Annotated in this window: 44 protein-coding genes (2 of these 44 cut by a window edge); 24 read left to right on the top strand and 20 right to left on the bottom strand. The window is 73.5% G+C overall.

What is annotated here, in order from left to right:
• The 4 genes from O7599_RS34300 to O7599_RS34315 all read left to right on the top strand — a co-directional run.
• Window positions 1-344: the 3' portion of a thiamine pyrophosphate-binding protein gene (locus O7599_RS34300; protein ID WP_281619494.1), read on the top strand. It extends 1,366 nt beyond the left edge of the window; the window shows 344 of its 1,710 coding nt (coding positions 1,367-1,710); its start codon lies beyond the left edge, outside the window; its stop codon occupies window positions 342-344.
• 9 nt (window positions 345-353) lie between these two features.
• Entirely contained in the window at window positions 354-1,583 is a 1,230-nt protein-coding gene (frc, locus tag O7599_RS34305; protein ID WP_281619495.1) for a formyl-CoA transferase, read from the top strand.
• A gap of 3 nt (window positions 1,584-1,586) precedes the next feature.
• On the top strand, window positions 1,587-3,725 hold the full coding sequence (locus O7599_RS34310) for an acetate--CoA ligase family protein (RefSeq protein ID WP_281619496.1): 2,139 nt from the start codon (window positions 1,587-1,589) through the stop codon (window positions 3,723-3,725).
• Window positions 3,726-3,794: 69 nt separating this feature from the next.
• A complete protein-coding gene (locus O7599_RS34315; protein ID WP_281619497.1) occupies window positions 3,795-5,180 on the top strand; it encodes an OFA family MFS transporter in 1,386 nt (461 codons plus the stop codon).
• Between the two features lie 118 nt (window positions 5,181-5,298).
• Here the strand turns inward: O7599_RS34315 and O7599_RS34320 are convergent, their stop codons facing one another.
• Both O7599_RS34320 and O7599_RS34325 read right to left on the bottom strand, forming a co-directional pair.
• Entirely contained in the window at window positions 5,299-5,988 is a 690-nt protein-coding gene (locus tag O7599_RS34320) for a GntR family transcriptional regulator (protein WP_281619498.1), read from the bottom strand.
• A 127-nt stretch (window positions 5,989-6,115) separates the two neighbouring features.
• Complete coding sequence (locus O7599_RS34325; RefSeq protein ID WP_281619499.1) at window positions 6,116-7,327, bottom strand: molybdopterin molybdotransferase MoeA; 1,212 nt, start codon at window positions 7,325-7,327, stop codon at window positions 6,116-6,118.
• A gap of 151 nt (window positions 7,328-7,478) precedes the next feature.
• Between O7599_RS34325 and O7599_RS34330 the strand changes: the two genes are divergently transcribed.
• The 16 genes from O7599_RS34330 (at window position 7,479) to O7599_RS34405 (ending at window position 29,137) form a co-directional block, all read left to right on the top strand.
• Window positions 7,479-8,552, top strand: coding sequence for a 2-dehydropantoate 2-reductase (locus O7599_RS34330; RefSeq protein ID WP_281619500.1), 1,074 nt, complete (start codon window positions 7,479-7,481; stop codon window positions 8,550-8,552).
• Window positions 8,549-10,501: a molybdopterin-dependent oxidoreductase gene (locus O7599_RS34335; RefSeq protein ID WP_281619501.1), complete on the top strand. Its 1,953-nt coding sequence runs from the start codon at window positions 8,549-8,551 to the stop codon at window positions 10,499-10,501. The genes O7599_RS34330 and O7599_RS34335 overlap by 4 nt, the downstream gene beginning before the upstream one ends.
• Window positions 10,492-12,546: an NAD(P)H-dependent oxidoreductase subunit E gene (locus O7599_RS34340; RefSeq protein WP_281619502.1), complete on the top strand. Its 2,055-nt coding sequence runs from the start codon at window positions 10,492-10,494 to the stop codon at window positions 12,544-12,546. Before O7599_RS34335 ends, O7599_RS34340 begins: the two co-directional genes overlap by 10 nt.
• The gene (locus O7599_RS34345; protein WP_281619503.1) at window positions 12,543-13,415 is read left to right on the top strand and encodes a 2Fe-2S iron-sulfur cluster-binding protein; all 873 of its coding nucleotides are present in this window, start codon (window positions 12,543-12,545) and stop codon (window positions 13,413-13,415) included. Before O7599_RS34340 ends, O7599_RS34345 begins: the two co-directional genes overlap by 4 nt.
• Before the next feature lie 6 nt (window positions 13,416-13,421).
• Window positions 13,422-14,276, top strand: a complete 855-nt coding sequence (fdhD, locus tag O7599_RS34350; RefSeq protein WP_281619504.1) for a formate dehydrogenase accessory sulfurtransferase FdhD — start codon at window positions 13,422-13,424, stop codon at window positions 14,274-14,276.
• Window positions 14,277-14,494: 218 nt separating this feature from the next.
• Complete coding sequence (locus tag O7599_RS34355; protein WP_281619505.1) at window positions 14,495-15,121, top strand: TetR family transcriptional regulator; 627 nt, start codon at window positions 14,495-14,497, stop codon at window positions 15,119-15,121.
• A gap of 165 nt (window positions 15,122-15,286) precedes the next feature.
• On the top strand, window positions 15,287-16,204 hold the full coding sequence (locus tag O7599_RS34360) for a ferritin-like domain-containing protein (RefSeq protein ID WP_281619506.1): 918 nt from the start codon (window positions 15,287-15,289) through the stop codon (window positions 16,202-16,204).
• Window positions 16,201-17,190 (top strand): TIGR00268 family protein, encoded by a 990-nt coding sequence (locus O7599_RS34365; protein WP_281619507.1) that lies wholly within the window; start codon window positions 16,201-16,203, stop codon window positions 17,188-17,190. Before O7599_RS34360 ends, O7599_RS34365 begins: the two co-directional genes overlap by 4 nt.
• Window positions 17,187-17,936 (top strand): nickel pincer cofactor biosynthesis protein LarB, encoded by a 750-nt coding sequence (larB, locus tag O7599_RS34370; RefSeq protein ID WP_281619508.1) that lies wholly within the window; start codon window positions 17,187-17,189, stop codon window positions 17,934-17,936. Before O7599_RS34365 ends, larB begins: the two co-directional genes overlap by 4 nt.
• Window positions 17,937-18,079: 143 nt before the next feature.
• Entirely contained in the window at window positions 18,080-19,336 is a 1,257-nt protein-coding gene (gene larC, locus O7599_RS34375) for a nickel pincer cofactor biosynthesis protein LarC (RefSeq protein WP_281619509.1), read from the top strand.
• Window positions 19,337-19,397: 61 nt separating this feature from the next.
• Entirely contained in the window at window positions 19,398-21,761 is a 2,364-nt protein-coding gene (locus O7599_RS34380; protein WP_281619510.1) for an HAD-IB family hydrolase, read from the top strand.
• Window positions 21,758-22,996 carry a zinc-binding dehydrogenase gene (locus O7599_RS34385; protein ID WP_281619511.1) on the top strand — a complete coding sequence of 413 codons (1,239 nt, stop codon included), beginning with the start codon at window positions 21,758-21,760 and terminating at the stop codon, window positions 22,994-22,996. Before O7599_RS34380 ends, O7599_RS34385 begins: the two co-directional genes overlap by 4 nt.
• A 131-nt stretch (window positions 22,997-23,127) precedes the next feature.
• Window positions 23,128-24,705 (top strand): lactate racemase domain-containing protein, encoded by a 1,578-nt coding sequence (locus tag O7599_RS34390; RefSeq protein WP_281619512.1) that lies wholly within the window; start codon window positions 23,128-23,130, stop codon window positions 24,703-24,705.
• Complete coding sequence (locus tag O7599_RS34395; RefSeq protein WP_281619513.1) at window positions 24,702-25,730, top strand: lysophospholipid acyltransferase family protein; 1,029 nt, start codon at window positions 24,702-24,704, stop codon at window positions 25,728-25,730. The genes O7599_RS34390 and O7599_RS34395 overlap by 4 nt, the downstream gene beginning before the upstream one ends.
• Before the next feature lie 718 nt (window positions 25,731-26,448).
• On the top strand, window positions 26,449-28,119 hold the full coding sequence (locus O7599_RS34400; RefSeq protein ID WP_281619514.1) for a bifunctional 3'-5' exonuclease/DNA polymerase: 1,671 nt from the start codon (window positions 26,449-26,451) through the stop codon (window positions 28,117-28,119).
• A 220-nt stretch (window positions 28,120-28,339) separates the two neighbouring features.
• The gene (locus tag O7599_RS34405; RefSeq protein ID WP_281623635.1) at window positions 28,340-29,137 is read left to right on the top strand and encodes a putative protein N(5)-glutamine methyltransferase; all 798 of its coding nucleotides are present in this window, start codon (window positions 28,340-28,342) and stop codon (window positions 29,135-29,137) included.
• On the opposite strand, the gene O7599_RS34410 is transcribed toward O7599_RS34405, so the two are convergent.
• Together O7599_RS34410 and O7599_RS34415 are read right to left on the bottom strand one after the other, a co-directional pair.
• The gene (locus O7599_RS34410; RefSeq protein ID WP_281619515.1) at window positions 29,106-30,260 is read right to left on the bottom strand and encodes a DUF4185 domain-containing protein; all 1,155 of its coding nucleotides are present in this window, start codon (window positions 30,258-30,260) and stop codon (window positions 29,106-29,108) included. The genes O7599_RS34405 and O7599_RS34410 overlap by 32 nt on opposite strands.
• Window positions 30,261-30,405: 145 nt before the next feature.
• Entirely contained in the window at window positions 30,406-31,407 is a 1,002-nt protein-coding gene (locus tag O7599_RS34415; protein ID WP_281619516.1) for a helix-turn-helix domain-containing protein, read from the bottom strand.
• 61 nt (window positions 31,408-31,468) lie between these two features.
• Here O7599_RS34415 and O7599_RS34420 point away from each other — a divergent pair, with 61 nt between their 5' ends.
• Entirely contained in the window at window positions 31,469-32,740 is a 1,272-nt protein-coding gene (locus O7599_RS34420) for an MFS transporter (protein ID WP_281619517.1), read from the top strand.
• On the opposite strand, the gene O7599_RS34425 is transcribed toward O7599_RS34420, so the two are convergent.
• From O7599_RS34425 to O7599_RS34445, 5 genes are all read right to left on the bottom strand, one after another.
• Window positions 32,712-34,223: a glycoside hydrolase family 30 beta sandwich domain-containing protein gene (locus tag O7599_RS34425; RefSeq protein WP_348652580.1), complete on the bottom strand. Its 1,512-nt coding sequence runs from the start codon at window positions 34,221-34,223 to the stop codon at window positions 32,712-32,714. The genes O7599_RS34420 and O7599_RS34425 overlap by 29 nt on opposite strands.
• A 129-nt stretch (window positions 34,224-34,352) precedes the next feature.
• A complete protein-coding gene (locus O7599_RS34430) occupies window positions 34,353-35,714 on the bottom strand; it encodes a GH1 family beta-glucosidase (RefSeq protein WP_281619518.1) in 1,362 nt (453 codons plus the stop codon).
• Between the two features lie 20 nt (window positions 35,715-35,734).
• A complete protein-coding gene (locus O7599_RS34435; protein WP_281619519.1) occupies window positions 35,735-36,589 on the bottom strand; it encodes a carbohydrate ABC transporter permease in 855 nt (284 codons plus the stop codon).
• Window positions 36,582-37,589, bottom strand: coding sequence for a sugar ABC transporter permease (locus tag O7599_RS34440; protein WP_281619520.1), 1,008 nt, complete (start codon window positions 37,587-37,589; stop codon window positions 36,582-36,584). The genes O7599_RS34435 and O7599_RS34440 overlap by 8 nt, the downstream gene beginning before the upstream one ends.
• Before the next feature lie 10 nt (window positions 37,590-37,599).
• Window positions 37,600-38,916, bottom strand: a complete 1,317-nt coding sequence (locus O7599_RS34445; protein ID WP_281623636.1) for a sugar ABC transporter substrate-binding protein — start codon at window positions 38,914-38,916, stop codon at window positions 37,600-37,602.
• 151 nt (window positions 38,917-39,067) lie between these two features.
• Between O7599_RS34445 and O7599_RS34450 the strand changes: the two genes are divergently transcribed.
• Complete coding sequence (locus O7599_RS34450) at window positions 39,068-40,309, top strand: ROK family transcriptional regulator (protein ID WP_281619521.1); 1,242 nt, start codon at window positions 39,068-39,070, stop codon at window positions 40,307-40,309.
• Window positions 40,310-40,590: 281 nt separating this feature from the next.
• Here the strand turns inward: O7599_RS34450 and O7599_RS34455 are convergent, their stop codons facing one another.
• Window positions 40,591-44,046, bottom strand: coding sequence for a ThuA domain-containing protein (locus O7599_RS34455; RefSeq protein WP_281619522.1), 3,456 nt, complete (start codon window positions 44,044-44,046; stop codon window positions 40,591-40,593).
• Between the two features lie 283 nt (window positions 44,047-44,329).
• Between O7599_RS34455 and O7599_RS34460 the strand changes: the two genes are divergently transcribed.
• Window positions 44,330-45,097 (top strand): class I SAM-dependent methyltransferase, encoded by a 768-nt coding sequence (locus O7599_RS34460; protein WP_281619523.1) that lies wholly within the window; start codon window positions 44,330-44,332, stop codon window positions 45,095-45,097.
• Window positions 45,098-45,125: 28 nt separating this feature from the next.
• Here O7599_RS34460 and O7599_RS34465 read toward each other — a convergent pair whose 3' ends face one another.
• The 7 genes from O7599_RS34465 to O7599_RS34495 form a co-directional block, all read right to left on the bottom strand.
• The gene (locus O7599_RS34465) at window positions 45,126-46,103 is read right to left on the bottom strand and encodes a GNAT family N-acetyltransferase (protein ID WP_281619524.1); all 978 of its coding nucleotides are present in this window, start codon (window positions 46,101-46,103) and stop codon (window positions 45,126-45,128) included.
• A 407-nt stretch (window positions 46,104-46,510) separates the two neighbouring features.
• Window positions 46,511-46,714, bottom strand: coding sequence for a DUF5999 family protein (locus O7599_RS34470; protein WP_281619525.1), 204 nt, complete (start codon window positions 46,712-46,714; stop codon window positions 46,511-46,513).
• Between the two features lie 237 nt (window positions 46,715-46,951).
• A complete protein-coding gene (locus tag O7599_RS34475; RefSeq protein WP_281619526.1) occupies window positions 46,952-48,430 on the bottom strand; it encodes an amino acid permease in 1,479 nt (492 codons plus the stop codon).
• A gap of 64 nt (window positions 48,431-48,494) precedes the next feature.
• Entirely contained in the window at window positions 48,495-50,867 is a 2,373-nt protein-coding gene (locus O7599_RS34480) for an alpha-L-fucosidase (RefSeq protein ID WP_281619527.1), read from the bottom strand.
• Window positions 50,868-51,104: 237 nt separating this feature from the next.
• Window positions 51,105-53,351, bottom strand: a complete 2,247-nt coding sequence (locus O7599_RS34485) for an MMPL family transporter (RefSeq protein ID WP_281619528.1) — start codon at window positions 53,349-53,351, stop codon at window positions 51,105-51,107.
• Window positions 53,352-53,459: 108 nt separating this feature from the next.
• The gene (locus O7599_RS34490) at window positions 53,460-54,059 is read right to left on the bottom strand and encodes a TetR/AcrR family transcriptional regulator (RefSeq protein WP_281619529.1); all 600 of its coding nucleotides are present in this window, start codon (window positions 54,057-54,059) and stop codon (window positions 53,460-53,462) included.
• Between the two features lie 100 nt (window positions 54,060-54,159).
• Window positions 54,160-55,134, bottom strand: a complete 975-nt coding sequence (locus tag O7599_RS34495) for a DUF3048 domain-containing protein (RefSeq protein ID WP_281619530.1) — start codon at window positions 55,132-55,134, stop codon at window positions 54,160-54,162.
• Window positions 55,135-55,415: 281 nt separating this feature from the next.
• Between O7599_RS34495 and O7599_RS34500 the strand changes: the two genes are divergently transcribed.
• Window positions 55,416-55,604, top strand: coding sequence for a hypothetical protein (locus tag O7599_RS34500; RefSeq protein ID WP_281619531.1), 189 nt, complete (start codon window positions 55,416-55,418; stop codon window positions 55,602-55,604).
• Window positions 55,605-55,641: 37 nt separating this feature from the next.
• Here O7599_RS34500 and O7599_RS34505 read toward each other — a convergent pair whose 3' ends face one another.
• The 3 genes in view from O7599_RS34505 to O7599_RS34515 are tightly spaced (each overlapping or abutting the next) and all read right to left on the bottom strand, a layout consistent with a single transcriptional unit that may run on beyond the window.
• Entirely contained in the window at window positions 55,642-57,054 is a 1,413-nt protein-coding gene (locus O7599_RS34505) for an NAD(P)(+) transhydrogenase (Re/Si-specific) subunit beta (protein ID WP_281619532.1), read from the bottom strand.
• Complete coding sequence (locus O7599_RS34510) at window positions 57,051-57,368, bottom strand: NAD(P) transhydrogenase subunit alpha (protein ID WP_281619533.1); 318 nt, start codon at window positions 57,366-57,368, stop codon at window positions 57,051-57,053. Before O7599_RS34510 ends, O7599_RS34505 begins: the two co-directional genes overlap by 4 nt.
• Window positions 57,365-57,671, bottom strand: the 3' portion of a protein-coding gene (locus tag O7599_RS34515; protein WP_281619534.1) for an NAD(P) transhydrogenase subunit alpha. It continues 851 nt past the right edge of the window; the window shows 307 of its 1,158 coding nt (coding positions 852-1,158); its start codon lies beyond the right edge, outside the window; the stop codon is at window positions 57,365-57,367. Before O7599_RS34515 ends, O7599_RS34510 begins: the two co-directional genes overlap by 4 nt.

A 57,671-nucleotide genomic window follows, 5' to 3' on the forward strand; every position in this document is an offset into this window, starting at 1 on the left:
ACGGCGCCTTCTCGCTCACCGGCTGGGACTTCGAGACCCTCGTCCGCTACGACCTGCCGTTCGTCGGCATCGTCGGCAACAACTCCTCGATGAACCAGATCCGCTACGGCCAGGCCGCCAAGTACGGCGTCGAGCGCGAGCGCGTCGGCAACACCCTCGGCGACGTCCCCTACGACGAGTTCGCGCGCATGCTCGGCGGCCACGGCGAAGAGGTCCGCGACCCCGCCGACATCGGCCCCGCGCTGCGCCGCGCCCGCGAGTCCGGCAAGCCGTCGCTGATCAACGTCTGGGTCGACCCGGACGCGTACGCCCCCGGAACCATGAACCAGACCATGTACAAGTGAGGTGACCCCATGACGAAGGCTCTGGAGGGCGTCCGCGTCCTCGACATGACCCACGTCCAGTCCGGGCCCTCCGCCACCCAGTTGCTCGCCTGGCTCGGTGCCGACGTGATCAAGCTGGAGGCGCCCTCCGGCGACATCACCCGCAAGCAACTGCGCGACCTCCCGGACGTCGACAGCCTCTACTTCACGATGCTGAACGGCAACAAGCGCAGCATCACCCTCAACACCAAGACCCCGCGCGGCAAGGAGCTGCTGACCGAGCTGCTGCGCCGCAGCGACGTGCTGGTGGAGAACTTCGGCCCCGGCGCCGTCGACCGCATGGGCTTCACCTGGGAGCGGATCCAGGAGATCAACCCGCGCCTCGTCTACGCCTCGATCAAGGGCTTCGGCGAGGGCCCGTACACCGCCTTCAAGGCGTACGAGGTCGTCGCCCAGGCCATGGGCGGCTCCATGGCCACCACCGGTTTCGAGGAGGGCCCGCCGCTGGCCACCGGCGCGCAGATCGGCGACTCCGGGACCGGCGTGCACACCGTCGCCGGCATCCTCGCCGCGCTCTACCAGCGCACCCGCACCGGCCGCGGCCAGCGCGTCAACGTCGCCATGCAGCACGCCGTGCTCAACCTCTGCCGCGTCAAGCTCCGCGACCAGCAGCGCCTGGCGCACGGCCCGCTCGCCGAGTACCCCAACGAGGACTTCGGCGACGAGGTCCCGCGCTCCGGAAACGCCTCCGGCGGCGGCCAGCCGGGCTGGGCGGTCCGCTGCGCGCCCGGCGGGCCGAACGACTACGTGTACGTCATCGTGCAGCCGGTCGGCTGGCGGCCGCTCACCGAGCTGATCGGCCGCCCGGAACTGGCCGAGGACCCCGAGTGGGCCACCCCCGAGGCGCGGCTGCCGAAGCTCGGCAAGATGTTCCAGCTCATCGAGGAGTGGTCGAGCACCCTGCCCAAGTGGGAGGTGCTGGAGAAGCTCAACGGGCACAACATCCCCTGCGGCCCCATCCTCTCCACCAAGGAGATCATCGAGGACGCCAGCCTGCGGGACAACGGGATCGTCGTCGAGGTCGAGCACCCCGAACGCGGCACGTACGTCACCGTCGGCAGCCCGCTCCGGCTCTCCGACTCACCCGCGGCCGTCGGCCGCTCCCCGCTCCTCGGCGAGCACAACCACGACATCTACGGCAGCGAACTGGGCCTGACCGCGGAGGACGTGGCCGGCCTCAAGACGGACGGAGTGATCTGAGAGATGGACGGCGCCAAGGACACCGCGGCGGTCCGCGAACTGCTCGCGGACGTACGCGCCGAGGGCCGCACCGCGCTCACCGCCCCCGAGGCGAAGCGGATCGCGGACGCGTACGGCATCGCCGTGCCCGGCGAGGGGCTGGCCGGGGACGTGGAGGAGGCGGTGGCGCTGGCCGACGGCTTCGACGGGCCGGTCGTGCTGAAGATCGTCTCGCCGGACATCGTGCACAAGACCGACGCCGGGGGAGTGGAGACCGGCCTCGCCGACGCCTCCGCCGTACGCGCGGCGTTCCGGCGGATCGTCGCCAACGCCCGCGCGTACGACCCGGACGCCCGGATCGACGGCGTGCAGGTCCAGCAGCAGTTGCCGCCGGGCCGGGAGGTCATCGTCGGGGCCGTCACCGACCCCACGTTCGGCAAGGTCGTCGCGTTCGGTCTCGGCGGGGTGCTGGTCGAGGTGCTGGGGGACGTCACCTTCCGGCTCGCGCCGGTGACCGCCGACGAGGCCGCCGGCATGCTCGACTCCATCCGCGCCGCGGAGGTGCTGCGCGGGGTGCGCGGCGAGCCGGGCGTCGACCGGGGGGCGGTGGCCGACCAGATCCGCCGGGTCTCCGAGCTCGCCGCGGACTTCCCCGAGATCGCCGAGGTCGACCTCAACCCCGTGATCGCCACCCCCGACGGCGCGCTCGCCGCCGACGTGCGGATCCTGCTGGGCGAGAAGGAGCCGGAGACGCGCCCGCAGTTCGGCCGCGAGGAGATCCTCGCGGCGATGAACCGGCTGATGAAGCCGCGTTCCGTGGCCGTCATCGGGGCCTCGAACGAGACCGGCAAGATCGGCAACTCGGTGATGCGCAACCTCGTCGACGGCGGCTTCTCCGGCGACATCCACCCCGTCAACCCGAAGGCCGACGACATCCTGGGGCGCAAGGCGTACAAGAGCATCGCCGACGTGCCCGGCGAGGTGGACGTCGCCGTCTTCGCCATCCCCGCGAAGTTCGTCCCCGCGGCCCTGGAGGAGACCGGCCGCAAGGGCGTCCCCAACGCCGTGCTCATCCCCTCGGGCTTCGCCGAGACCGGCGAGCACGAACTCCAGCGGCGGATCACGGACATCGCCGCCGAGCACGGCGTCCGCGTCCTCGGCCCCAACATCTACGGCTACTACTCCACCTGGCAGGACCTCTGCGCCACCTTCTGCACGCCGTACGACGTGAAGGGCGGCGTGGCGCTGACCTCCCAGTCCGGCGGCATCGGCATGGCCATCCTCGGCTTCGCCCGGACCACGAAGACCGGCGTCTCCGCGATCGTCGGCCTCGGCAACAAGTCCGACGTGGACGAGGACGACCTCCTCACCTACTTCGGCGAGGACGACAACACCACCTGCATCGCGATGCACCTGGAGGACCTGAAGGACGGCCGCGCCTTCGTCGAGGCCGCCCGCGCCACCGTGCCGAAGAAGCCCGTCGTCGTCCTCAAGGCCGGCCGCACCAGCGCCGGCGCCAAGGCCGCCGGCTCCCACACCGGGGCGCTGGCCGGCGACGACGCGGTCTACGACGACGTGCTCCGCCAGGCCGGCGTGATCCGCGCGCCGGGGCTGAACGACATGCTGGAGTACGCCCGCGCCCTGCCCGTGCTGCCCACGCCGAAGGGCGACGACATCGTCGTCATCACCGGCGCCGGCGGCTCCGGGGTGCTGCTCTCCGACGCCGTGGTCGACAACGGGCTGCGGCTGATGGAGATCCCGGCCGACCTGGACGAGGCGTTCATGCGGTTCATCCCGCCGTTCGGCGCGGCGGGCAACCCGATCGACATCACCGGCGGCGAGCCGCCGGCCACGTACGAGGCGACGATCCGGCTGGGCCTGACCGACCCGCGCATCCACGCGCTGGTCCTCGGCTACTGGCACACGATCGTCACCCCGCCCATGGTCTTCGCCGAACTCGCCGCCCGCGTGGTGGCCGAGGAGCGGGCCAGGGGCAACGTCAAGCCTGTCGTGGCGTCCCTCGCGGGCGACACGGAGGTCGAGGAGGCGAGCGCGTACCTCTTCGAGCGCGGTGTCGTCGCCTACCCGTACACGACCGAGAAGCCGGTCGCCGTACTGGGGGCGAAGTACCGCTGGGCGAGAGCGGCGGGGCTGCTCGCCTGACCCACCCGCACCACCGCAGAGATCAGGACAGGGGGCGCTGACCGAATCTCGATACAAGGGGTGCAACCCATGACGACAACCGAAGACCGGTCGGTCCTCCCCTACCGGGAGGTGACCGACAGAAACGGCAGGACCTATCGGATAGGCGAGTCCGACGTCGACATCATGGGCCGCAAGCGGAAATGGATGGTGATCCTTCCGTGGATCGGCATGATGGGGATCAGCTCGGCGGAGTACGCGTTCGCCTCCGCCGAGGACACGCTGCACACCGCGCACAACTGGGCGAGCGGCCACATCTTCTGGATGATGACCGTGTGGGTGTTCTTCCAGGCCGCGGTCGCGTTCCCGGCCGGGAAGCTGCGCGAGACGGGCAGACTGCCGGCCCGCTTCGCGATGATGCTGGGTGCGACCGGCACCCTGCTGGGCTACGTGTCGCTGGCGTACGCGCCGCACGTCGTCGTGGCGTACATCGGCTTCAGCATGTTCAGCGGCATGGGCGCCGGCATGGTCTACGCGACCTGCGTCAACATGGTCGGCAAGTGGTACCCGGAGCGTAAGGGCGGCAAGACCGGCTTCGTCAACGGCGGTTTCGCCTACGGCTCCGTGCCCTTCGTGTTCCTCTTCACCGGCTACATGGACCTGACCAACTTCCGCTGGGTGCTGGTCTCGGTCGGGCTCCTCCTGGCGCTGATGGTGGGTACGGCCGGGTTCTTCTTCAAGGACCCGCCGAAGAACTGGTGGCCGGAGGCGGTCGACCCGCTCAACCCGCCGGAGGACCCGCGGGCGGCCCGCTCGCTGAAGATGAACCCGCCCGCGGTCAAGCAGTACACCCCGCGGGAGGCGTTTGCGACGGGCCGCGTGACGCTGATGTGGTTCTGCCTGGCGTGTACGTCCGGCGTGAACATCTTCGGCATCGCCTTCCAGGTGGACATCGGCGAGGACGCCGGCTTCGCCGGCGGGATCGTGGCCACCGCCATGTCGCTCAAGGCCATCGTCAACGGCACCGGCCGCGGCGTCATCGGCTGGCTGTCCGACCTCTACGGGCGCAAGCGCTGCCTGATCGTGGTGTGCGCCGTGCTCGGCCTGTCCCAGTACGGCATCCTCTGGTCGGCCGAGATGAAGAACCTGCCGCTGTTCCTGATCTTCTCCTCGATCTCCGGCTTCGGCGGCGGTGCGATCTTCCCGATGTTCGCGGCGCTGACCGCGGACTACTTCGGCGAGAACAACAACGCCTCCAACTACGGCATGGTCTACAGCGCCAAGCTCGTCTCCGGTCTGGGCGCGGGCATGGGCTCCGTGGTCGTCGGCGCCTGGGGGCACTCCGGCGCCTTCATCCTGGCGGGCTCCATCTCGCTCTTCGCCGGCTGTATGGCGCTGTTCCTGACCCCGCCGGGCCGGTCGCGGCTGAAGGACATCGAGCCGAACCCGCGGCCGATCAGCAGAGAGACGGACTAGCCCCGGGTCCCGGTCCCCGACCCGTGGCTCCGCCCCGGGCGGGGCGGAACCCGCACGACCCGCACGACCCGCACGACCCGCACGAGAGGCCCCGGCCGACCGCTACCCGGCCGGGGCCTCAGCGGTGCTGGATGTCGCGCTGGCGCTGGTGGTACGAGCGGCGGGTGTGCTCGGTGTGCGCGCGCATGACCTCCTGGGCGCGGGCCTCGTCGCGGTCGTGCACGGCGGCGATCAGCTCGCGGTGCTCGATCCAGGACTGGGCGCCGCGCTGCCGGGCGACCGGGGTGTAGTACCAGCGGACCCGGCGTCCGACCTGGGCGGCGAGTTCGGCCAGCACGGCATTGCCGGCCAGCTCCATGACGTAGGCGTGGAAGGCGAGGTTCGCGGCGACGACGGCTTCGAGGTCGTCGGCCGCGACGGCCCGCTCGCCGGTCTCGCACAGCTCCTCCAGCCGGACGATGCCCTGGCCGGAGGCGTTGGCGGCGGCGAGGCGGGCGGCCTCGGTCTCCAGCAGCGCGCGCACCACGAGGAGCTGGTCGGCCTCGGCCTCGGTCGGCTCGTGCACGAACGCGCCCTGGGCGGGGCGCAGATCGACCCAGCCCTCGGTGTTGAGCCGCTGCAGCGCCTCGCGCACAGGCTGGCGGGAGACGCCGAGGTGGCCGGCCAGCTCGGTCTCGACCAGGTGCTGCCCCGGCGGGAGGGTGCGCGTGATGATCAGTTCCAGCAGGGCCTCGTACACCCGCTCACGCAGCGGGCCCGGCCGTTCCAGCCGGGGCATCGCCCCCTGGGGCAGTCCCTGGGACAGCATCGATCTCCCCCACCCTCCGTCGCCCCTGCGGCAGGCGAATTGGCTTTTGTCTACAGTCTACCGAGAGCCTCCGATGGTCATGAGTGCCCCCCGTGGTGAGGAAGTTCACACCTTTTGTGGCGCGGTGTCAGCGGGGCAGCCGAAGCAACTCCACGTCGTCGGCACCGCCCGGCGGCAGCACCGCCACGGCGTCCGCCGCCGCGGCGCCCCAGAGCAGCCCGGGGCGGTCGTGGCCGACCGGGACGGCGCGGGTGCCGTCGAGCGTCACCGGCACGAGCCGGGTGTCGCGCGGGTGCGGGGCAGGGGCGTAGCCGGTGGCGGCCGGGCCGAGCCGGGCGCGCCAGGGCGGCGGGGGAGTGCGGCCCGCCAGCCGTTCCAGGAGCGGTACGAGAAGCGTCAGACATGCCGCGAAGGCGGCGTACGGGTTCCCCGGCAGGCCGACGACCGGCGGCCCGCCGCCGGGCAGCCGGGCCAGCAGTTGCGGATGCCCCGGCCGGCAGGCGACCCCGTCGACGAGCATGTCGGCGCCCAGGTCGGCCAGCGCCGGGCGCAGATGGTCGGCCGGCCCGCGGGACGAGGCGCCGCACACCGCGACGGCGTCGGCCCCGCCCGCCGCCCGGGTCAGCGCGGCGGCCAGCGGGGGGCGGCCGTCGGGCAGATAGGTCACGGGCTGCGGCGCGCCGCCTGCCCAGGCCACGACGCCGGGCAGCAGCGGGCCGATCGCGTCGCGGACCCGGCCGGCCGGCGGGGTGCCGCGGCGCACCAGCTCGTCGCCGGTGACGAGGAGCGCGACGCGGGGGCGGCGGTGCACGGCGACCCGGTCGTACCCGAGGCTCGCCGCGAGCCCCAGCGCCGCCGGGGTCAGGACGGCGCCGGGCGGGAGCACCTCGGCGCCGGCCGGGCACTCCTCGCCGCGCCGCCGGACGTGCCGGCCGGGCCGCACGGCGCCGGCCACCGACGCGCCGGTGCGCAGGGCGTCTTCGTACGGCAGCACCGCCTCGGCGGCTTCGGGCACCCGGGCGCCGGTGGCGACCTCCAGCGCCCGCCCGGCCGCGAGCCGCGCCACGGGCGGCTCCTGCCCGGCCAGCACCCGCCCGGCGACGGCCCACGGCCCCGGCCCGGCGACGGCGTAGCCATCCATCGCGGCGGTGTCGAACGCCGGCAGCGGCGCGCGGGCCGTCAACGGCTCGGCGAGCGCCTGCCCGTGGGCGCGGCGCAGCGGGGTGTCGTGGACGTCGAGCGGGCCGGCCGCGGCTGCGGCGGCGGCGCGCGCCCCGGGCCAGCTCAGCGCGGCGGGGCGTGCGGTGGGGGCTGGGGGAGTGGTTCCGAGCGTCGTCATCAGCGGCCTCCCGCGGTTGCGGTGCGGCCCAACGGGCCGCCGTAGAAGGGGTGCACGACCCTTGACCTCCGTGAAAGGGATACTGTAGACAATATTCTGTCGACTAGGAAAGAGCCCCCCGCGATCGCATCGCACGCAAGGGAGCCCGCCAGTGAAAGTCGCAGTTGTCGGCGCCGGCGCGATCGGTGCCTACGTCGGAGCCGCGCTCCACCGCGCCGGAGCCGACGTCCATCTCATCGCCCGCGGACCCCATCTGGCCGCCATGCGCCGCGCAGGCGTCAGCGTCCTCAGCCCGCGCGGCGACTTCACCGCCCGCCCCGAGGCGACGGACGACCCGGCGGCCGTGGGCCCCGTCGACTACGTCTTCCTCGGGCTGAAGGCGAACTCGTACGCCACCAGCGGCCCGCTCGTCCACCCGCTGCTGCACGACGAGACGGCGGTCATCGCCGCCCAGAACGGCATCCCCTGGTGGTACTTCCACGGCCTGCCGGGCCCGTACACGGGACAGCGCATCGAGAGCGTCGACCCCGGCGGCGCCGTGACCCGCACCCTGCCGCCCGAGCGCGCCATCGGCTGCGTCGTCTACGCCGCCACGGAACTGGCCGCCCCCGGCGTCGTACGCCACCTGGAGGGCACCCGCTTCTCCATCGGTGAGCCGGGCGGCACGATCAGCCCGCGCTGCCTCGACTTCAGCGCGGCCATGCAGGCCGGCGGGCTCAAGTGCCCCGTCGAACCCGACCTGCGCAACGACATCTGGATCAAGCTGCTCGGCAACATCTCGTTCAACCCGATCAGCGCGCTCACCCGCGCCACCATGGGCGAGATCGCCGGGCACACGGGCACCCGCGAGCTGGTCACGGCCATGATGCGGGAGACCCTGGAGGTCGCCGCCCGGCTCGGCAGCCGGCCCGACATCTCCCTGGAACGGCGGCTCGACGGCGCCGCGCGCGTCGGCGACCACAAGACCTCCACCCTCCAGGACCTGGAGCGGGGCAAGCCGCTCGAACTCGACGTGCTGCTCGCCGCCGTGGTCGAACTGGCCGGCCTGACCGGCGTCCCGGTGCCGACGGTGCGCGCCATCGCCGCGGTCGCCGGCCTGCTCGCCGAGACGTCGGCACGTACCCCCGCCGCAGGAAACCCGAGCAACCCCACCAGCCAGGACAGCAGCCAGACCAGCAGCCAGGACAGCCAGGACAGCCAGGACACCGCCAGGAGCGCCTCATGAAGGACCGCAGCCGGACCCCGAAGCAGTACCCGCGGCTCACCCACCCGCTCGTCCGCGGCGCGGACGGCGAGCTGCACCGGGCGACCTGGGAGGAGGCGCTCGACGCCGCCGCGCGCGGCTTCACCGCGACCACGGACGCGTACGGCCCCGACGCCTTCGGCATGTTCTCCTGCGCCCGCTCGACGAACGAGATGAACTACGTCGCGCAGAAGTTCACCCGCGTCGTCATCGGCACCAACAACGTCGACTCCTGCAACCGCACCTGCCACGCACCCAGCGTCGCGGGCCTGTCCGCCGTCTTCGGCTCCGGCGGCGGCACCTCCTCGTACGCGGAGGTCGAGGAGACCGACCTGATCGTGATGTGGGGCTCCAACGCCCGCTTCGCGCACCCGATCTTCTTCCAGCACGTGCTGAAGGGCATCCGCAACGGGGCCAGGATGTTCGCCGTCGACCCGCGCCGCACCGGCACCGCCGAGTGGGCCGACCGCTGGCTCGGGCTCGACGTCGGCACCGACATCCCGCTCGCCCACGCCGTCGGCCGCGAGATCATCCACGCCGGGCTCGCCAACACCGCGTTCGTCGCACGCGCCACCAGCGGCTACGAGGAGTACGCCGCCGCCGTCGAGCCCTGGACCCTCGCCGCCGCCGAGCAGGTCACCGGCGTCCCCGCCGAGGCCATCCGCGAGCTGGCGCACGCGTACGCCACCGCGGAGCGCGCCCAGTTGTGCTGGACCCTCGGCATCACCGAGCACCACAACGCCACCGACAACGTCCGCGCGCTGATCAACCTCGCGCTCCTGACCGGCCATGTCGGCCGCCGCGGCAGCGGGCTGCAGCCGCTGCGCGGGCAGAACAACGTCCAGGGCGGCGGCGACATGGGCGCCATCCCCAACCGGCTGCCCGGGTTCCAGGACATCCTGGAGCCGGGCGTACGGGAGCGCTTCGAGACCGCCTGGGACGCGGTCATCCAGCCCCGCTACGGCCTCAACCTCACGGAGATGCTCGACGGCATCGAACGCGGCACGCTGAAGGCCGTCTACTGCATCGGCGAGAACCCCGCGCAGTCCGAGGCCGACAACGAGCACACGATCCAGCGGCTGCGCGCCCTCGACCACCTCGTCGTCCAGGACATCTTCCTGACGAAGACCGCCCTGCTCGCCGACGTCGTGCTGCCCGCCTCCGCCGCCTGGTGCGAGACCGAGGGCACCACGACCAACAGCGAGCGGCGCGTCCAGCGTGTCCGCAAGGCCGTACGCCCGCCCGGCGAGGCGCGCGACGACATCGACATCCTCTGCGACCTGGCCCGCCGGCTGGGCCACGACTGGAAGTACGGCGAGGCGCAGGAGGTCTGGGACGAGCTGCGCGCGGTCTCGCCGGACCACGCGGGGATGACGTACGCGCGCCTGGAGGAGCACCAGGGCATCCAGTGGCCCTGCCCCAGCGAGGACCGGCTGGAGCCGACGTACCTGCACGGCCGGCTCTGGGAGACCGACCCCGAACGCCGCGGCACGCGCGCGGCCTTCGGCCCGGTGCTGCACTCCCCGCCGGTGGACCTGCTGGACGACGACTACCCGCTGCGGCTCACCACCGGCCGGCGGCTCGACTCGTACAACACCGGCGTGCAGTCCAGCAGCTTCGCCTCGCCGCTGCGGCGCGGCGAGAACATCGAGCTGTCGCCGGAGGACGCGGCGGCCTACGGCGTCGCCCACGGCGAGGAGGTCCGCATCACCTCGCGCCGCGGCTCGGTCGTCGCCCCGGTGTGGATCGACGCCGGGCTGCGGCCCGGGCTGGCGTTCATGACGCTGCACTTCCCGGACGAGGTCGACACCAACCAGTTGACGATCGAGGCGACCTGCCCGATCGCGGGCACGGCGGAGTACAAGGCGGCGGCGGTACGGATCGACAAGCTCGCACTCGCCGACCGGCAGGCGGTGCCCTCGTGGACCTGAAGTACACCGACGCCAAGCCCTCCGACGCGGAACGCGACGCCGTCGACGCGCTGCTGGGCCCCGCCCCCTCGGGCTGGGAGGGCGGCGAACGCGACGCGGCGGACCTGCGCTGGGCCAAGGGCGGCCACGAGGCCCGCGACCGCCGCGACCTGCTGCTCCCCGCGCTGCACGCGGTCAACGACCGGGTGGGCTGGATCAGCGAGGGCGCCCTCGACTACATCTGCCGCCGCCTCACGGTCCCCCCGGCGGAGGCGTACGGCGTCGCCACCTTCTACGCGATGTTCTCGCTGCGGCCCCGCCCGGCGACGGTGCTGCACGTCTGCACGGACATCGCGTGCGCGGCGCGGGGGGTCGCGCCGCTGCGGGCGGCGCTGGAGGACCGGCTGGGCCCGGCGGGCACCGCGGCGGAGGGAGCGGTGTGGCAGGAGAGCCCGTGCCTGGGCCTGTGCGAACGGGCCCCGGCGGCGCTGGTGATACGGGCGGCGGAGGCGCCTGGCCCGCGCGGAAGCGCGGGGGTGCGGGTGAACGGCAAGCACGAGGGCCCGGGGTCGCGAGGAGACGGCGCTGACGAGGGCACGGGGTCGCCGGGGCGAAGCCCCCGCGGGGGTACGGGGGCGCAGCTCCCGGGATCCCCCGCGCCGGAGGCGGGGGCGGCGGGGGCCGGGGGCGCGGCCCCCGGTTTCGGGAAGGGGCGGGGTAGGGGAACACCCACCGCCGCCGTGATCGCCCCCGCCACCGCAGAAGCCCTCCTCGGCGCCGTCCAGGACCCCGGCCGGGCAGCCCAGGAGCCCCCGCCCGCCGCCGCCGTCCCGCAGGCCGGCGACCCCGGCCTCGTCCTCCTCCGCCGCATCGGCACCGCCGACCCCGCCGACCTCGACGACTACCGCGCCCACGGCGGCTACACCGCCCTGCGCAACGCCTTCGCCCTCGGCCCCGCCGGCGTCATCCACGAGGTCACCGAGTCCGGCCTCCTCGGCCGCGGCGGCGCCGCGTTCCCCACCGGGCGCAAGTGGCAGGGCACCGCCTCCCAGCCGGTCCGCACCCGCTACCTCGTCTGCAACGCCGACGAGTCCGAGCCCGGCACCTTCAAGGACCGCGTCCTCATGGAGGGCGATCCGTACGCCCTCATCGAGGCCATGACCATCGCCGGCTACGCCGTCGGCGCCCACCTCGGCTACCTCTACCTCCGCGGCGAGTACCCCCGCGCCCTCGACCGCCTCACCCACGCCGCGGAACGCGCCCGCGCCCGCGGCCTCCTCGGCGACGACGTCCTCGGCCAGGGCTACGCCTTCGACATCGAGATCCGCCGCGGCGCCGGCGCGTACATCTGCGGCGAGGAGACCGCGATCTTCAACTCCATCGAGGGCCACCGCGGCGAGCCGCGCACCAAGCCCCCGTTCCCCGTCGAGCAGGGCCTCTTCGGCAAACCCACCGCGGTCAACAACGTCGAGACCCTGGTCAACGTCCTGCCCATCCTCACCCACGGCGCCGCCGCCTTCGCCGCCACCGGCACCGAGTCCTCCACCGGCACCAAACTCTTCTGCGTCGCCGGCACCGTGGCGCGCCCCGGCGTCTTCGAGGTCCCCTTCGGCGCCACCCTCCGCGAGCTTCTCGACCTCGCCGGCGGCGCCCCGCCCGGCCTGCGCGCCGTGCTGCTCGGCGGCGCCGCGGGCGGCTTCGTCCGGCCCGACGAGCTGGACGTGCCGCTGACCTTCGAGGGCGCCCGCGCCGCCGGCGCGACCCTCGGCTCCGGAGTCGTCCTCGTCCTCGACGACACCGTCGACCTGCCCCGCATCCTCATCCGCGTCGCGGAGTTCTTCCGCGACGAGTCCTGCGGCCAGTGCGTCCCGTGCCGCGTCGGCACCGTCCGGCAGGAGGAGGCCCTGCACCGCATCGCCGACCTCCGCGGCGCCGCGGCCGCCGCCGACGTCGCGCTGCTGCGCGAGGTGGGCCAGGTCATGCGCGACGCCTCCATCTGCGGCCTCGGCCAGACCGCGTGGAACGCCGTGGAGTCCGCCATCGACCGCCTGGGAGCCTACGAATGACCAGTGTCCCGCTCGGCCTGCCGCGCCGCCGCGTCGCGTTCGAACTCGACGGCGAGACCGTCCACGCCCTGGAGGGCGACACGATCCTCGACGCCTGCACCGCCGCGGGCAAGGACATCCCGACCCTCTGCTACGGCGACACGCTCACGCCCAAGAACGCCTGCCGGGTCTGCGTCGTGGAGGTCGAGGGCTCCCGTACGCTCGCGCCCGCGTGCTCGCGCCGCGCGGAGCCGGACATGAAGGTCCGTACGGACAGCGAGCGCGCCCGGCACAGCCGCCGGCTGGTCCTCGAACTCCTCGCCTCCTCCACCGACCTGTCGACGACGCCCCACGTCGCCGGCTGGATCGAGGAGTACGGCGCGGAGCCCGACCGCTTCGGCCCGGACGCCGCGACCGTGGCCGGCCGCGGCGCGAAGGTCGACAACGACCTCTACGTGCGCGAGTACGGCAAGTGCATCATGTGCTACAAGTGCGTCGACGCCTGCGGCGACCAGTGGCAGAACACCTTCGCCATCGCCGTCGCCGGCCGGGGTTTCGAGACGACGATCGCGGTGGAGCACGACGGCCCGCTGCCCGACTCGGCCTGCGTCTACTGCGGCAACTGCATCGAGGTCTGCCCCACCGGGGCGCTCAGCTTCCGGACCGAGTACGAGATGCGCGCCGCCGGCACGTGGGACGAGGAGGCGCAGACGGAGACGACGACGGTGTGCGCGTACTGCGGGGTGGGCTGCAACCTCACGCTGCACGTGCAGGACAACCGGATCGTCAAGGTCGGCTCGCCGCACGACAACCCGATCACGCGGGGCAACCTGTGCATCAAGGGCAGGTTCGGCTATCAGCACGTCCAGAACGTCCAGGGTGCGGAGTGATCGGCGATGGGTCGGGTGACGGTGCGGCGTCCGGTGACGCGGGTGCGTGGCGGGCGGGTGGAGCGGCGGCCGGACACGCTGGTGGCGGAGGAGCCGCTGGAGATCCGGGTGGGTGGTCGGGCGTTGGCGGTGACGATGCGGACGCCGGGGGACGACTTCGCGCTGGCGGCGGGTTTTCTGGTCAGTGAGGGGGTGCTGGCCCGGGGCGGGGAGTTGGCGGGGATCACGTACTGCGCGGGTGCCGTGGACGGTGCGGAGGGCGGGAACACGTACAACGTGGTGGATGTGCGGCTGGCGGCGGGGGTGCCGGTGCCGGACGTCACGCTGGAGCGCAACGTGTACACGACGTCGTCGTGCGGGCTGTGCGGCAAGGCGAGCCTGGACGCCGTCCGCACCACCACCCGCTGGCCGATCGCCGACGACGGTGAGACGAAACTCACTCCGGACGTCCTGGCCGCGCTGCCGGACCGGTTGCGGGCGGGGCAGCGGGTCTTCGACCGCACCGGCGGGCTGCACGCCGCCGCCCTGTTCACCCCGGCCGGTGAGCTGGTCGATCTGCGGGAGGACGTGGGCCGGCACAACGCGGTGGACAAGCTGGTCGGGCGGGCGTTGCAGCAGGACCGGCTGCCGTTGGGCGAGACCGTGCTGATGGTCTCGGGCCGGGCGTCCTTCGAGCTGGCGCAGAAGGCGGCGATGGCCGGGATCCCGGTACTGGCCGCGGTCTCCGCGCCGTCGTCGCTGGCCGTCGATCTCGCGGTGGAGACCGGGATGACGCTGGTGGGCTTCCTGCGCGGCGACACCATGAACGTGTACGCGGGCGAACACCGCATCGCCCCGCACCGTACGGTCGCGGGCGTCTGATCCGGCCCCGTCGCGTGCGCGGGCGCGGGGCCGGCCGGCGGGGTGCGCCCCCTGCGCCGGCCGGCCCCCGACGCCCGCGCGGCCGTGCCGCGGGCCGCCGCCCGACGCCCCGTCTTGACCGGAGCTTTGGCCCGCCCCTCTTGTCCCGGCCGGGCGTTCACCGAAGACTTGACGCAAAGAGCAGAATGCACATCTGCGTTGGAGCGTGAGCGACCACCGTGACCGGGAAGAGAACGCTGGGCCCTCGGGTGCGGCCACTCGGGCCCCGCCCCGGCCGTCCCGACACCAGGGCGGACATCATCCGCGCCGCCAAGCGCATGTTCGCCCGCGGCTACGCGTCCTGCAGCCTGCGCGCCGTCGCGCGCGAGGCCGGCGTCGACCCGTCCCTTCTCGTCCAGTTCTTCGGCAGCAAGGAAGGGCTGTACCTCGCCGCCATCGCCGACGTGATGCGCCCCGACGAGGTACTCGGGCAGATCGTCGGCGAAACCACCGAGGGGCTGGGCCGGCGGCTGGCCGCCTACTACTTCGATCTGTGGGACGACGCCGAGACCAGGTGGCCCTTTCAGGCGATCCTGCTCTCCGCCGCCTCGTACCAGCCGGCCGCCAACGTGCTGCGCGACTTCATCACCCGCGAACTGGTCGCACGCGTCGCCGCCCGCGCCGTCAAGGACCGCGCGGAGCTGCGCGCCGGCCTCGCCGGCTCCCACCTCGTGGGCACCGCCCTGGTGCGCTACGTGGTGCGCTTCGGCCCGCTCGCCGAGTTGCCCCGGCGGGAGCTGGCCGAGATCGTCGGCGGCACCATCGACGGCTATCTCTTCGGCCCGCTCCCGGCCGCCGCGCACTAGCGTGCCGAGTCAACCCCGCGGGTTTCTGCTGCGTCAGGGGTGGGGGCAGTGGCGCCCGGGATCGGCTGCGATCTAGAATCGCGAGCTAACTCAACAGATGTTGATAAAGGGCTTCCAGCCGTGATGGACTCGGCGTAATCGGCGCATCTGCCGGAGGGGAGAGCAATGGCCTTCGACATACCGGGCTACATCAACACGGCCGGACGCGTCCAAGTCGACGACCTGGACCTCGACGCGTTCGCCGAGCGCCCCCTGTCCGCGGAGGCGCTGCGCTGTCTGCGGTACATGTCGGACGTGGAGAGCCACACGGTCTGCTACCTGCGGGACGTGCTGGTCACCCCGTCCCACCGGGACCCGGACGTGACGGCGTTCATGTCGATGTGGGCCTTCGAGGAGTTCTGGCACGGCGAGGCGATCGACTCCGTGCTGCGCGCCCACGGGCAGAAGGCCGACTACGACCACATCCGCGAGGTGCGGGAGGCCCAGGGGCTCAGGGACCGGCTGGCGCCGATCTACCAGTCCATCGCGGCCAACGCCATCGGCGACGACTTCGTCGCCGTGCACATGACGTGGGGTGCCATAAACGAGTGGTCCGCGCACGCCGCGTACGGCAGCCTCATCGACAAGGAGCAGCACCCCGAACTGACCAAGCTGCTCGGCCGGATACAGCGCCAGGAGTCCCGGCACCTCGCGTTCTACGCCAGCCAGGCCAAGGAGCGCCTGGAGCGCTCCCAGCGCGCCCGTTCGCTGGCCCGCTGGGTGACCGAGCGCTTCTGGCAGCCCGTCGGCTCCACCATCCAGCCGAGGGAGGAGACCCGCTTCGTGCTGCGGCACCTGCTGGGTGACGAGGCGGGCGCCGCCGCCGTGCGCAAGATCGACGAGAAGGTGCACAAGCTGCCCGGCATGGACGGGCTCAACCTGGTCCAGCGCGGCGTCGCGGACTTCGGCGCCGGCGTGCCGGTGGCCGGCGTCGACACCGCGCGGCCCGGCTCGCGCAAGCGGCTGGTCGCGGGCGCCGCGCTGGTCGCGGGTGCGGCCGGGATCGCCGCCGTACGACGTCGATCGGCGGGCTCGCACGCATGACGGACGCCGGCCCCGCCGCGCACCACGGCCCCGCCGGCCTGCGCGGGTCCACCGCCACCGGCACCGGTGACCCCGCGGCGGCCGCCCCCGCCGCGGGGCCGGCCCTCGCGGAGCCCGGTGCCGCGGCCGCGGCCGCCGCGCTGCTGGCGGAAGTCGGACGACTCGGCAGCGTCGCGGTGGCATACTCCGGTGGCGTGGATTCCACGGTCGTCCTCGCCGCGGCCGTACGCGCCCTCGGCCCAGGCCGGGCCGTCGCCGTCATCGCCGACTCGCCCGCGCTGGCCCGCGGCGAGTTGGCCCTCGCCCGCGACACGGCGGCGGACCTCGGCGCCGAACTCGTCGTGCTGGACACCGACGAGCTGTCCGTCGCGGGCTATCGTGCCAACGCCGGCGACCGCTGCTACTTCTGCAAGCAGACCGTCCTCGGCCGGGTCGCCGGCTACGCCGCGGAGCACGGCTTCGCCCACGTCGCCACCGGCACCCACCTCGACGACCGCCGCGCCGCCCACCGCCCCGGGCTGCGCGCCGCGAAGGAACTCGCCGCCGCCGAGCCGCTGGCCGCCGCCGGGCTCGGCAAGGCCGCGGTGCGCGCGCTCGCGCGGGCCTGGGGCCTGCCGGTCGCGGAGAAGCCCGGCATGCCCTGCCTGGCGTCCCGCATCGCGGTGGGCGTCCCCGTCTCCAAGGACCGGCTGCACCTGGTCGAACGGGCCGAGGAGCGGGTCCGCGAGACGCTGGACGAGCACCGCGTGGGCGCCCGCGACGTGCGCGTACGCCTGCTGAAGCAAGGCTTCCGGATCGAACTGGACGCGCCCGCCCACCGCGAGGTCGCCGCCGCGCACGGCCTCGGCGACACGCTGCTGCGCGAGGTCGCCGCCGTCGGCCCGCTCGGCGAGGGCAGCCTCGCCCCGTACCGCACGGGCGCGGTCAGCACCGCCGCCCGCGCCGCCGCCCGCACCGCCTCTCCCGATGGAGCGCCGGCGCGATGAGCGACCCGCACGGCAGCGCCCTCGACGCCACCGGCACCCCGCCGGGGGAGGCGGGGCTGCTGGACGGCGTCGTCGCCGAAGTCGGCGACTTCGCCCGCCTCGACGTGGACCGGCGCCGCCGCACCGGCGTGCCCGAGGTCGTCTACGCGGACGGCAAGACCCCCGAGCAGACGCTCCGGCTCCTCGCCGAACTGCGCCGCCGCACGCCCGACTTCCCGGCGCTGGCCACCCGCTGCCCCGAGGAGGTGCTGCGAGCCGCGCCAGACGCCTTCGCGGACGAGCCTGTACGGGTCGACGCGCGCGCCCGCACCGTCACCGTGGGCCCGCTGCCGGCCCCCCGCGGCACCGTCGCCGTGCTCACCGCCGGCACCAGCGACCTGCCCGTCGCCCGCGAGGCCGTCGCCACCCTCGACGCCCTCGGCACCGGCTCCCGGCTCTACGCCGACGTCGGCGTCGCCGGCCTGTCCCGGCTGCTCGCGGTGCTCGGCGACGTGCGCGCCGCGGACTGCGCGATCGTCGTCGCGGGCATGGACGGCGCGCTCCCGAGCGTCGTCACGGGCCTGCTCACCGCCCCCGTCGTCGGCGTCCCCACCAGCGTCGGCTACGGCTTCGCCGACGCCGGCCGCGCCGCCGCCGGCGCGATGCTCGCCTCGTGCGCCCCCGGGCTCACGGTCGTCAACATCGACAACGGCTTCGGCGCCGCCGTCCACGCCGCCAAGGTCGTGGGGGTGCGTGCCGGTGACTGAACAGCTCGGCGGACGCCCGGCCTTCGCGTACGGCGTCGCCCACCCGGGCCAGGCGGCCCCGTGCGCAGGTGTGGCGGGGGAGACGTACGGGAAGGGCTCTCCCAGCGATCATGAACGGGACCTGCCGGCGGGGGTGGCACACGGTGGCTGAGGGGACGGCCGCGGCCCATCTCGACTGCACCGCGGGGGTGGCCGGCGACATGCTGCTCGGCGCCCTGCTCGACGCGGGCGCAGACCTCGCCGCGGTACGGGACGCGGTCGCGGCGCTCAAGGTCGACGGGCTCGGCGTGTCCGTGGCGCGCGACCGCCGCGGCGGCTTCGGGTGCAACCGCGTCACCGTCCACCGCCCCGCCGTCCCCGACCGCCACCGCCACCTCGCCGACGTCCTCGCGGACCTCGACCGCGCGGCCGGCGCCGGACTCGCCGCGCGGGCCGCGGACTTCGCCGCCCGCGTCTTCCGGCTGCTCGCCGAGGCCGAGGGCAAGGCGCACGGCACCACGGCGGCGGAGGTCCACTTCCACGAGGTCGGCGCCTTCGACGCGCTCGCGGACGTCGTCGGCTGCGCCGCCGCACTCGACGACCTCGGCCTGCTCGCCCCCGGCGCCGCCGTCACCTGCTCCCCGCTGGCCGCGGGCAGCGGGGAAGTCGACTGCGCGCACGGCCGGATGCCCGTCCCCGTACCTGCGGTGCTGCACCTGGCAGCCGCCGGCGGCCTCGCGCTGACCGGCGGCGGGCTCGCCGGCGAGCGCACCACGCCCACCGGCGCCGCGCTCGTCGCCGCCCTCGCCGCTCCCGGCCCGCTGCCCGACATGGCGGTACGGGCCGTGGGCACCGGCGGCGGCAGCCGCGACACCCCCGACCGCCCCAACATCACCCGCGTCGTCGTCGGCACCCTCGCCGCCCCGGCGGCCGGCGGGCCCGCCGAGGGCGAGGTCACCGTCGTGGAGAGCACCGTCGACGACCTCGACCCGCGGCTGTGGCCCTCGGTCCTCACCGCCCTGCGCGCCGCCGGCGCGTGGGACTGCTGGACCACCGAGACCGTGGGCCGGCACGGCCGCCCCGGCCGCGTCGTCACGGCGCTGTGCGCGGCGGAGGTGCGGCCCGCCGTCGCCGACGCGCTGTTCCGCCACACCACCACGCTCGGCGTCCGCTGGTCCGCCCACCGGCGCCTGATGCTGCCCCGGCAGAGCGCCGTGGTGGCCGTGGGCCCGCCCGGCGCCGAGCAGCAGGTCACCGTCAAGGTCGCCGAAGGACCCGGCGGCGCGCTCACCGTACAGCCGGAGCTGGCCGAGGCGGAGTCCGCGGCGGCCGCGCTGGGCTGGCCCGTACGCGCGGTGTGCGAAGCTGCCGCAGTCCGCTACCGGGGCGACCTGGCGGTGCCGCGGCCCGCCACCGGTTGACGCCGGTCCGCACGAGAAACAGAGACCGGCATATGCAAGACCAGACCAGGGGAGGGCACGAGTGACGGGGACTTACCGCATCGGGCGACTCGACGACGCGCACGTCCTGCTGACCGGGGCCACCGGCTTCATCGGGCAGGCGCTGCTGGAGCGGCTGCTGTCCGGCCATCCGGGCACCCGCGTCTCGATCGTCGTCCGCCCGCGGGGCAACGGCGGCGCCGCCGAGCGCTTCCGCCGCCTGCTGCGCAAGGACGTCTTCCGCGGCTGGCGCGAGCAGGTCGGCGACGAGGCCGCGTTCGCCGAGGCGGAGCGGCGCGTCACCGTCATCGAGGGCGCGCTCGACCGGCTGGACGACGTCGAGTTCCCCGGCGACATCGACGTGGCCATCCACTGCGCCTCGTCCGTCTCCTTCGACCCGCCCATCGACGAGGCGTTCCGCAGCAACGTCTCCGGTGCCGTCGCGCTGTACGAGAAGCTGGGGCGGCAGGAGCGCCCGCCGCACATCGTGCACATCTCCACCGCGTACGTCTCCAGCGGCGGCCAGGGCCTCGTCCGCGAGGGCCGGCTCACCCACGACATCGACTGGCGTGGCGAGCTGGCCCAGGGCCTGGCCGCCCGCGACGACGTCGAGCGCGCCTCCCGCCGCCCCGAAGTGCTGCGCAAGGCGCTGGAGAAGGCCGGCCGGGACCACGGCAAGGCGGGACCGCAGATCGCCGCCAAGGACGCCGAGGACGCGCGCCGCGCGTGGGTGGAGGAGCGGCTCGTCACCCACGGCGCCACCCGCGCCGAGATCCTCGGCTTCTCCGACGTCTACACCTTCACCAAGGCGATGTCCGAGCGCGCCGTCGAGGAACTGTGGGCGGGCCGGCCCCTGTCCATCGTGCGGCCCGCGATCGTGGAGAGCGCGCTGCGCCATCCGTACCCCGGCTGGATCGACGGCTTCAAGATGGCCGACCCGCTGATCATCGCGTACGGCAGCGGGCTGCTGCGCGACATGCCGGGACAGCCGGACACCGTGATGGACGTCGTCCCCGTCGACCTCGTCGTCAACGCCACCCTCGCCGCCGCCGCGGCCCCGCCCGAGGAGGGCGCGGAGCCGCACTACTTCCACGTCGGCTCCGGCGCCACCAACCCCCTCACGCTGCGCGACCTGTACAAGCACGTGCACTCGTACTTCCGCCGCGACCCGCTGCCGGAGAGCAGCGGCCGCGGTCACGTACGGCCGCCGTCGTGGACCTTCCCCGGCGCCTCCCGCGTGGAGTTCGCGCTCGGCGCCGGCGAGCGCGCCGCGAACTTCGCGGACAAGCTCCTCGGCCAGTTGCCCGGCACCGAGCGCACCCAGGAGTGGGCGAGCAGGCTGCACAAGGAGAAGCGCTCCCTGGAGACGCTGCGCCGCTACTCCGATCTGTACGGCGTCTACACCCGTACCGCCGTCGTCTACGACGACCGCGAGCTGCGCGCGCTGGGCGACGCGCTGCCCGCCGACCGCGCCGCCGAGCACGGCTTCGACCCCGCCGAGATCGACTGGTACACGTACCTCGAAGAGGTCCACTGCCCCAAGGTCACCGCGCCGCTGCGGGCGAGAACCGGCGGGGGCCGCACCACCCGCAAGCCGAACCCGGCCGCGCTCCCGCCCGGCGCCGCCGCCGGGGGCAGCACCGCCGCCGTCTTCGACCTGGACGGCACGATCATCGCCTCCGACATCGTCGAGTCCTACGTCTGGACCCGGCTGGCGTCGCTGCCGCGCGGGCGCTGGGCGCCCGAGCTGTTCGACCTCGCCCGCAACGCGCCCCGCTACCTGCTCGCGGAGCGGCGCGACCGCGGCGACGTGATGCGCTCGTTCTTCCGCCGGTACGAGGGCGCGCGCGCCGAGGAGTTGCGCGCCCTGGTCGCCGAGCAGGTCGGCGACGCGCTGCTGCACCGCGTGATGCCCGAGGCGGTACGCCGCATCCGGGCCCACCGCGCCGCCGGCCACCGCACCGTGCTCATCACCGGGAGCCTCGACATCCTCGTGGAGCCGCTGCGGCCGCTCTTCGACGACATCGAGGCCACCCACCTCGCCGAGCACGACGGCGTCCTGACCGGCTTCCTGCGCACCCCGCCGATCGTCGGCGAGGGCCGCGCGGCGTGGCTGCAGAGCCACGCCCGCGAGCGGGAGCTCGACCTCGGCGCCAGCTTCGGCTACGCCGACAGCTACTCGGACCGGCCGCTGCTGGAGGCCGTGGGCAAGCCGCACGCGGTCAACCCCGACACCCGGCTGTTCCGGCATGCCAAGCGCCACCGCTGGGAGATCGCCCGCTGGGGGACGCACACCGCGAGCCGCTGGGACGCGCTCGCGGGCACCGTGATCAGCCACACCCGGCCGCGGCCCGTACGGGCCCTGCCCGCGGCCGGCCGCACCGCACCCGACGGAGAGGCCCGATGAGCCTGGCGCTTCAGTACCACCGTTCGCCCGCGCGCTTCCTGGCCGCCCGCGGGCTCAGCCGCACCCGCAACCGTGCCGCCGGCTCGCTGGCCGGCTCGCTCGCCCCGCTGCGGCTCACCCGCGACCGGCGCGACCTGCCCAAGGGCGACGGCTGGACCCGGCTGGCGCCCAGCCTGTCCGGCATCTGCGGCTCGGACCTCGGGATGCTCAACGGCACCGTGTCGCCGTACCTGGCGGCGCTGACGTCCACGCCGTTCGTGCCGGGACACGAGGTCGTCGGCACCACCGTCGACGACCTGCCGGCCATCCCGCGCGGCACCCGCGTCGTGCTCGACCCGGTGCTGTCCTGCGCGGTACGCGGCCTGCCCGAGTGCGACGCCTGCCGCGCCGGGCACACCAACCGCTGCGACCACATCACCTCCGGGCACCTCTCGCCCGGCATGCAGACCGGCTACTGCGCCGACACCGGCGGCGGCTGGGCCCAGCGCATGGTCGCCCACGAGCACCAGCTCCGCCCGGTGCCCGACGACCTGCCGGACGAGCGCGCGGTGCTCATCGAGCCGCTGGCCTGCGCGATCCACTCGGTGCGCCGGGTGCCGATCGAGCCGGGCGCCGCGGTGCTGGTCATCGGGGCCGGCACGGTGGGTCTCTTCACCGTGCTGGCGCTGCGGCAGCTCACCGAGGCGGGCACCATCCACGTGGTCGCCAAACACGGCCACCAGCGCGAACGGGCGCTTGCGCTGGGCGCGGACGAGGCCGTGGAGCCGGACCGCGCGCTGCGCGCCGTCCGCCGGATGACCTCGGCGCTCGCCCAGCGCCCCGAGATGGGCGCGGAGTTCCTGCTCGGCGGGGTGGACATCGCCTTCGAGTGCACCGGCGGCGGCGCCGGCCTGGACACCGCGCTGCGTACCGTACGGGCCGGGGGCACGGTCGTCGTCTCCGGCATCCCGGGGGGCGCCGACCTGACCCCGCTGTGGTACCGGGAGCTGAGCCTCGTGGGCGCGTACACGACCAGACGCCGCGAGGACGTGACGGACGACGAGCGCGACGCGGGCCCCGACGGCCGCGCCGGCACCGACTTCGACAAGGCGGTGCAGCTCGCCGCCACCGCGCCCCTGGACGGCTACGTCGAACGCTATGCGCTCCAGCAGTGGCGCCCCGCGCTGGAGCACGCGTTCGCGGCCGGCTCCGCGGGTTCCGTCAAGATCGCCTTTGACCCGACCCTGGACGGCTGACCGGGCACGAATGGCAGGGTAGGGGCCGACACCGGAGTCGGCCGCCCCCCACCGCCGTACGCAGCCGCCGGGCACCCGACGCCCGCACCGCCGCCCGCTGCAGGCGCCGGCGACCACACTGAGGAGAGAGCGTGAGCAGACCAGGCTTCGTGCTGGAAGTCGACGAACGAACCCCGCCCCTGCTGGTGCACGAGGGCGAGAATTTCCGGCTGGAGCGGCTGCCCCACGGCACCCGGGTGATCTACCCGCCCGACTCGCTGCCCGGCATCCGCGACCTCGACGGGGTCATCCGCCGCGCGCTGCTCGAACCGCACGGCAGCGAACCCCTGCCCGAGCTGCTGTTCGCCGGCATGCGGCTGACGATCGTCTTCGACGACCTGTCGCTGCCGCTGCCGCCGATGCGCCGGCCCGACGTGCGCCAGCGCATCATCGAGCAGGTGCTGGAGATGGCGGCGGCCAAGGGCGTCGACGACGTCGAGCTGATCGCCGCCAACGCCCTGCACCGGCGCATGACCCCGGCGGAGCTGCAGCACGTCGTGGGCGACCGGGTGTTCCGGTCGTTCTTCCCGCAGCACCTCACCAACCACGACGCGGAGGACCGCGACAACCTCGTGCACCTCGGCGACACCGCGGAGGGCGAGGAGGTCGAGATCAACCGGCGGGCGGCCGAGAGCGACCTCGTCGTCTACGTCAACATCACCTCGACGGCGATGAGCGGCGGGCCCAAGTCGGTGTCGGTGGGCCTGGCCAGCTACCGCAGCATCCGCCACCACCACAACGTGCACACGCTGCGGCACTCCCGGTCGTTCAACGACCCGCCGAAGTCGGCCATGCACCACTCGTACAACCGCATGCACGACCTGATCGGCGGCCAGGTCAAGGTGTTCACCGTCGAGACGACGCTGAACAACGACACCTTCCCGTCCGCCACCCGCTTCCTCAACAAGCGCGAGTGGGAGTGGAACTACGGCGACCAGGCCGCGTACCTCGCCTCCCGGCGCGGCAACGCGCTGATGACGCCGTCGATGCGGCGCCGGCTGTGGCACAAGACGGAGGCGCCGTACGGGGTCACGGGAGTGAACGCCGGCGCGCCGAGCGAGGTGCACCCGATCACCCTGCGCAACGTCCACCGCCAGCAGCTCACCGAGGTGCAGGGGCAGGCCGACGTCGCGGTCTACGGCCTGCCGTACATCTGCCCGTACAACGTCAACTCGGTGATGAACCCGATCCTGACGATGTGCCTGGGCCTCGGCTACTTCTTCAACCTCTACCTGAACAAGCCGATCGTGCGGGAGGGCGGCGTCGGGATCTTCTACCACCCGATGCCGAACGAGTTCCACCCCGTCCACCACCCCAGCTACATCGACTTCTACGAAGAGGTGCTGGCCGAGACCACCGACCCGGCGGTCATCGAGGCCAAGTTCGAGAAGCAGTTCGCCACCGACCCGTGGTACACACACCTCTACCGCAAGAGCTACGCCTACCACGGCGTGCACCCCTTCTACATGTGGTACTGGGGCGCCCACGCAATGCAGCACCTGGGTCAGGTCATCTTCGTCGGCGCGGACCGGAGCGCGGCCTCCCGGCTCGGCGTGCAGTCGGCGTCGACGCTGAACGACGCGCTGCAACTGGCCTCGCAGACGGTGGGCACCAGCCCCTCCATCACGTACCAGCACATGCCGCCGCTGACCCTGGCGTCCGTCCGATGAGCGGCGCGAAGGGCCCCGCCAAGGGCCGCCGGTCCGGGAAGGGCAGCCTGCGCGGCGACCTCGCGATGGTGCGGGCGGGCCGCGACTGGCGCGGCCGCGCGCTGGCCCCCCGCGGCTACCGGACCCCGGGCGGCAGCGCGGCGGGCTTCGGGGCGGGGAAGGTGGAGCAGAAGACCTTCCCCACCGCGTGGGCGCGCACGCCCGCGGCGCGCGCCGTGCGCAACGTGCTCCAGCGCGGGGTGCTCAAGCAGTACGCCTGGGCCAAGACCCGGCCGCAGATCGAGGGCCTGGACCTGCTGGAGTCGCTGCGCGGCCCGGCGATCTTCGTCGCCAACCACTCCAGCCACCTCGACACCCCGCTGATCCTCGGCTCCCTGCCCCGCCGCATCGCCGACCGCACGGCGGTCGGCGCGGCGGCGGACTACTTCTTCACCTCCACGGCGGTCAGCATCACGACCGCCCTGATGTTCAACGCGTTCCCCGTGGACCGCTACGGGTCGCGCCGCGGCGGGGTGTCGCTGCCGGCGGAGCTGATCGACGACGGCTGGAGCCTGCTGCTCTACCCGGAGGGCACGCGGTCCCACGACGGCTGGATGAGCTCGTTCAAGATGGGCGCGTCGAGGCTGTGCGTGAACATGGGCATCCCGGTCGTCCCGGTGGCGGTCCGCGGCACGTTCGCGGCCATGCCGCGCGGCAAGGCCCTCCCGACCCGCACGGGCACGCGCCTGGTGGTCCGCTTCGGCCGCCCCCTGCCCCCGCAGGAGGGCGAGTCGGTCACCGACTTCCGCGCCCGCATGCTGCGCCACATCGCCGCCCTGTGGGCGGAGGAGGACCTGGGCTGGTACCAGTCGCTCCGCGCGGCGGAGGAGGGCCGCCTGACCCTCCCCGAGGGCCGCACGACGGCGCTCCCGCTGACGGCGACGCCGGTGGAGCAGGGGAAGCCGGTGGCGGAGTGGCGACGGGTGTGGGAGGCGACGAGACCGTCGATGGGGGACGGCCGCCGGAAGGTGTGGCGGGACGACTGAGCGCGCGCCCCCGCGGCGCGGCGGGGGCGTTGTCCGCGCCGGAGGCGCGGTTGCGGGGGTCCGGTGGACCTTGAGGGGCGCAGCTTCTCCGCGGGGGTCCGGGCGGAGCCCGTAGAGGCTGTTTGCGCGCGAGCCGCGCCGGCGGGTTTCGTGGAGCCGCGAGAGGGCGCGGGGGCGGAGCCCTCGGATCCGGCCGTGCCGAAGGCACCGAAGTGGGGTTGAGTGCGGAGGCCGGGGCTGCTGTGGGCGCGCCCAGACGCGCCGGCGGGTTCGTGCTGGAGCCGCGAAGGGTGCGGGGGCGGGGCCAGGCGGGAGGCGCCCTCGGATGCGGCCGTGCCGGAGGTGTGGTTGCGGAGTTGGGGGCGGAGCCCCGGGATGCCGTCCGTGTGCGGAAATGCGGTGGCGGGGATCGGGGTGGAGCCCGAGGGGCGTAGCCCCGCCGGGGGTGCGGGGGCGGAGCCCCGGGTGGGCCGTGCCGGAGGTGTGGTTGCGGGTTTCGGGGCGGAGCCGCGGGGGTGTAGGGGGTAGCCCCGCCGGGGGTGCGGGGGCGGAGCCCCCGGGTGGGCCGCGCCGGAGGCGCGGCCGCGGGGTCCGGGGCGCAGCCCCGGTTTCGGGAAGGGGCGGGGTCGGGGAAAACCCCCCCGGTACGGCACCACGCGGGTACGGGGAGCACCGCGCCACCCCGCCGGTGTCAGTGCGCGGTGGCAGACTCGGGACCATGCGCTGGGCCATGGCCGACGGACCACACGGCAACGTCACCGTCTGCCCCGTCGACCCCGCCGGCACCCCCGCCGGCCCCGAACACACCTACCGCCACCCCGCCGACGCCCTCCGCCACCACCCCACCGCCGACCGCTGGATCTGGGCCTCCACCGCCGCGTTCTACCCCCGCCTCCTCGACGCCGGCCTCTCCGTCCCCCGCTGCCACGACGTCGAAGCCGCCGAGGCCATCCTCCTCGGCCACGAAGGGATGTGGGGCCTGCCCCGCTCCCTCGCCGCCGCCTGGGCGCGACTGCGCGGGCACCCCGTCCCGGACGACCCGCCGCCCCGCTCGTTCGCCGGCGAGCCCGCGCCCGCCCTCTTCGACGCCGTCCCCGCGAGCCCCCACGGCACCGACCCCCTGCCCGCCCTCCTCGCCGTCCACGCCGCGCAGCAGGACCGTATCGCCGCCTCCGCCCACCCGCACCGCCTCCGGCTCCTCGTCGCCGCCGAGTCCGCCGGCATGCTCGTCGCCGCCGAGATGCACCGCGCCGGCCTCCCCTGGCGCGCCGACGTGCACGACGCCCTGCTCACCGAGCTGCTCGGCGGCCGGTACCCCGGCGGCCTGGAGCCGCCCCGCCTCGCCCGACTCGCCGACGACGTGTCCCGCGCGTTCGGCGAGCGGGTCCGCCCCGACCTGCCCGCGGAGGTCGTCCGCGCCTTCCGCAAGGCCGGCGTCGGCGTCACCTCCACCCGCAAGTGGGAGTTGCAGGACATCGACCATCCCGCCGTCGCCCCGCTGCTGGAGTACAAGAAGCTCTACCGGCTGCACACCGCCCACGGCTGGTCCTGGCTGCAGACCTGGGTGCACGACGGCCGGTTCCGCCCCGAGTACCTGCCGGGCGGCGCCATGTCCGGCCGCTGGACCACGCACGGCGGCGGCGCGCTGCAGATCCCGCGCGTCGTGCGCCGCGCGGTGGTCGCGGACGAGGGCTGGCGGCTGGTGGTCGCCGACGCGGACCAGATGGAGCCGCGGGTGCTGGCCGCCGTCTCCCGCGACGCGGGGCTGATGGCGGCGGCGGACGGCACCCGGGATCTGTACGAGGCGCTGGCGGACCGCGCGTTCGCGGGCGGGCGCGCGGAGGCGAAGCTCGCGCTGCTGGGGGCCATCTACGGGCAGACCTCCGGCGACGCGCTGACGTACCTGGCGGATCTGCGCCGCCGCTTCCCCACCGCGGTCGCGTACGTGGACGAGGCCGCCCGCGCCGGCGAGGAGGGCCGGCTCGTACGGAGCCATCTGGGCCGTACGTGCGCGCCCTCGGAGGCGGCGGACGACGGTGAGGCGGGGCTGCCGCAGGAGGACGACGAGGGCGGCGCGACGGCGCGCGGAGGCGCCGCGGCGCGGGCGCGGGGCCGGTTCGCGCGCAACTTCGTGGTGCAGGCCAGCGCGGCGGAGTGGGCGCTGTGCCTGCTGGCGGCGCTGCGGCAGGAACTGGCGGGGATGCGGGCGGAGCTGGTGTTCTTCCAGCACGACGAGGTGATCGTGCACTGCCCGGAGCAGGAGGCGCCGGCGGTGGAGAAGGCGCTGACGGCGGCGTCGGCGCGGGCGGGGGAGGTGATGTTCGGCGAGACGCCGGTGGTGTTCTCGTTCACGACCGCGGTGGTGGAGTGCTACGCGGACGCGAAATAAGGGCGGGCGGAGCGGCGGGCCCACGAGGTAGAACGGTTGCGTGCCAGACACCCCGCCGCACGAAGCGCCACCGCCCCCGTCCCCACCGCCCGCGTCCCCGCCGCCCGTGTCCCCGCCGCCCGTGCCCGTGTCCCCGCCGCCCCCGTCGCCGGCGCCCGCGTTCCCACCGCCGGCATCCGCGCCCCACGACGCCCCGCCACCCGACGGCGTCGTCGCCCGCCTGCGCGCCGCCGGCTGCGTCTTCGCCGAGGACGAGGCCCGCCTCCTGCGCGCCGCCGCCTCCGCCCCGGCCGAGCTGGACGCCCTCGTGGCGCGCCGTGTCGCCGGGTGGCCCCTGGAACAGGTCCTGGGCCGGGCCGAGTTCTGCGGGCTGCACATCGTGGTCGAGCCCGGCGTGTTCGTACCGCGCAGGCGCAGCGAGTTCCTGGTCCGCCGGGCCGCGCGGGCGGCGCACGGCCTCCGCCGCCCCGTCGTCCTCGACCTGTGCTGCGGCTCCGGCGCCATCGGCGCCGCGGTCGCCGCCGCGGTGCCCGGCGCCGAACTGCACGCCGCCGACGTCGACCCGGCCGCGGTCCGCTGCGCCCGGCGCAACGTCGGGCCCGCCGGGGGGACGGTCTACGAGGGCGACCTGTACGCCGCCCTGCCCGCCCGCCTCCGCGGTCGCGTCGACGTGCTCGTCGTCAACGCCCCGTACGTGCCCACCGCCGAGGTCCCGTTCCTGCCGCCCGAGGCCCGCGACCACGAGCCGCTGACCGCGCTCGACGGCGGCGCCGACGGGCTCGACGTCCAGCGCCGCGTGATCGCGGACGCCCCGCGGTGGCTGGCACCCGGCGGCCTGCTGCTCGTGGAGACGAGCGAGCGGCAGGAGCCCCGCACCCGCGCGGCCGTCGTCGCCGCCGGGCTGACGGCGCACACGGCGACGTGCGCGGACCTGGCGGCGACGGTCGTCACCGGCCGCGCCGGGCGGCGGGGCCCGGGCCGCTCCGTCAGACGAACCCCCGCACCCGGTGCTGCATGACGCGGTACGGCCAGTTCTCCGCCGTGTTCCACTGACTCACCGCCAGATGGAGGTTGTCCGGCGTCGAGCCCGGGATGACGTAGCCGCCGTACAACTGCGCCACGTGGGAGTCGTCCTCGTTGCCCCACTGCCCGCCCCACACCAGCGTCCGGCGGTGCGCCTCGTACAGGTTGGACGTGGGCGTGTCCATGAGGATGCCGTCGATGCGGTAGTCGGCCTCGTTGAACCACGTGAGGATCCACTTGCCCGCCATCGGCCGCAGGCACATCTCGCCGAAGCGCCCCTCCAGCACCGGCGTCGGCGGATTGCCCCACGCCCAGGCGCCGTTGCGGTAGCCCCACGGCTCGTACGCGCCGGGGTCGGCGATCCGGGCCGCGGGCACCCGGTGCAGGATCATCGGCTTGCTGCGGGTGAACTCCGTGGAGAACACGTACACGAAGCCGTCGTTCCCCTCCGCCCAGGTGAGCAACTGGAAGAGCCCGCCGTGCAGGTCGGGGGCGAACTTCGCGCCGGTGTGCACCCAGGTGGCGCCGTTGTCGTCGGAGCGCCAGATCTCCGTCCAGACGACGTTGCCGAGGCCCTTGTTGACCATGGCGTGCAGATACATCGTCGAGCCGATGGTGATCACGTCGGACGGCAGGACGGTGGAGAAGACGGGGTTGTCGTGCTCGTACGGCCACAGTTGCTGCGCCGCCGCCCCGCCCACGGCGCCGGACCAGGTGACGCCGGCGTCGAGGTCGGTGGTGGTGGAGTACAGCGCGACGGGCGAGCGCCACCAGCCGCCGCCGACGCGCGCCTCCTCGAACGTGTCGCCGAAGACGAAGAGCATCCGGCCGTCCGGCGTGCGCACGGGGATGCCCAGGTCGGTGGCCTCCATGCGGTACGCGGTGGTGATCCCGGGCCCGGTGAGGTCCCGGATCTTCGTCACCTCCAGCGCCTGTGCGCCGCGTCCGGCGGCGGCGCCGCCCGCCGTACCGCCGGCGCCGCCGGCCGCTCCCGCCGCGGCCTGCCCGGCCCCCAGCAGCACCCCGCCGCCGACCGCGGCACCGGCCGCCGTTCTCAGGAACCGCGCCCTGCTCATCGGCGCGCCGCGCCCTCGTCCGCCCTCGCGATGACTGCCCATGGGCCCTCCTGAAGGTCCTGAGAAATCGATTTCACGCGCTCGGGCACAGAGCCTCCCATCGCGTTACGGGACCGTCAACAACGCCGGCACGCCCGCCGTGCGCGAGGAGTTCCGGCCGCCGGGCCGCCCGCCCGTCCGCCGGCCGCTACCTCCGCGCGCGCCCGTCCGGTCGGCCGCCCTCGTCCCGCTGCGCCGTGACGAGCACCTCGCCCGGCGGCGTGCGGTAGTACAGCACCGACCGCCCCGCGCGTCGCCGCCCCACCAGCCGGGCGTCGCGCAGCACCTTCAGGTGCCGCCCCACCGAGCCGAGGCCCTGCCCGGTGAGCGCCACCAACTGCGTGGTGCTCTTCGGGGTGTCCAGCAGTGCCAGCACCGTCGCCCGCGCCGGGCCGAGGAGGCGCCCCAGGGACTCGGGCGGCGCGGCGGTGCCGGTGTCGGCGAGGGCGCCGGCGCACGGGTAGACGAGGGCGTAGCGGTGTGGCGCATCCCAGCAGACCCAGCCGGTGCGCGGCACGACGGGCACGAACAGCAGCCGGGCGCCGGAGACGTCCCGCGGCGGGTAGTCGCGCACGTTGATCTGCAGCCGGCTCGCGCCCAGCCACCGCGTCCCCGGCCGCAGCGCGTCCAGCGCCGCCGCCCAGCCGCCCTGCCCCACCTGCGCGGTGCGCGCCACGATGTCCGCCTCGATGATCCGCCGGCGCCGCGGCCAGTCCGGCAGCACCGTCTCGCGCCACACCCATTCCATGACGTCCGCCGCCCGCCGCGGCAGGTCGTCCCGGCGCAGCCGCTCCGGCAGCCGGCCGTCGAGGGATACGGCGACGTCGGCGCGGGCGGCGTCCGGCGGTGTGGCCCGTACCGCCGCAAGCTCCTCCTCGAACGACACCCCGGCGGCTCCGGTGGGCGTCGGGGTGAGGAAGTCCGCGTTCCACGGCCGCAGCAGGCCCGCCCCGACCAGCTCGTCGGTCACCGGGTCCGCGGCCTGCCGCGCACGGTAGCCCGGCAGGTGGGCGTCGAGCCAGGCGCGTTCGCCGGGGTGCGCGGGGGCGCCCCGCGCCAGCGTCTTCAGACACGCGATCGTCTCGGCGAGCGGCGAGACGACGAACCGGCTCCCGGCCAGGGTGTCCGCGTCGACCTGCCACCACCCCATCGCTTTCGCCTCCCGGCGAAACTCTAACCCCCGCGCCGCGCTCTGCCCGAGGCTGCCCGGCATGCGCACGTATCGCGAGCTGTTCCGCGCCCCCGAGTTCACGCCGCTCTTCGCCGCCTCCTCGCTTCAGGTCGCCGGGCTGACGATCAGCGGCCTGGCGCTCGGCACGCACATCTACGAGGAGACCGGCTCCCCGCTGCTGTCGGCCCTCGCCATGTTCGGCCCCTCGCTCGCCCAGGTGCTCGGCGCGACCCTGCTGCTCTCCGCCGCCGACCGGCTGCCGCCGCGCGGCGCCATGACCGCGCTCGCCGTCGTCTACGCCGCCGCGACCACCGCGCAGGCCGCGCCGGGCCTGCCGGTGTGGGGGGCGTTCGCGATCCTGCTCTGCCTCGGCCTGCTCGCCTCGGTGGGCGGCGGGGTGCGCTACGGGCTGCTCAACGAGATCCTGCCGCGCGACGGTTACCTGCTCGGCCGGTCGGTGGTCAACATGTCCGCCGGCGCCATGCAGATCGCCGGCTTCGCGGTCGGCGGGGTGCTCGTGACGGCGCTGTCGCCGCGCGGCACGCTCCTCGTCGCCGCCGCGGCGTTCCTCACCGGGGCCGCGGTGGCCCGCGCCGGGCTCGGCCGCCGGGCGCCGCGGGCGGCCGGCCGGCCCTCGGTCGCGGAGACCTGGCGGGTCAACGGGCTGCTGTGGTCCTCGCGGCACCGCCGCACGCTCTACCTGGCGCTGTGGCTGCCCAACGGCCTCGTCGTCGGCGCCGAGTCGCAGTTCGTGCCGTACGAACCGGACCGCGCCGGCGTCCTGCTGGCCCTGGCCGCGCTGGGCATGCTCACCGGCGACGTGCTCGCGGGCCGGGTCGTGCCGGCCCGGTGGCGGCCCCGGCTCGGGGTGCCGCTGCTGTTGCTGCTGGCCGTCCCGTACGCGGTCTTCGCGCTGCGCCCGCCGCTGGCCGTCACGGCGGTCGCCGTCACCGTGGCCTCGGTCGGCTTCGCCGCCAGTCTCGTCCAGCAGGAGCGGCTGATGGCGCTGACCCCGGACGAACTCAGCGGCCAGGCCCTCGGGTTGCACACCTCCGGCATGCTCACCATGCAGGGCGTCGCCGCCGCCCTCGCCGGCGGCATCGCGGAGCTGACCTCGCCGGCGACGGCGGTGGCCGCGATGGCGGCGCTCTCGGTCGCCGTCACGCTGGCCCTGGCGCCGGGCCTGCGGGCCGCCGGCACCGCGGCGGTGGACCCGGCCCCGCGCCCGCCCGGTGGCGGGGGCGGGACGCGGGACCGGGAGTCGGAGGCCGGCCCGGCGGAGGTCAGGCTTCGGGCGCCCCGGGCCAGGTGAAGGTGGCGACCGCGCCCGCGGGCAGCTCGTACGTCAGCGACGCGCCGTTCTCCGTCACCGAGAACGTCCGTGCGCCGCCGGTGGCGTTGAGCACGACCGCGGCGCGGGAGCCGTCCGGGTTCTCGAAGACGACGTTCTGCACGCCGCCGGGCCCCTCGGTCGTCGAGCCGACGCGCACGGCGCCGCGGTCCACGAACTTCGAGACGTGGCCCAGCAGGTAGTACTCCGCGTTCTTCGTGACCGTGCCGCCGTCGACCTCGACCACGCCGTTGCAGCGGGTGCCGCAGTGCCCGAAGTGCGGCCCGCCCTGCGCGTCGAGGGCGAGGTTCCAGATCACCACGGTCTCGGAGCCGGTCCGCAGGCTGCGGATGACGAGGTTCTCCGTCTGCCACTTCAGCGTGTCGGCGAAGGTACGCGAGCCGTCGTCGCTGTCGGTGCCCGAGCACTCGGTGAAGAACACCCGGTGCCCGGCGTCGCGCACCTGCTGCTGCGCCTCGGGCTGCCCGCCGTAGCAGTGGAACGCCGCTCCCTGCACGCGGTCGAGGTCGCCGGTGGCGTCGAGCACCTGGAGCGGGTAGTCGGGGCGGTCCCAGTTGTGGTCGTAGACGAAGAGCTGCGTGCCGAGCCCGGCCGCGGCGAGCTTCCCGTCGAGCACGCGCAGGAAGTCGGCCTGTTCGGCCGCCGACATGCCCATCGAGGGGTACGAGGTCTCGAACAGCGGCTCGTTCGCGACCGTCAGATCGTCGACCGGCACGCCCGCCTCTGCGTACGCGTTCAGCGCCTTGACCAGGTAGTCGGCGTAGTCGCCGTAGTGCTCGGGCGCGAGGCTGCCGCCCTCCAGCTTCCCCGAGTCCTTCATCCAGCCGGGCGCCGACCAGGGCGTCGCCATGACGCGGATGTCGCCGTTCACCTCGCGCGCCTGGTTGAGCAGCGGCAGGATCTCGGCGCGGTCGCGGTCGACGGAGAAGGAGCCCTGCTGGTCCTCGTACGAGTAGTAGGGCAGCTCGGCGACGAAGTCGGTGCCGCCGAAGGGCTGGCGCAGGTAGTCGAGTCCGATGCCCGCGCCGCCGGTGGAGAACAGGTCGGTCATGAGCGAGTCCCGCGTGCCCTGCGGCAGATCGGAGATCAGCCGCGCGGACGCCTCGGTGAGGGACGCGCCCGCGCCGGTGAACTCCTGCGCGCGCTCGCCGGTGTCGACGGCGATGTCGGTCTCCTGCGGTGCGCCGTCGAACGCGGCGCCGTCCGCCGGGGCGAGCTTGCTGCTCCCGTCGGCCGTGGTGATCCAGACCTCGGCGGTGGTCTCGGCGGCCTGCGCCGGCGCGGCGAGTCCGTAGCCGCCGGCGGCGAGCAGCAGCGCGCCGGCCGCGGCGACCGCCTTGGCGGTGCGCGAGCGCGGCAGCGGGACGGCGCGCCCGGCACGCACGCGCCGCGGGCGGCGGCGCGGGGGCCGTGCGGGTCGGGACGGGGCGGGTGCGTCGTGCATGGTGCGGCTCCTTCGGTGTGGGGGGTGGATGAACCGCGGGGGTCGAGGACCGCCCGGGCGCGCCGTCGCGGTGGGGGGATTCCGCGGGGACGCGGCGGCGGGCCCGGGCGGGGCGTGGTGGCCTGCGTGCTACGCCGCGCGCCGCACCGCCGCACGGTGGCCGCGGATCAGCTCGGCGTAGCGCCGGCCGCTGCCCTTGATGGTCCGCCGCTGGGTGGCGTAGTCGACGTGGACGAGACCGAAGCGCTTGTCGTAGCCGTACGCCCACTCGAAGTTGTCCAGCAGCGACCAGGCGAAGTACCCCGCCAGGGGCACGCCGCGGCGGACCGCCTCGGCGCAGGCGGCGAGGTGCTCCTCCAGGTACCGGGTGCGCTCGGGGTCGTCGATCTGGCCGTCGGGCCCGACCGCGTCGGGGTAGGCGGCGCCGTTCTCGGTGACGTACAGGCAGCGGGCGCCGTAGTCGTCCGCCATCCGCTCCAGCGTCTTCGTCAGCCCCTCGGCGTGCACCTCCCAGCCCATCGCGGTGCGCCGCACGCCGGGCAGATCGACCTGGCGCGCGTACGGCAGCGGCCCGTCCGGGTCGTCGGCGACGACGTTGCGGAAGTAGTAGTTCAGGCCCAGCCAGTCCAGCGGCGCGGCGATGGTCTCCAGGTCCCCGGGGCGCTCGGGCAGGTCCACGCCGTACAGCCGCCGCATGTCCTCCGGATAGCCGCGGCCGTGCACCGGATCCATCCACCAGCGGTTGACGTGCCCGTCGGTGCGCGCGGCGGCGGCCACGTCCTCGTCGCGGTCGGAGGCCGGCTCGCAGTGCGTGAGGTTGTTGACCAGCCCGACCCGCGCCCCGGGGACGGCGGCGCGCAGCGCCTGGACCGCCAGGCCGTGGCCGAGGTGCAGGTGGTACGAGGCCCGTACCGCCGCCGTCAGGTCGGTGAGCCCGGGGGCCATCCGCCCCTCCAGGTGCCCGATCCAGGCCGAGCACAGCGGCTCGTTGAGCGTGGCCCAGTCGGTGATCCGGTCGCCGAGCCGGCGGGCCACCGCGTCCGCGTACACCGCGAACGCCTCGGCGGTCTCGCGCTCCGCCCAGCCGCCGCGGTCCTGCAGCGCCTGCGGCAGGTCCCAGTGGTAGAGCGTGGGGAAGGGCGTGATGCCGGCTTCGAGGAGAGCGTCGGTGAGCCGGTCGTAGAACGCGAGCCCCGCCTCGTTGACGGGCCCTTCGCCGCCGGGGACGACGCGCGGCCAGGCGATCGAGAAGCGGTACGCCTCGGCGCCCAGCCGGCGCATCAGCGCGATGTCCTCGGGCCAGCGGTGGTAGTGGTCGCAGGCGACGTCGCCGGTGTCGCCGCCGTCGACCATGCCGGGCGTGTGCGAGAACGTGTCCCAGATCGACGGGGCGCGCCCGTCCTCGCGTACGGCGCCCTCGATCTGGTACGCGGCGGTGGCCGTGCCCCACACGAAGTCGGACGGGAGGCGGTCGAGGTGCAGGTCGGTCACGGGGTTCCTTTCGGACAGGGTCACTTGACGGCTCCGGCGGTCAGCCCGGCGACGAGATAGCGCTGGAGCAGCAGGAAGCCGGCGACGACGGGGAGGCTGACGACGAGGGAGGCGGCCATGACCTGGTTCCAGTACACCTCGGTCTGGGTCGCGTACCCCTGCAGCCCGACGGAGAGCGTGCGGGTGACGTCGTTGGTCATGACCGAGGCGAAGAGCACTTCGCCCCATGCGGTCATGAAGGAGTAGATGGCGACGGCGACGATCCCGGGGATCGCGGCCGGCACCACGACGCGGAACAGCGCCTTGAGCGGCCCGCAGCCGTCGACGAGCGCCGCCTCGTCGAGGTCGCGGGGGATGGAGTCGAGATAGCCGACCAGCATCCAGATCGAGAAGGGCAGGGTGAAGGTCATGTACGTGAGGATCAGCCCGCCGCGGGAGCCGTAGAGGGCGATCCCGGTGGTGTTCCCGATGTTGACGAAGATCAGGAACAGCGGCAGCAGGAACAGGATGCCGGGGAACATCTGGGTGGACAGCACCGTGACCGTGAAGATCCGCTTGCCGCGGAAGCGGTAGCGGCTGACCGCGTACGCGGCGAAGACCGCGATCACGACCGAGCAGCCGGTCGCGGCGCCCGCCACGATCAGTGAGTTCAGGAAGTAACGGGCCAGCGGCACCGTGTCCCAGATGTCGAGATACGGCCGGATGGTCAGCCCGCTGGGGATCCACCGGAAGGCCCCGGTGACGTCCTCGAGCGGCTTGAGCGAGCTGCTGAGCATCACGTACACGGGCGTGACGGCGAAGACGGTCAGCAGCGTGAGCACGACCCGCCGGGTCCAGACGAACGACCGCGGCGGCGCGGTGGGGGAGCTATGCACGGGCCGCCTTCCTTCCCCGGGAGGTGAGCACCAGATAGCCGGCCGTCACGACCAGCAGGAAGAGCAGCAGCAGCACGGACATGGCCGAGCCGGCGCCGAAGTTCCAGGTGACGAAGGACGACTGGTAGATGTGGATGGAGATGATGTCCGCGGACTCCGGCGCCGACTTGCCGAAGAGGATGTACGGCACGTTGAAGTCGTTGAAGGTCCACAGGAACAGCACGAGGACCAGCACCTGGTTGACGGGCCGCAGCGACGGAAGCGTGATCCGGCGGATCTGCTGCCAGATTCCGGCGCCGTCGATCGCGGAGGCCTCGTACACCTCGCGCGGAATGTTCTGCAGCGCGGCGGTGAGCACGAGGAACGCGAACGGCCACGTGCGCCAGACCGAGACGACGACCAGCGAGATGAACGCGTTGTCGCCGATCAGCCAGAACGTCGGCTGGCTGGTCAGCCCCAACTGGTCGTGGATCACGTGGTTCACCAGGCCGTTGTCCCGCTGGAGCATGAACGACCAGGTGATGACGGCGGTGTAGACGGGCAGCGCGTACGGGGTGAGGAAGATCGCGCGCAGCAGCCCGCGGCCGCGGAAGGCGTCCTGCATGAGGATCGCCGCGGTGACGCCGAGCAGCCACGAGAAGCCGACCGCGAGCACCGTGAACGCGCAGGTGATGAAGAAGGACTGCAGCAGCGCCTCGCCGACCGGGGCGTCGAAGTCGACGGCGACGCGGAAGTTGTCCAGGCCCGCCCAGGGCGCGGCGCCCCAGTCACGGATGTAGTGCTGGGTCAGCTCCTTGAAGCTCATCACCACGCCGACGGCCATCGGCACCAGGTGGATCAGCAGCTCCAGCAGCAGGGCGGGCAGCAGCAGGAGGTACGGCAGGGCGCCGCGCCGCACACGGCCGCGGCCGGCGCGGCGGCGCTTGCGGGCGGCGCCCCGGCCGGCGGGCGGCTTGTCGCCGGGGCCGGCCGGGGGCGTGTCGAGGGTGGTCGCGGTCATCCGGGGCCGCTCACTTCTGCATCTGCTGCTGGGCCTCGGTCAGCCGCTTCTGGACCGACTCCGTCGTCACCTCGTCGCCGGCGGCGGCATCCGCGAACAGCTCCTTCATCGCGTCGCCGACGAGGGTCTCGAACTGCGCCTCGTCCGGCACCTGCGGCAGCGGCGCGGAGGTCGTGGACAGCACCTCGCGCAGCACGGTCAGGTCGACGCTGCTGAACGCCTCGTCCTTCTGCGCCTCCTTGACCGGCGGGATGGAGCCGTAGGTCGAGTTGAGGATGAGCTGCTCCTCGTCCGAGGTCATGAACTTCACGAAGTCCAGGGCGCCGTCGAGGTTGTCGGTGTTCTTGAAGACGGCGATGTTGATGCCGGCGACCATGGAGTTGACGTTCTGGCCCTCCGGCGGGTTCTCGCTCTGCATCGGGACCGGCGCCACGCCGTACTCGTCGGCCTTCATGCCGTGCGCCTTGAGCGAGCTGCCCGCGGCCTGCCACAGGAGCATGCCGGCCTTGCCGGTGGCGAAGTCCTTGACCGACTGGTTCTGCGCGTACTCGGCGTTGCCGACGGCGGCGATCTTGTCGTTGGCGAGGAAGTCGACGTACTGCTTGACCGCCGCGACCGCCTCGGGGGAGTCGAAGGTGGGGTTGCCCTCGGCGTCGAAGAAGTCCGCGCCGTGCTGCTTGCCGAAGACGAAGGCGTGGTGGGAGTTCTCCACCGGGTTGCCGCCCTCGACGGCGACGCCGTACTTGCCGTCCTTCGTCAGCTTCTTGCCGACGTCGACGAACTCGTCCCAGGTGGTGGGCGGCTGCTCGATGCCGGCGTCGGCGAACATCTGCTTGTTGTAGTAGAGGGCGTACGACAGGGAGTACAGCGGCACGGCCGCCGGGTCCTGGCCCTCGGCGCCCGCGGCGGCCAGCGCGGAGGGGACGAACCGGTCCTTGCCGCCGATCTTGTCCAGCGTCTTGTCGTCCCACGCCAGCAGCCCGTCGCTCGCCTGCAGGGAGGCGGACCACGTGTTGCCTATGTTGAGCACGTCGGGCCCCTGGCCGGAGGAGGTGGCCGCGAGGATCCGGTCGAGCAGGCTGTCCCAGGGGACGACTTCGAGCTTGACGTCGATGCCCGTCTCCTTCTCGAACTTCTCGATCTCCGGGGTCAGCACCTCTTTGTCGTGCTCCAGGCTGGTGCCCTGGTTGCTCGCCCAGTAGGTCAGCTCGTCGGGCTTGTCGTTGTTGCCCTCCGAACTCGTCGAGCTGCCGCCGCCGCAGGCGGCGGCGGTCACGCTGAGGGCGGTGGCGAGTGCGGCGGTCGCCGCCAGGCGGATTCTGCGCATGGTCGTGTGGCCTCTCTCCGGGCGCATGACTTAAGGCTGTGAACGCGGCTCGCGCTTAATTTAGGCCGTGAGTTAAGTAGTGAAAGAAGTCCCCGTCAACCCTTCTCACACGGGTTTCCCGGCACGTATGTTTCCTCCGGGAAGGAGCCACATGGGGAGAACCAACGGCCGTACCGTGCGCGACCTGCGCCGCAGCAACCGCTCCGCGGTACTGCGCCACCTGTACTTCGAGGGGCCGCTGAGCCGCCAGGAGCTGGGCCCGGCGACCGGGCTCAGCTCCGGGTCGGTCAGCAACGTGGCCGCGGAGCTGATCGCCGAGGGAGTGCTGGAGGAGGCGGGCGCGGTCGACTCCGACGGCGGGCGGCCCCGCACCCTGCTGCGGGTGGCGCCGCGCTGCGGGCACATCGTCGGCGTCGACGTCGGGGAGACCCGGGTGCGGGTGGAGCTGTTCGACCTCGCCCGTACCGAACTCGCCCGCGCCGAGCGCCCGCTCGCCGACGGCGGCCGGGACGCCGGGCGGGTGGTGGCGCACATCGCCCAGGGGCTGGCCGCCGTGCTCGCCGACGCGGGCGTCGCCGCAGAGGAACTGCTCGGTGTCGGCCTCGGCGTCCCCGGCATCGTCCACCGCGAACCGTCCCGCGGCGGCGCGGTGGTGTACGCGCAGACCGTCGGCTGGGACGCCGTGCCGCTGGAGGCGATGCTGCGGACCGCCGCGACCGGCCTGGCGGACGTGCCGTACATGGTGGCCAACGGCGCCAAGACGCTGGGCCAGGCCGAGATGTGGTTCGGCGCCGGACGCGGCGCGCGCAACGCGGTCATCGCGCTGATCGGCTCCGGCGTCGGCGCCTGCGTCGTCACCGACGGCACCGCCTACGGCGGCTCGTCCAGCGGCGCGGGGGAGTGGGGGCACACCACGATGCAGATCCGCGGGCGGCGCTGCCGCTGCGGCGCCCGCGGCTGTCTGGAGGCGTACGTCGGCGCGGAGGGGATGCTGCGCCGCTGGCGGGAGGCGGGCGGCGAACCGGTCGCCGCGGACGAGGAGTCGGCGCTCGCGGAGCTGATCGCCGCCGACGACCCCGCGGCCCGCGCGGTGCTCGACGAGACCGCCGAGTACCTGGGCGCCGGCATCGCGGACCTCGTCAACCTCTTCAACCCGGAGCGCATCGTGCTGTCCGGCTGGGCCGGGCTGCTCGCCGGCCCCCGGCTGCTGCCCGCGGTCCGCGGGGCCACGGCCATGTACGCGCTGCGCTACCCGGCGGCGCGCGCGGCGATCGAGATGGGCGAACTCGGCACGGACGCCGTCACCGTCGGCGCCGCGACGCTGCCGCTGAGCCGGTTCCTCGACGCCGGCGGCACGCGGCACCACGACACCGCGGCGGCCCCGGCCCGCTGACGCCGTCCGAGGGGCCGCCGGCGCGGATGCGTCCGGGCGCGCGCCCACCGGACCGGGCGCGGGGAGACGATCTGCGCGGTCGCAGGCCGCGAAGTGTCCCGCCACCGGGCGACGGACGGCCGGCGGCCGGGCAGGGGACCCGCGCGAAGCGGGCGGTCTCCGCATCCCGGCTCCCCCGCGCAGCCGGCCCCGCCCCTCGCGCAGCGCCCGCGGCAGGCGAGCGGCGGCCGGACCGGGGCGTCCCCGGGCCGGCCGCCGCCGCGCGGTGCGTCAGTCCACCGTCAGTTCACCGTCACCTGCACCGCACCGGTCGTCAGATCCCCGGTGTCGTCCGTGACGGTCAGATGGGCGGTGTACGTCCCCTTCCTGGCGTAGGTGTGCGTCGCCGTCGCGGCACCGTCCGCCGTCGCGTTGTCGCCGAAGGTCCAGTGGTACGACTGGGCCGTACGCCCCTCCGGCAGCGTCACCGCGCCTTCGAAGGAGACCTCGGCCGGCGCCGTCCCGCTCTCCGGCGAGGCCGACACCGTCACCTTCGCCGCCGACTCCTTCTCCGCGCCGCGGCCGTTGAAGTGCAGCCAGTCCAACGCCACCAGGTCGGGGCTCGACGGCGTCCACGCCGGGTTGGTGAAGACCACGTACACCTTCTCCACCCCGCCCGGGTCGGTCAGCGGCACCGTGGGCGAGACCACGTTGGCGAAGTCGCCGGTGTTCGGGATCGTCGCCTTGCCCAGCAGCTCACCGTCCGGCGCGCCCGCGCGGAACTCGACGTCGCCGCCGAGTCCGCCGGAGGAGGCGCCGACCGTCACCGAGTCGATCCCGCTCGGCGTCCCCGGGTCCAGCACGATCCAGTCGCCGTGCTCGATCTCGCCCAGCCGCTTGCCGCCGGAGGAGTCCTCCCGGGCCAGCGTCTCGACACCGCCGTTCGCCCCGCCGGTGCCGGTGTGGTGCTCGGCTTCCCGGAACTTCTGCCGCAGGCTGAGCGAGTCGGAGCCGACCAGGCTCGGCACGCCGTCGGCGCCCTTGTCCTCGTACTGCGCGCTGATGCCGTAGTAGAGGTTCTGGCCGGGGCCGTGGCTGTCGCCCGGGTCGGTCGTGAACTCGCCCGCGCAGCCGGTCAGGTTGTCCAGCGGGTGCAGGTGGTCGTCGTGCCCGAGCTGCGTCTGCACCACCACGCGCGAGCAGTCGATCTCACCGTCCTCCGCGTCGGCGACCTCCACCCGGTACGGGACGGTGTCGCCGAAGTCGAAGGCGCCGCCGTTCGCGGGCGTGGTGACCGTCACCTCCGGCCGGGTGTTGCCGACGGTGACCTCGTGCACCGCCCGCCCCGTCCGCTCCGGCGGGCCCTCCACCGTCAGCCGGGCGTTGAACTGGCCCTTCTCGGTGTAGGTGTGCGTCGGGTTGGGGTCGGTGGAGTCGGTCGTGCCGTCTCCGTCGAAGTCCCAGGCGTACGTGATCGGGTCGTCGCCCGGCGAGTGCGAGCCCTCCGAGGAGAACTCCACGGTCAGCGGCGCGGGCCCGGAGTCCGCCGACGCCGTCAGCTTGGCCACGGGCGGCCGCCCCTCGGCGACGTAGTCGATGCGGTAGATGCCCGCGTTCTCGTTGCTGCCGCCGCGGCCGGTGCCGCTGCCCTCGCCGAAGTCGATGACGTAGAGCGAGCCGTCCGGGCCGAAGTGCGCCTCGAAGGGCTGGATCCACTCCATGTCGCCGAAGATCCCGTTGATCGAGTGCAGGTCGCCCTTCTTGGCGGGCGCGAACCTCGGGTCCTCGAACTGCTGGTCCTTCTCCTGGAACGAGAAGGTCTTGAACCACTTGCGGGTCAGCTCGTAGTTGATCCACTTCCCCTCGAAGTACTCGGGGAACTTGTACGGGCTGTCGTTCTTCGGGTCGTAGTCGTAGACCGGGCCGCTCATCGGGCCGCCGCCGCCGGTGCCCAGCTCGGGGAACTCCTCCGAGGCCGAGTACGCGTACCAGACGGTGGCCGGCTGCGCGGGCGGCAGCTCTGTCTTGCCGGTGTTGTTCGGCGAGTCGTTCACGGGCGCGGAGCAGTCGAACTTCTCGCCGGGGGTGCCGGTGGCGAAGTCGTAGTCGTTGAACGGCGTGTTGTTGCCGACGCAGTACGGCCAGCCCTGGTTGCTCGCCTTCGTGATCCGGTTGTACTCCACCGTCCCCTCGGGACCGCGGTTCGGGTCGGCGACGCGCGCGTCCGGACCGTAGTCCGCGACGAGCAGGGCGCCGGAGAGCGGGTCGGTGGTGATGCGGAACGGGTTGCGGAAGCCCATCGCGTAGATCTCGGGGCGGGTCTTCGCCTCACCCTTCCTGAAGAGGTTGCCCTTCGGGACGGAGTAGCCGCCGCTCTTCGTGGGCTTCACGCGCAGCACCTTGCCGCGCAGGTCGTTGGTGTTGCCCGAGGTGCCCTGGGCGTCCCAGGCGCGCCGGCCGTCCCGTTCGTCGATCGGCGTGAAGCCGCTGGACTCGAACGGGTCGGTGTTGTCGCCGGTGGCGACGTACAGGTTGCCCTTGGCGTCGAAGGTCAGCGAGCCCGCCATGTGCACGTTCGCCCGGCCCTCGCCGCGCCACGTCGGGATCGTCAGCAGCACCTTCTGCGACGCCGGGTCCGCGGTGTCCCCCTTCATGGTGAAGCGGGACAGGTTGATGTGGTTCTCCTCCTTGTCGGAGTGCAGGAGGTAGACCCAGTTGTTCCGCGCGAAGCCCGGATCGAGGGCGAGCCCGAGAAGGCCGTCGGACTGGCTGGTCATCTCGGGGGTGTAGTCGAAGTCCAGGGCGGTGGTGACGTTCAGCGTCTCCTGGTCGACGACCTTCAGCTCGCCGGTGCGCTGGGCGTAGAACACCCGCCGGTCGGGGGCGACGGCCAGCTCGAACGGGTCGGCCAGGTCGTCGGAGACCAGCGCGGTGCGCTGGAAGTTGCCGGTCTGGGTGGCCGAGCAGTCGCCGGGCGCGTCGCCCGCGGCCCACCGGATGCCGCCGAGCAGGTGCTTGAGGAAGAGCGGCTCCTCGAAGGACGACGCGTCGTGGCCGCCGGCGGTGAACCACGACCGGCCGCCGTCGTACTTCTGGCACCACGAGAACGGGTGGTCGACGCCCTCGTCCAGGCCGGTGATGCCGTCGCGCACCTTGATCTGCGCGAGGGTGTGCACCTTGCCCGTCGGGTTGGCGCGCCAGTTGTACCACTCCTCGTGGCGCTCCCACAGTTGCGGCAGGCCCTTGGTGGAGGGGTGGGTGTCGTCGAGCACCTTGATCCGGCCGGTCTGCGGCACGGGGTGCTTGTCGAAGATCGCGCCGACCAGGCCCTCGTACCACTCCCAGTCGCGCTCGCTGGCGGAGGCGGCGTGCAGGCCGAGCCAGCCCCCGCCGGCCCGGATGTACGACTGGAGCGCGGCCCGCTGGTCCGCGTCGAGCAGGTCGCCGCTCTCCGGCGTGGAGTTGGTGTTGTTGAAGAGGACCGCCTCGTACGTCGCGAGGTTCTCCTCGGTGAACGCGGCGGCGTCGTCGGTCGCGTCGACCTCGAACCCGTACTCCTCGCCGAGCTTCTCGACGGCCTCGATGCCCGCCGGGATGGAGTCGTGGTAGAAGTTCGTGACCTTGGAGAAGACCAGGACCCGGAAGTCGGCCTCCTCGTCCTGCGGGGCGGCCGTCGCCGAGGCCGTGCCCAGGAGCAGCGCCAGCAGCGCGGCGAGGACGGCGACGGGTGACAGGGGTGGTCTGGCTAGGCGTCTCATAGTGCTCCCAGTCGTGCCGGAACACGGGCGCGTCGGAGGGCGGGCCCGCTCGGTGAGGCGAGGCGTAGAAAGCGCTTGCTGACGGTGCCCTGTCAAAGTAAGCCCTCGTCCACGGGTGGTCAACGGTCGTGCGCGTGCCGGGACCCGGCGGCTTTCCGGGGCGTACGCGGAAGGGAGAACCCGCGCCGACGGCCCGCCGGGCGCCGGTCCGCGCCCGCCGCACCACCCCCGCCCACCGGCGTCGTCGCGAATTCAAGATCTCGTCGCCGGGTATCCTCACGGGATGGGCGAGGACCTGAGCGCGGCGGCGGCCAAGGGCTGGGCGGTGCGCTGGGAACTGCAACGGGAGCAGCGCGAGACGGGCCGCGAAGAGCGGTTCACCGTCGTCGGCGACCTCGTGGAGCTGGTCACCGCCGGCCGCGACCGCCCCGCCGTCCTCGACCTCGGCTGCGGTACGGGCTCGCTGGCCGCGCGGCTGGGGCGCCGCATGCCCGCGCTGGACGTCGTCGCCGCGGACGCGGACCCCGTGCTCCTCGGCCTCGGCCGGCGGATGCACGGCACGCGGATCCGCTTCGTCGACACCGTGATCGGCGGCCTCGGCTGGCAGGACGACCTCGAGCTCGACCGCCCCCTGGACACCGCGGTGTCGGCGACCATGCTGCACCGCCTGCCCGAGCGCGTCCTGCTGGAGGTCTACGGCCGGCTGCACACCCTCCTCCGCCCCGGCGGACTGCTCGTCAACGCCGGCCGGTTGCCCCAGGAGGACGCGGCCGTCGCGGACCTGGCCGCCGAGGTCGGCGGCCGGCTGGCCGAGCGGCGGCGGATGCCCGGCGGCGAGGACTGGTCGTCGTGGTGGGACGCGGCGGCCGAGGCACCGGAGCTGGCGCGGCTGTTCGCCGAGCGGCGCCGCCGCGGCCCGGCCCCCGGCGGCGACAACGGGCTCAGCCTGGCGCGTCACGTGGACCTGCTGCGGAAGGCGGGCTTCGCGGCGGTCGGCACGGTGTGGCAGTGCGGCGACAGATGCGTGCTGGTGGGGGTCCGCGGCGCGTAGCCGGGACGGGAGAGGCCGCGGCGGGCCGCTACCGCGGCAGGCGGTGGCGGTAGTCCAGGTGGGGGCCGGCCCAGGCGATGTGCGGGTCGATCCGGCGGGTGAGGGTGTAGCGGGCGGGGGTGAAGCCGTGACCGCGCCAGAAGGCGTCGCTGACCGTGTTCGCCGAGGTCCACTCGGCCCCGCAGGTGCGGTAGCCGTGCGCCGCGGCCCAGTCCACGACCCCGGACAGCAGCGCGCCGCCGACGCCCCGGGCCCGGGCGGCGGCGGTCACCACGGCGATGCCGATCGTCGCCGCGCCGGTGAAGCGGCTGTCGGGGTCGGCCACCATCATCCCCGCGGGCCGTCCGTCCGCCTCGGCGACCAGGACGAGTCGCCGGTCGTCCGCGAGGGCCGCGCGCAGGTCGGCCTCGATCGCGTGGAGGTCGATCAGAGCGGGCCTGAGCATCGGCCCCCCGGCGTGGAACCGCTGCAGCTCCAGGGTGAGCTGCACGAGGTCTGGGAGGTCGCCGGCGCGGGCCCGGCGCGGCCGCACGCGCCGCCCGGTGCGGTGCGGCGGGGTCAGCGGGCGGAAGCCCTTGATCTGGTCGAGGCCGAAGCCGAGTTCGACGAGCGCGGCGACGGTGTCGCGGTGGCGGGCGGCGACCACGACGGTGTGCTCGAAGCAGCCGATGTCCACCAGGTTGCGGGAAAGGACCCGGTACAGGTGGCGGTAGGTCGCGCGCACGCCGTCCGGGGCGGACGCGTGGTGCTGCATGCGCACGCGCCCGAGCGGGCTGCCGGGGACTCTGGCCACGGTGGCGGCCATGAAGCCGACGGGGACGCCGTCGTCCAGCGCGACCACCGCCGGTCCCGCGGTGGCCCAGCCGTCCAGCCCGGCACGGGCCACGCCGGGATCGGCGAGGTCCACGGCGGGCACGCCCTCCCCGGCCAGCGCGTGGCCCGCGGCCAGCAGAGCCGCGGCCCGGTCGGCGAACCGGTCCGTGAACGGAACGACGTCCAGCGCCATCGCCTCCCCCCGGCTCTCCCGTGCCCCGGGTCACCCTAGCCAGTCACCCGTGGGCAGGCCCAGGCCGGCGGGGCTTCCGGCGGCTGGTCGGGACGGTCTGCGAACTGGAGCGGGACGAGAGGGGCTTCCCGGCGGCGTTCGTCGCGGCGGGCGCGCCGGGGGCGTACCGGAAGGGGCCGAGGGGGACTTCGCGGTCCTGGTCCGCAGGGCGCGGGCGGCGGGCGCGCTGCGGGCCGGCTTCCACCCCCGGACCTCGCCGTGGCCCTGCTCGCGTACCGCGCGCGGCCTGGTCAGCGCGCTGCCGGGGGGCCGGGCGGCGGCTACGGGCCCGGCGTGAACGTCGATGGAGGGCTGATCAGGGGACGGGCGGCGGAGCCGGGCGGCCCGGGTGCGCGGGCCGGCGGGCCTCAGGCCGCGGTGGCCAGTCCGGCGCGCACCACGCGCCGCGGCGCGACCACGGCGCCGGTCGGGAGCAGTTCACCGGTGTCGTCGAAGACGATCGTGCCGTTGCACAGCAGGCTCCAGCCCTGCTCGGGGTGGAAGGCCACGGTCTGCGCGGCGTCGCGGTCAGGGCGGTCGGCGGCGGGGCACTCGGGCCGGTGGGAGCACATCGGACACCTCTCGGTCGGGAGGCGGCGGCCCTGCCGGGGCCGCCGGTGGCGGTGTGGTGCGTCTGGAAGGTGAGACCGGGCGGGCGCCGGAAACTCATCGCCCATCTTCAGGAAAGCACCGCCGAGTTGAGCCACGGTCCGCACGCGGTCACAGTCGCGTCTCAGCGCGTGCGGGGGCGCACCCCGCACGCGCCCGCCCCGTACGGGCTCGCGGTCCGTACGGGGCGGGCTCACGGCTCAGCCGCGCGGCTCGTCGCGCTTGCGCAGGTCCGGGCCGCCCGGCCCGCCGCCCCGCGCCGGCGGCTCCGCGCGGGCCAGCTCGCTGCGGCGGTAGGAGTAGGTGAAGTACACGATCATCCCGACCGCGAACCACACGCCGAACCGCACCCACGTCTCCCACTTCAGGAACGTCACCAGCCAGATGGAGAAGCCCACCCCCACCAGCGGCACGAACGGCATCCCCGGGCAGCGGAACGTCCGCGGCAGGTCCGGCTGCCGGTAGCGCAGCACGATCACCGCGACGCAGACGACCACGAACGCCAGCAGGATCCCGATGTTGGTCAGCTCCGCCGCCTCGCCGATCTTCAGGAAGCCCGCGATCAGCGCCGAGCCGACGCCCACGATCCACGTCACCCGCGTCGGCACGTGCCGCGTCGGGTGCGTCTTCGCGAACCACTTCGGCAGCAGCCCGTCACGGCTCATCGAGAACCAGACGCGCGTGACGCCCAGCATGAAGGTGAACATCACCGTGAGGATGCCGATGATCGCCCCCACCGCGATCAGGTTCGCCAGCCAGCCGAGGCCCACCGACTCGAACGCCGTGGAGAAGCCGCTCTCCGGGTCGATGTCGTCGAAGTTCTGCATCCCGGTCAGCACCAGGCACGCGGCCACGTACAGCAGCATCGAGATCGCCAGCGAGTAGAGGATCGCCTTCGGCATGTGCCGCTGCGACTCCTTCGACTCCTCGGCCGCCGTCGACATCGCGTCGTAGCCGAAGACCGCGAAGAACACGGTCGCCGCGCCGGTGAACGCGCCGCCGACGCCGTAGGGGAAGAAGGGGTTGTAGTGGGCCGTGTCGATGTGGAAGACGCCGACGAGGATGACGACGAGCACCACCGCGACCTTCAGCACCACCACGACGGTCTCGAAGCGCGCCGCGTTCTTGATCCCGAGGGTCAGCAGGTACGCCACCAGCAGGCACAGCACGACCGCGAACAGGTCGATCCGGTGCCCGTCGCCGGTGCCGGGCGCGCCGAGCATCCACGCCGGCAGGTCGGCGCCCATGTTCTCCATCAGGAAGGAGAAGTAGCCGGAGATGCCGATCGCCACCACCGCGACGATCGCGGTGTACTCCAGCAGCAGGTCCCAGCCGATGAACCACCCGGCGAGTTCGCCCAGGACCGCGTAGCCGTACGTGTAGGCCGAGCCGGCCTTGGGGATCAGGCCGGCGAACTCCGCGTACGACAGGGCCGCCGCCGCGCTCGCCACCCCCGCGATGAGGAAGGAGACGAGCACGGCGGGGCCCGCCGTGCCGTTGGCGACCGCGCCGGCGAGCGCGAAGATGCCCGCGCCGATGATGCCGCCGACGCCGATCGCCGTGAGCTGCCACAGCCCGAGGACCCGGGTGAGCTGCTCGCCGCTCTCACCTTCGGGGGTCTCGATGCGCTCGATGGGCTTGCGGCGCAGTACGCCGCCGGTGCTCCAGAGCCCTGCCATGGGTGCGTCCTCTCCGTCGAGGCCGTTCGATGACAGTGGAGCACGATGACGGATGGGACGCCTTTCAGGAAGAGCCGCGGGTGTGCACCTTGAAGACCCAGGCGTGCCGCCCGGCTCTGCGGGCCGCCGCGGGCACCTCGACGACCAGTGCTCCGCCCTTGAGCGCCCAGTTCAGCGGGCGGCCGCCGTAGCCGAGCATGGTGATCTTGTCGCCGGCCCGTACCGGCACCGGTGCCTCGACGATCAGCCGGGACGAGGGCGCGGCGAGCGAGTGGATGTAGAAGGCGTCGCGGTTCGTGGTGAAGCGCAGGTCCTCGCCGAGCTGCGCCATCCGGGACCAGTAGGTGGTGCCGTAGATCGCCTCGCCGTTGACGCGCAGCCACTCGCCGGTCTCGCGCAGCCGCCGCTCCATGATCTCGGGGATGGTGCCGTCGGCCCGCGGGCCGATGTCGAGGAGGAAGTTGCCGTTCTTGCTGACGATGTCGACGAGGCTGTGCACGACCTCCTCGGTCGTCATGTACGCATCGTCGGGGGTCTCGGCGTTGTAGCCGTAGGAGTACGGGTCGAGGCCGCGGCTCGCCTCCCACTTGGCGACGACGGTGTTCTCGTACACCTCGTACTCGGGCGTGGTGAAGTCGTGCGGGCCGATGCCGGAGCGGTTGTTGACCGTCACCTCGATCGGCCGCGGACGGTTCTTGGCGTGGTTGAAGAACTCGGCGAGCACCCGGTGGCTGTCGTTGACGCCGCCGATGTCGCACCACATGATCTCGGGGCCGTACTCGTGGATCAGCTCCAGCATCTGCGGCGCCTGGTAGTCGCGGACGTAGTCCTTGCCCGCCGTGTAGCCGGTGTACGGCACGGGCTCCAGCGTGTACGGATTCCGCGGTGCGTGCCCCTTCCACGGATTGTCCGGGTTGAACCACTCCGGCATCGAGAAGTACAGCCCGCAGTGCAGGTCCGGGGTGTACCTGCGGGAGGCGTCGAACAGCTCCCGGATCAGGTCGCGGCGCGGGCCCATCGCGACGGAGTTGCGGGTGGAGAGCTTGGTGTCCCAGAGGGCGAAGCCCTCGTGGTGCTTGGACGTCAGCACGTGGTACTGGGCGCCCGCGTCCCGGAACAGCTCGACCCAGGAGCGCGGGTCGTAGCGCTCGGCCCGGAACATCGGGATGAAGTCGTCGTACGCGAAGTCCTCGCCGTAGACCTCCCGGTGGTGGGCGTGCGTCGGGTTGTCCGGCAGGTCCATGTGCTGCCAGTACCACTCCGCGTACTGCTTCCCGACCGGCGCCCAGGCGGGCACCGAGTACACACCCCAGTGGATGAAGATCCCGAACTTGGCCTTATTGAACCAGTACGGCGCCTGGTGGGTGCTCAGCGAGGCGTCGGTCGGCTCGAAGTCGGGCACCCCCAGCGTCAGCGGGCGGGTGACCTCGGCGGCCGTGCCGCCCCGCCCGGTGGCCACGACGCGGCCCTCCTCGACCGTGCCCGGCGCCACGCCCGTGCGGTTGCGGATGCCGACCGTGACGCGGGCCTGCTCGCCGGGGCCGAGGCGCGGCACGGAGACGGGTGCCACGGTGCGGGCGCCCTCGGTGTCGACCGTGACGGACAGCCGGTCGCGGGCGGCGATCCAGACGGCGCCGGCGTTGATCAGCGTGGCCTCGACGGACTGCGCGCCGGAGCGCTCCAGCGAGGCGGTGGTCGAGCGGACGTTGCGCAGCGCGACGGCGCGCCCCTCGGCCACGGGCTGCAGGGAGAGCGCGAAGACGTGCAGCGACGCCTTGCCGCTCTCGGCAGGGTTGGTGACCGGCAGGGTGATCGCGACCGCCTCGCGCACCGGGTCGAGGCCGAGTTCCACGACCGAGATGGACACCCTGTGCGGGTCCTTCGTGCCGTCGGGGCGGTACCGGTACGGGGCGCTGAGCGAGCCGCCGCCGGAGTACCAGTCGGGGGCGGACAGGCTCGCGGAGCCGGTGCCGCCGTCGGCGTAGTGGACCGTGACCGCGCCGGAGGCGGTGCCGTACGAGGAGGAGGCGAGGAACAGCGCGCTCAGGTAGTGGCCCGGGGGCAGGTCGACGCGCTGCCCCAGGGCGACGACGTTGTTGGGTGCTCCGGCGCCCGCGCCGGGGAAGTCGAAGGGGAACCCGTCGACGTCGACCGGCCCGGCCGGCAGCTCCTCGCCGGGATAGGTGTGACCGCTGCCGTCGAAGTCGCCGCCGGGGGCGTCGGCGGTGTCGACGCCGTCGTTGTCGAAGAGGCCGGTCAGCGGCACCGGTACGGGGTCGGGGACCCGGCCCCAGTCGTCGTCGGTCGCGTCCTCGTCCGCCGCCCCGGCCGGGCCCGGCGGCGCGGCTCCGGCGGCGGTGGGCGCGAGGCCCAGAGCGGAGCCCGCCGCTGCTCCGGCGCCGATCGCCAGCACATGCCGTCGTGCAAACCCGTTCATCCCACTCTCCCTCAAGGACCTTGATCCATCCGATGTCTTTGGGAGTTCTGTCAGACTCAAGCGCTTGCTGGGGGAGGAACGTAGAGATTCATCGGATGAACGTCAAGGCTCGGCGCAACGGGCGGCACCTCGGGCGGCCCTGCGCGGCAACGCACCGGGGCCCGGTGGCGCGCACGCCACCGGGCCCCGGTCGGGTGTGTTGCCCCTCCCGCGGTGCCGGGCACCGCGGGAGGTTCCTCAGCGCACGCCGGTGGGCTCGGGCTCCCGCTCCTCGCCGGCCGCCGGCGGGGCCACGGGGGCGGCCGCGGCGAGCTGCCGGTACAGCTTCTCGCCCTCCACGTCGACGTTCGGCAGGATCCGGTCCAGCCACTTCGGCAGCCACCAGGCGGACTTGCCGATCAGGGCGAGCACCGCCGGCACGATGGTCATCCGGACCAGGAAGGCGTCGAAGAGGACCGCCACCGCCAGGCCGAAGCCCATCATCTTGATCATGGAGTCGCCCGCACCGATGAATCCGGCGAAGACGCTGATCATGATGACCGCGGCCGCGGTGACCACCCGGGCGCCGTACCGGAAGCCGGTGACGACGGCGTCGCCGGCCGACTCCCCGTGGACGTACGCCTCGCGCATCCGGCTGACGAGGAAGACCTCGTAGTCCATCGCCAGGCCGAAGACCACGCCGATCAGGAAGATCGGCATCATCGACATGATCGGACCGGTCTCCTCGACACCGAGCGCCCCGGCCAACCAGCCCCACTGGAACACCGCGACGACGGCGCCGAGCGCGGCCAGCACGGAGAACAGGAAGCCGAGCGCGGCCTTCAGCGGGACCAGCAGGGAGCGGAACACCAGCATCAGCAGGATGAACGCCAGGCCGACCACCAGCGCCAGATACGGCACCAGCGCGTCGTCGAGCACCTGCGAGAAGTCGATGTTCACCGCCGTGCTGCCGGTCAGGTACAGCTCCGCACCGGTGTCGTCCTGCACCCCGGAGGCCAGGCCGCGGATCTCCTTGACCACCTTCTCGGTGTCGGTGTCGCTCGGGCCGGTGGTCGGCGTGACCATGAACGTCGCCGTGTCCCCGGCCTCGTTGAACGATGCGGGGGTGACGGAGACGACGCCGTCCACGTCGGAGATCCGCTCGACGGCGTCGTCGGCCGCCTGCTGCGGGTTCTCCGCCTCGGTGGCGTCGATGACGCCGGTGACCGGGCCGTTGAAGCCCGGGCCGAACGCCTCGGACAGCATGTCGTACGCCTTGCGCTGCGTGGTGTCCGTCGGGCTGGTGCCCTCGTCGGGCAGGCCCAGCTCCATGCTCGCCACCGGCGCCGCCAGCGCGCCGAGCCCGATGATGGCGGCGCTCAGCACCAGGACCGGGCGCTTCAGCACCGCACGGGACCAGCGGGTGCCCATGTTCGGCTTCTCGAGGTGTTCCGAGGCCGGCGGGGCGCCGGTCTCCGGGTTGGCCTTGCGCACCTTGCGGCCGTAGATCCGCTTGCCGACGATGCCGAGCGCGGCCGGGACCAGCGTGAGCGCGATGAGCACCGCGAGCGCGACCGTGCCGGCCGCGGCCAGGCCCATCTTCGTCAGGATCGGGATGTTGACGACCGCCAGGCCCGCCAGCGCGATGATCACGGTGAGGCCGGCGAAGACCACCGCGGACCCGGCCGTGCCCACGGCGCGGCCGGCCGCCTCCTCACGGGAGTGGCCGTCGGTCAGCTCCGCCCGGTAGCGGGAGGCGATGAACAGGGCGTAGTCGATGCCGACCGCGAGGCCGATCATCATCGCCAGCGTGGAGGTGGTGGCGGACAGGTCGAGCACGTTCGCCAGCGCGGTGATCGACGAGATGCCGATGCCGACGCCGACGAGCGCGGTGATGATCGGCAGCCCGGCCGCGACCAGCGAGCCGAAGGTGATCACGAGCACGACGAGCGCGATGCCGACACCGATGATCTCGCCGTTGCCCATGTCGGGCTCGACCATCAGCGCGTCACCGCCGGCCTGGATGGTCAGACCGTCCTCGCGCTCCTTGTCCACCACGTCGTTGATGGCGTCGCGGGTCTCGTCCTCGATCTCCATGGCCGTGACCTTGTAGTCGACGACCGCGTAGGCCGTCGAGCCGTCCTTGCTGACGCCCGCGTTGTCCGCGAACGGGTCGCTGACGGCCTCCACCTGGTTGCCGGCGACGCCGTCGAGCACGCCGTCGACGGCCTCGCGGTGGTCGGTGGCGGTGATCTTCTGGCCGTCGGGTGCCTCGAAGACGATACGGGCCGTCGCGCCGTCGGCGGACTGCCCCGGGAAGCGCTCCTCAAGAAGGTCGAACGCCTGCTGTGCCTCGGTGCCGGGCAGCGCGAAGTCGTCCTCGGGCGCGGTGCCCGCGGACGATGCGCCGAACCCGGCGAGGCCGAAGAGCAGCAGCCATATCAGCGCCGTGATGCGGCGCCGGCGGAAAGCCAGCCGGCCGAGTTTGTATAGGAAGGTGGCCACGAGCAGGTGTCTCCTGATCTCGACGGTGGGTTGTGTTGGACCAGCCCGACGACGAGAGCGGCGTGCGCCAGGTGGAGCTGTGTTCTCTTGTGGTAGCGGACTAACGGGTCAGTCGGCACGCAGAGCGGGGAGGATCACTGCGTCGACGAATCGGACGAGAAAGTCGCTGCTTGCCGAGGCGTCGTCGATGAGCGGCCGGGACAGCGCGGCGCCCAGCATCATGTGCGGGACGAACTCCGCGGCGGGGACCCCCGCGGCCAGCTCGCCGCGCCCGACGGCGCGGTCGATCATGGCCCGGAAGGCGGCCAGTTCCGGCTCGACCATGACGTGCCGCATGGCTTGCTGCAGCTCCGTGTTCGACTGCTGGGCGAATGCGACGGCGCGGAGCAGGGCCGTGTCCTTCTCCGCGTCCTGGCAGACACCCTCGGCGAGCTGCACGAGATCCCCGCGCAGCGTGCCGGTGTCGATCATGGCCGTCCGCACCGGCTTGCCGTGCCGGAGCGCCGTGGCGACCAAGTGAGGCTTGGAGTGCCACTGGCGGTAGAGGGTGGCCTTGCTCGACCGTGTACGAGCCGCGACCGCGTCCATGGTGAGGGCCTCGTAGCCGACCTCGCGCAGTTGGTCGAGCACGGCTTCGAAGAGCTCGTGCTCGCGCTCGGCGCTCAGCCGGCTCCGGCGCCCGGTGGTGACGGCGTCCTGCACGACCATCGGGCCCCCTCCCCAGTCAGCGGAACGAAACGGTTTCGTACACTCCAAAAAATGTAGCCGCTGTCAGGACCCGTTCACGCCAATCGGGGTGTGCTTTGCGTCACTCCGTGAAGACGACCCAGACGGGGCCGCGGGCGAAGCGCAGCCGCTCGCCGTCCGCGTCGGTGAACTCCGTGCCGTCACCGGCCGATTCGCGCTCCCACCTTGCCGGATACGACCTGCCTCCGCGCAGCACCTCCGCCTTCCCCGCGCCGACGGTCTCGGTGAAGGGGGAGACGTTGCCCGAGCCGTCCGTGAAGTCCGAGTCGCGGATCTCCACGTGCTGGACGACGACGGTCGCGGCCGACAATCGCCCGCCCGCCGCGGTGCCGGCCGGGCTGCCGTCGAACGAGACCAGCCAGCGCTTCGCGGTCGCGTCCCAGGTGAAGCCGAAGCTCGCGGCCGGGTACCGTACGGTCCGCTCGGTGGTGGCCCGGCCGCCCCGCGGCGGCGCGCCGAAGCGGAAGCCGATGTCCCGCGGGGAGTCCGCGTCCGGCGCCGCGGCCAGCGCCTTCCCGGGCCGTACGAAGAGGTTGTGCGGCGCGGGCCTGGCGGTGCCGCGTACGTACGCGTCGTCCGCCTCGCCGTGCGGCACGGGGAACAGGGGCGCCTCGTCGATGAGCGGGAGCAGGTCGGACTGCCCCCCGGAGAAGGCGAGCGCGGGCCTGCCGAACTGCTCCAGCAGTGCGAGGTCCGTCTCGCGGGCGCTGCGCACCGGACCGACCCGCTCCGGCTTGTGGGCGGCGTACACCGCGAGCAGCCGGCTGAGCCCCGCTTCCACCCGTTCGACGTAGACGATGTCCGCCCGCTCCAGGCCCGTCTGCGGGCGCGCAGGCGCGGCGTTGTCGATCTTCACGCCCAGCACCGGGCCACCGCGCGCCTCCAGTCCGGTGAAATACGAGCCGCTCTCCACCCTCTCCCGAGGTTTCCGTCCGTCGTCCGGGGTGCAACCGCCTGTGAGCAGCGGCGGCAGGAGCAGCGCCGCCGAAAGGACGGTCGCCGTACGCGCGCGGCGGGCTGTGCGGCTGGCGCCCATGGCGTCCCTTTCCGGGAAGAAATTCACTCTTATTTAATGCTTTGTCATGATTCTAGAATCGATCCGGCGGCCGGATAACGGCGGGCGTCTCCGGGTTCGAGTCGTTACCCTGTGGAAACGGACAACCCCGGCCACGGGGAAGGGCCGACAGCCTCGGACCGTCCGCGAGCCAAGCCGGCGCCACCGCGTCCGAACTGCCCACCCGAGCAGCCCGGGGTGTCCCGCCGACACCCGCCGCCCAGGCAAGGCTGACCAGTTCACACGACCCGGAGGAGTGCACCGTGACAACAGAAGCCGCACCGGAACGGGACGCAGAGCCCGCCCCACGGTGGCCCCCGCGCCCGCCGGCGGGCGAGGAGTCCCTGAGCAGCCTGGACGTGTGGGCGCGCTCCGCCCCCATCCGGCTCGCCGGGTACGAGGACGATCCGGCCGACACCGCCGAGCTGCACATCCTGCGCGGCATCGACTGACCCGGCCGGGCCTCCGGAGCCCGCACTCCCGGGCTCCCTAGCCGACGAAGGCGCGGACCGCGGTCTTCAGATCGGCCAGCCCCTTCTTGGCGTCGGTGAAGAACATCCCGGTGTTCTCCGCGGTGTAGAGCTCGTTGTCGATGCCCGCGTACCCGTGGCCCATCGACCGCTTGATCACCACCACGTTCTTGGCCCGGTCCACGTCCAGGATCGGCATGCCCGAGATCGCGTTGCCCGGCCGCCGCGCGGCCGGGTTGGTGACGTCGTTGGCGCCGATCACCAGCGCCACGTCCGCCTGCGGGAACTCCGGGTTCGCCTCCTCCATCTCCTTGAGCTGCGGATAGGGCACGTTGGCCTCGGCCAGCAGCACGTTCATGTGCCCCGGCATCCGGCCGGCCACCGGGTGGATCGCGTACGTGACGTCCACGCCGTGCTCCTCCAGCAGGTCCGCCAGCTCGCCCAGCTCGTGCTGCGCCTGCGCCGCCGCCAGCCCGTACCCCGGCACGATGACGACCTTCCCCGCGTATGCGAGCTGGATCGCCACGTCGTCGGCGGAGACCGGGCGCACGTGCGTGTCCCCGTCCGCGCCCTGGGCCGCGGCGTCGTCGCCCGTGCCGAAGCCGCCCACGATAATGGCCGGAATCGAGCGGTTCATGGCGTCTGCCATCAGTTTGGTGAGGATCGTGCCCGAGGCGCCGACGAGTGCGCCGGCGATGATCAGCGCCGGCTCGTTCAGCACGAAGCCGGCCATGCCGACCGCCGTGCCGGTGAAGGCGTTGAGCAGCGAGATGACCACGGGCATGTCCGCGCCGCCGATCGGCAGCACCATCGTCACGCCGAACACCAGCCCCGCCACGGTGAGCAGCGTCAGCGCCGCGATGCTGCCCGGGTCGGCCACCAGCCAGACCCCCGAGCCGGCGAAGACCAGCGCGAGCGCGGCGTTCAGCGCCCGGGTGCCCGGCAGGACGATCGGCCTGCCGGGGACCAGGCCCTGCAGCTTCCCGGCGGCGACCAGCGAGCCGGAGAACGTGATGGCGCCGATGAGGATGTCGATGCCGCCCGGCACGGTGGTGCGCGCGCCGAGGTCTTCCGGGTGCGCGTGCTGGAGCACCTCGACGATGGCCAGCAGCGCGGCGGCGCCGCCGCCGACCGCGTTGAACAGACTCACCAACTGCGGCATCGCGGTCATCTCGACGGTACGGGCCAGGTACAGCCCGGCGCCGGAGCCGACGATCGTCGCGGAGAGCAGCACCAGCCAGCCGGTGGCGGTGATGTCCCCGCGCTCCGCCAGCAGCACCGCGGTCGCGGCGACGGCCACCGCCATGGCACCGGCCGACAGGGTGTTGCCGCGGCGGGCGGTGGCGGGGGAGTTCATCAGCCGCAGGCCGAGGACGAAGCACGCGGCGGCGGCCAGCAGGACGTACCGTACGGCGGTCTCCAGGTCGCTCACTTCGCCGCACCTCCCCGGGCGGCGCCCGGCACCGGCCGGGCGCGGAACATGTGCAGCATCCGGTCCGTGACGACGTATCCGCCGACGACGTTCATCGCGCCGAACGCGACGGCCACGAACGCCAGGGCGTACTCCAGCGGGTCGTCGGCCAGGGACGTCACCAGCATCGCGCCGATCAGCACGATCCCGTGGATGGAGTTGGCGCCGGACATCAGCGGCGTGTGCAGCGTCGCCGGCACCTTGCTGATCACTTCGAAGCCGACCAGCACGCTGAGCACGAAGATCGTGACGGCGGTGAGCAGATCGAGGTTCACCGGTTCTCTCCGTTCTGCGGGGCGACCGCGGCGCTGACGACCTCGCCGCCGTGCGCGACGACCACGCCGGCCTGGATGTCGTCGTCGAGGTCGATGTGCACCGCCCCGTCGGCCACCAGGTGCGCCAGCAGCGCGCTGAGGTTGCGGGCGTACGCGGTGGACGCGGCCGTCGCCATCACCGACGGCAGGTTGCCCGCGCCGATCAGCGTCACGCCGCCGGCGAGCACCGCCGTCTTGTCCGGCTCGGACAGCTCCACGTTGCCGCCGAGTTCGCTGGCGGCCATGTCCACCACCACCGAGCCG

It is taken from the genome of Streptomyces sp. WMMC500 (assembly GCF_027497195.1).
Lineage (GTDB): Bacteria > Actinomycetota > Actinomycetes > Streptomycetales > Streptomycetaceae > Streptomyces.

Bases quoted from the DNA above. Each gene is read 5' to 3' on its own strand.
- O7599_RS34400 (WP_281619514.1), top strand. From the start codon at position 26,449: ATGCGCTGGGCCATGGCCGACGGACCACACGGCAACGTCACCGTCTGC.
- O7599_RS34315 (WP_281619497.1), top strand. From the start codon at position 3,795: ATGACGACAACCGAAGACCGGTCGGTCCTCCCCTACCGGGAGGTGACC.
- O7599_RS34475 (WP_281619526.1), bottom strand. From the start codon at position 48,430: ATGGCAGGGCTCTGGAGCACCGGCGGCGTACTGCGCCGCAAGCCCATC.
- O7599_RS34325 (WP_281619499.1), bottom strand. From the start codon at position 7,327: ATGACGACGCTCGGAACCACTCCCCCAGCCCCCACCGCACGCCCCGCC.
- O7599_RS34360 (WP_281619506.1), top strand. From the start codon at position 15,287: ATGGCCTTCGACATACCGGGCTACATCAACACGGCCGGACGCGTCCAA.
- O7599_RS34395 (WP_281619513.1), top strand. From the start codon at position 24,702: ATGAGCGGCGCGAAGGGCCCCGCCAAGGGCCGCCGGTCCGGGAAGGGC.
- O7599_RS34310 (WP_281619496.1), top strand. From the start codon at position 1,587: ATGGACGGCGCCAAGGACACCGCGGCGGTCCGCGAACTGCTCGCGGAC.
- O7599_RS34345 (WP_281619503.1), top strand. From the start codon at position 12,543: ATGACCAGTGTCCCGCTCGGCCTGCCGCGCCGCCGCGTCGCGTTCGAA.
- O7599_RS34445 (WP_281623636.1), bottom strand. From the start codon at position 38,916: ATGCGCAGAATCCGCCTGGCGGCGACCGCCGCACTCGCCACCGCCCTC.
- O7599_RS34365 (WP_281619507.1), top strand. From the start codon at position 16,201: ATGACGGACGCCGGCCCCGCCGCGCACCACGGCCCCGCCGGCCTGCGC.
- larB (WP_281619508.1), top strand. From the start codon at position 17,187: ATGAGCGACCCGCACGGCAGCGCCCTCGACGCCACCGGCACCCCGCCG.
- fdhD (WP_281619504.1), top strand. From the start codon at position 13,422: ATGGGTCGGGTGACGGTGCGGCGTCCGGTGACGCGGGTGCGTGGCGGG.
- O7599_RS34460 (WP_281619523.1), top strand. From the start codon at position 44,330: ATGGGCGAGGACCTGAGCGCGGCGGCGGCCAAGGGCTGGGCGGTGCGC.
- O7599_RS34455 (WP_281619522.1), bottom strand. From the start codon at position 44,046: ATGAGACGCCTAGCCAGACCACCCCTGTCACCCGTCGCCGTCCTCGCC.
- O7599_RS34335 (WP_281619501.1), top strand. From the start codon at position 8,549: ATGAAGGACCGCAGCCGGACCCCGAAGCAGTACCCGCGGCTCACCCAC.
- O7599_RS34415 (WP_281619516.1), bottom strand. From the start codon at position 31,407: ATGGGGTGGTGGCAGGTCGACGCGGACACCCTGGCCGGGAGCCGGTTC.
- O7599_RS34470 (WP_281619525.1), bottom strand. From the start codon at position 46,714: ATGTGCTCCCACCGGCCCGAGTGCCCCGCCGCCGACCGCCCTGACCGC.
- O7599_RS34420 (WP_281619517.1), top strand. From the start codon at position 31,469: ATGCGCACGTATCGCGAGCTGTTCCGCGCCCCCGAGTTCACGCCGCTC.
- O7599_RS34385 (WP_281619511.1), top strand. From the start codon at position 21,758: ATGAGCCTGGCGCTTCAGTACCACCGTTCGCCCGCGCGCTTCCTGGCC.
- O7599_RS34480 (WP_281619527.1), bottom strand. From the start codon at position 50,867: ATGAACGGGTTTGCACGACGGCATGTGCTGGCGATCGGCGCCGGAGCA.
- O7599_RS34425 (WP_348652580.1), bottom strand. From the start codon at position 34,223: ATGCACGACGCACCCGCCCCGTCCCGACCCGCACGGCCCCCGCGCCGC.
- O7599_RS34410 (WP_281619515.1), bottom strand. From the start codon at position 30,260: ATGGGCAGTCATCGCGAGGGCGGACGAGGGCGCGGCGCGCCGATGAGC.
- O7599_RS34495 (WP_281619530.1), bottom strand. From the start codon at position 55,134: ATGGGCGCCAGCCGCACAGCCCGCCGCGCGCGTACGGCGACCGTCCTT.
- O7599_RS34320 (WP_281619498.1), bottom strand. From the start codon at position 5,988: ATGCTGTCCCAGGGACTGCCCCAGGGGGCGATGCCCCGGCTGGAACGG.
- O7599_RS34440 (WP_281619520.1), bottom strand. From the start codon at position 37,589: ATGACCGCGACCACCCTCGACACGCCCCCGGCCGGCCCCGGCGACAAG.
- O7599_RS34490 (WP_281619529.1), bottom strand. From the start codon at position 54,059: ATGGTCGTGCAGGACGCCGTCACCACCGGGCGCCGGAGCCGGCTGAGC.
- O7599_RS34450 (WP_281619521.1), top strand. From the start codon at position 39,068: ATGGGGAGAACCAACGGCCGTACCGTGCGCGACCTGCGCCGCAGCAAC.
- O7599_RS34465 (WP_281619524.1), bottom strand. From the start codon at position 46,103: ATGGCGCTGGACGTCGTTCCGTTCACGGACCGGTTCGCCGACCGGGCC.
- frc (WP_281619495.1), top strand. From the start codon at position 354: ATGACGAAGGCTCTGGAGGGCGTCCGCGTCCTCGACATGACCCACGTC.